The 57,671-nt window shown below is 37.9% G+C and carries 49 protein-coding genes and 1 pseudogene (1 of these 50 running past the window's edge); 38 read left to right on the plus strand and 12 right to left on the minus strand.

Translation table 11 applies throughout. The annotated features are described in order from the left end of the window. The first annotated feature begins 219 nt into the window (after positions 1 to 219). Positions 220 to 351, plus strand: coding sequence for a hypothetical protein (locus tag IPL24_03610; protein MBK8362778.1), 132 nt, complete (start codon positions 220 to 222; stop codon positions 349 to 351). A gap of 165 nt (positions 352 to 516) precedes the next feature. On the opposite strand, the gene IPL24_03615 is transcribed toward IPL24_03610, so the two are convergent. Continuing rightward, positions 517 to 678, minus strand: a complete 162-nt coding sequence (locus IPL24_03615; protein MBK8362779.1) for a hypothetical protein — start codon at positions 676 to 678, stop codon at positions 517 to 519. 337 nt (positions 679 to 1,015) lie between these two features. On the opposite strand from IPL24_03615, the gene IPL24_03620 reads away from it, so the two are divergent. Continuing rightward, complete coding sequence (locus IPL24_03620) at positions 1,016 to 1,492, plus strand: DUF2219 family protein (GenBank protein ID MBK8362780.1); 477 nt, start codon at positions 1,016 to 1,018, stop codon at positions 1,490 to 1,492. An 894-nt stretch (positions 1,493 to 2,386) separates the two neighbouring features. Here the strand turns inward: IPL24_03620 and IPL24_03625 are convergent. The 8 genes from IPL24_03625 to IPL24_03660 all read right to left on the minus strand — a co-directional run bounded on the left by IPL24_03625 (position 2,387) and on the right by IPL24_03660 (position 9,084). Then, complete coding sequence (locus IPL24_03625; protein ID MBK8362781.1) at positions 2,387 to 2,596, minus strand: IS110 family transposase; 210 nt, start codon at positions 2,594 to 2,596, stop codon at positions 2,387 to 2,389. 60 nt (positions 2,597 to 2,656) lie between these two features. Further along, a complete protein-coding gene (locus tag IPL24_03630; GenBank protein ID MBK8362782.1) occupies positions 2,657 to 3,295 on the minus strand; it encodes a transposase in 639 nt (212 codons plus the stop codon). 116 nt (positions 3,296 to 3,411) lie between these two features. Further along, positions 3,412 to 3,942, minus strand: coding sequence for a metal-dependent hydrolase (locus IPL24_03635; GenBank protein MBK8362783.1), 531 nt, complete (start codon positions 3,940 to 3,942; stop codon positions 3,412 to 3,414). Positions 3,943 to 4,040: 98 nt separating this feature from the next. Beyond that, a complete protein-coding gene (locus IPL24_03640) occupies positions 4,041 to 4,385 on the minus strand; it encodes a hypothetical protein (GenBank protein ID MBK8362784.1) in 345 nt (114 codons plus the stop codon). Positions 4,386 to 4,432: 47 nt separating this feature from the next. Continuing rightward, on the minus strand, positions 4,433 to 5,824 hold the full coding sequence (locus IPL24_03645; GenBank protein ID MBK8362785.1) for a hypothetical protein: 1,392 nt from the start codon (positions 5,822 to 5,824) through the stop codon (positions 4,433 to 4,435). A gap of 124 nt (positions 5,825 to 5,948) precedes the next feature. Further along, positions 5,949 to 6,956: a hypothetical protein gene (locus IPL24_03650; protein ID MBK8362786.1), complete on the minus strand. Its 1,008-nt coding sequence runs from the start codon at positions 6,954 to 6,956 to the stop codon at positions 5,949 to 5,951. Then, positions 6,914 to 7,672: a hypothetical protein gene (locus tag IPL24_03655; protein ID MBK8362787.1), complete on the minus strand. Its 759-nt coding sequence runs from the start codon at positions 7,670 to 7,672 to the stop codon at positions 6,914 to 6,916. Before IPL24_03655 ends, IPL24_03650 begins: the two co-directional genes overlap by 43 nt. Before the next feature lie 281 nt (positions 7,673 to 7,953). Next, on the minus strand, positions 7,954 to 9,084 hold the full coding sequence (locus IPL24_03660; GenBank protein ID MBK8362788.1) for an aminotransferase class V-fold PLP-dependent enzyme: 1,131 nt from the start codon (positions 9,082 to 9,084) through the stop codon (positions 7,954 to 7,956). A gap of 50 nt (positions 9,085 to 9,134) precedes the next feature. On the opposite strand from IPL24_03660, the gene IPL24_03665 reads away from it, so the two are divergent. From IPL24_03665 to IPL24_03710, 10 genes are all read left to right on the plus strand, one after another. Beyond that, positions 9,135 to 9,857: a VIT1/CCC1 transporter family protein gene (locus IPL24_03665; GenBank protein MBK8362789.1), complete on the plus strand. Its 723-nt coding sequence runs from the start codon at positions 9,135 to 9,137 to the stop codon at positions 9,855 to 9,857. Between the two features lie 3 nt (positions 9,858 to 9,860). After that, a complete protein-coding gene (locus IPL24_03670; protein ID MBK8362790.1) occupies positions 9,861 to 10,604 on the plus strand; it encodes a cyclase family protein in 744 nt (247 codons plus the stop codon). Positions 10,605 to 11,216: 612 nt separating this feature from the next. Then, positions 11,217 to 12,452 (plus strand): c-type cytochrome, encoded by a 1,236-nt coding sequence (locus tag IPL24_03675; GenBank protein MBK8362791.1) that lies wholly within the window; start codon positions 11,217 to 11,219, stop codon positions 12,450 to 12,452. A 47-nt stretch (positions 12,453 to 12,499) separates the two neighbouring features. Further along, positions 12,500 to 15,562, plus strand: coding sequence for a TAT-variant-translocated molybdopterin oxidoreductase (locus tag IPL24_03680; protein ID MBK8362792.1), 3,063 nt, complete (start codon positions 12,500 to 12,502; stop codon positions 15,560 to 15,562). Between the two features lie 35 nt (positions 15,563 to 15,597). Beyond that, positions 15,598 to 16,980, plus strand: coding sequence for a polysulfide reductase NrfD (nrfD, locus tag IPL24_03685; protein ID MBK8362793.1), 1,383 nt, complete (start codon positions 15,598 to 15,600; stop codon positions 16,978 to 16,980). Then, entirely contained in the window at positions 16,980 to 17,516 is a 537-nt protein-coding gene (locus IPL24_03690) for a DUF3341 domain-containing protein (protein MBK8362794.1), read from the plus strand. Before nrfD ends, IPL24_03690 begins: the two co-directional genes overlap by 1 nt. 8 nt (positions 17,517 to 17,524) lie before the next feature. Further along, a complete protein-coding gene (locus IPL24_03695; GenBank protein ID MBK8362795.1) occupies positions 17,525 to 18,169 on the plus strand; it encodes a cytochrome c in 645 nt (214 codons plus the stop codon). 34 nt (positions 18,170 to 18,203) lie between these two features. Next, entirely contained in the window at positions 18,204 to 19,391 is a 1,188-nt protein-coding gene (locus tag IPL24_03700; protein MBK8362796.1) for a quinol:cytochrome C oxidoreductase, read from the plus strand. A 41-nt stretch (positions 19,392 to 19,432) separates the two neighbouring features. Beyond that, positions 19,433 to 20,497, plus strand: a complete 1,065-nt coding sequence (locus tag IPL24_03705; GenBank protein MBK8362797.1) for a cytochrome c oxidase subunit II — start codon at positions 19,433 to 19,435, stop codon at positions 20,495 to 20,497. Positions 20,498 to 20,540: 43 nt separating this feature from the next. Beyond that, the gene (locus IPL24_03710; protein ID MBK8362798.1) at positions 20,541 to 22,358 is read left to right on the plus strand and encodes a cbb3-type cytochrome c oxidase subunit I; all 1,818 of its coding nucleotides are present in this window, start codon (positions 20,541 to 20,543) and stop codon (positions 22,356 to 22,358) included. Positions 22,359 to 22,484: 126 nt separating this feature from the next. On the opposite strand, the gene IPL24_03715 is transcribed toward IPL24_03710, so the two are convergent. Together IPL24_03715 and IPL24_03720 are read right to left on the minus strand one after the other, a co-directional pair. Then, entirely contained in the window at positions 22,485 to 22,973 is a 489-nt protein-coding gene (locus IPL24_03715) for a hypothetical protein (protein ID MBK8362799.1), read from the minus strand. Between the two features lie 317 nt (positions 22,974 to 23,290). Further along, positions 23,291 to 24,838, minus strand: a complete 1,548-nt coding sequence (locus tag IPL24_03720) for a SulP family inorganic anion transporter (GenBank protein ID MBK8362800.1) — start codon at positions 24,836 to 24,838, stop codon at positions 23,291 to 23,293. A gap of 366 nt (positions 24,839 to 25,204) precedes the next feature. On the opposite strand from IPL24_03720, the gene hemA reads away from it, so the two are divergent. The 14 genes and pseudogenes from hemA to IPL24_03790 all read left to right on the plus strand — a co-directional run bounded on the left by hemA (position 25,205) and on the right by IPL24_03790 (position 44,881). After that, positions 25,205 to 26,449, plus strand: a complete 1,245-nt coding sequence (gene hemA, locus IPL24_03725) for a glutamyl-tRNA reductase (GenBank protein ID MBK8362801.1) — start codon at positions 25,205 to 25,207, stop codon at positions 26,447 to 26,449. 122 nt (positions 26,450 to 26,571) lie between these two features. Continuing rightward, positions 26,572 to 28,146 carry a hydroxymethylbilane synthase gene (gene hemC / locus IPL24_03730; GenBank protein MBK8362802.1) on the plus strand — a complete coding sequence of 525 codons (1,575 nt, stop codon included), beginning with the start codon at positions 26,572 to 26,574 and terminating at the stop codon, positions 28,144 to 28,146. Positions 28,147 to 28,156: 10 nt separating this feature from the next. Beyond that, on the plus strand, positions 28,157 to 29,125 hold the full coding sequence (hemB, locus tag IPL24_03735) for a porphobilinogen synthase (GenBank protein ID MBK8362803.1): 969 nt from the start codon (positions 28,157 to 28,159) through the stop codon (positions 29,123 to 29,125). A 1,196-nt stretch (positions 29,126 to 30,321) separates the two neighbouring features. After that, the gene (locus tag IPL24_03740) at positions 30,322 to 32,184 is read left to right on the plus strand and encodes a 2-oxoacid:acceptor oxidoreductase subunit alpha (protein MBK8362804.1); all 1,863 of its coding nucleotides are present in this window, start codon (positions 30,322 to 30,324) and stop codon (positions 32,182 to 32,184) included. 188 nt (positions 32,185 to 32,372) lie between these two features. After that, a pseudogene (locus tag IPL24_03745) lies at positions 32,373 to 33,393 on the plus strand (2-oxoacid:ferredoxin oxidoreductase subunit beta). 2,151 nt (positions 33,394 to 35,544) lie between these two features. Beyond that, positions 35,545 to 35,727: a hypothetical protein gene (locus IPL24_03750; GenBank protein MBK8362805.1), complete on the plus strand. Its 183-nt coding sequence runs from the start codon at positions 35,545 to 35,547 to the stop codon at positions 35,725 to 35,727. Between the two features lie 114 nt (positions 35,728 to 35,841). After that, complete coding sequence (locus IPL24_03755; protein MBK8362806.1) at positions 35,842 to 36,546, plus strand: hypothetical protein; 705 nt, start codon at positions 35,842 to 35,844, stop codon at positions 36,544 to 36,546. Between the two features lie 361 nt (positions 36,547 to 36,907). Next, positions 36,908 to 37,498 carry a hypothetical protein gene (locus IPL24_03760; GenBank protein ID MBK8362807.1) on the plus strand — a complete coding sequence of 197 codons (591 nt, stop codon included), beginning with the start codon at positions 36,908 to 36,910 and terminating at the stop codon, positions 37,496 to 37,498. A gap of 276 nt (positions 37,499 to 37,774) precedes the next feature. Next, positions 37,775 to 38,146: a hypothetical protein gene (locus IPL24_03765; protein ID MBK8362808.1), complete on the plus strand. Its 372-nt coding sequence runs from the start codon at positions 37,775 to 37,777 to the stop codon at positions 38,144 to 38,146. Positions 38,147 to 39,097: 951 nt separating this feature from the next. Next, complete coding sequence (locus IPL24_03770) at positions 39,098 to 39,340, plus strand: hypothetical protein (protein ID MBK8362809.1); 243 nt, start codon at positions 39,098 to 39,100, stop codon at positions 39,338 to 39,340. Between the two features lie 495 nt (positions 39,341 to 39,835). After that, positions 39,836 to 41,125 (plus strand): hypothetical protein, encoded by a 1,290-nt coding sequence (locus IPL24_03775; protein ID MBK8362810.1) that lies wholly within the window; start codon positions 39,836 to 39,838, stop codon positions 41,123 to 41,125. Further along, positions 41,050 to 41,202 (plus strand): hypothetical protein, encoded by a 153-nt coding sequence (locus IPL24_03780; GenBank protein MBK8362811.1) that lies wholly within the window; start codon positions 41,050 to 41,052, stop codon positions 41,200 to 41,202. Before IPL24_03775 ends, IPL24_03780 begins: the two co-directional genes overlap by 76 nt. A 334-nt stretch (positions 41,203 to 41,536) precedes the next feature. Continuing rightward, the gene (locus tag IPL24_03785; protein ID MBK8362812.1) at positions 41,537 to 43,678 is read left to right on the plus strand and encodes a S8 family peptidase; all 2,142 of its coding nucleotides are present in this window, start codon (positions 41,537 to 41,539) and stop codon (positions 43,676 to 43,678) included. Between the two features lie 357 nt (positions 43,679 to 44,035). Next, positions 44,036 to 44,881, plus strand: coding sequence for a hypothetical protein (locus IPL24_03790; GenBank protein ID MBK8362813.1), 846 nt, complete (start codon positions 44,036 to 44,038; stop codon positions 44,879 to 44,881). 81 nt (positions 44,882 to 44,962) lie between these two features. On the opposite strand, the gene IPL24_03795 is transcribed toward IPL24_03790, so the two are convergent. Next, positions 44,963 to 45,400 carry an SRPBCC domain-containing protein gene (locus IPL24_03795; protein ID MBK8362814.1) on the minus strand — a complete coding sequence of 146 codons (438 nt, stop codon included), beginning with the start codon at positions 45,398 to 45,400 and terminating at the stop codon, positions 44,963 to 44,965. An 80-nt stretch (positions 45,401 to 45,480) separates the two neighbouring features. Between IPL24_03795 and IPL24_03800 the strand changes: the two genes are divergently transcribed. From IPL24_03800 to IPL24_03855, 12 genes are all read left to right on the plus strand, one after another. Further along, positions 45,481 to 45,963 carry a GNAT family N-acetyltransferase gene (locus IPL24_03800; GenBank protein MBK8362815.1) on the plus strand — a complete coding sequence of 161 codons (483 nt, stop codon included), beginning with the start codon at positions 45,481 to 45,483 and terminating at the stop codon, positions 45,961 to 45,963. A gap of 145 nt (positions 45,964 to 46,108) precedes the next feature. Beyond that, positions 46,109 to 47,077 (plus strand): T9SS type A sorting domain-containing protein, encoded by a 969-nt coding sequence (locus tag IPL24_03805; protein ID MBK8362816.1) that lies wholly within the window; start codon positions 46,109 to 46,111, stop codon positions 47,075 to 47,077. A gap of 1 nt (position 47,078) precedes the next feature. Continuing rightward, positions 47,079 to 47,912 (plus strand): hypothetical protein, encoded by an 834-nt coding sequence (locus tag IPL24_03810; protein MBK8362817.1) that lies wholly within the window; start codon positions 47,079 to 47,081, stop codon positions 47,910 to 47,912. A 441-nt stretch (positions 47,913 to 48,353) separates the two neighbouring features. After that, positions 48,354 to 50,906: a T9SS type A sorting domain-containing protein gene (locus IPL24_03815; protein ID MBK8362818.1), complete on the plus strand. Its 2,553-nt coding sequence runs from the start codon at positions 48,354 to 48,356 to the stop codon at positions 50,904 to 50,906. 806 nt (positions 50,907 to 51,712) lie between these two features. Then, positions 51,713 to 52,699: a TonB family protein gene (locus IPL24_03820; protein MBK8362819.1), complete on the plus strand. Its 987-nt coding sequence runs from the start codon at positions 51,713 to 51,715 to the stop codon at positions 52,697 to 52,699. Positions 52,700 to 52,859: 160 nt separating this feature from the next. Further along, a complete protein-coding gene (locus IPL24_03825) occupies positions 52,860 to 53,546 on the plus strand; it encodes a hypothetical protein (GenBank protein MBK8362820.1) in 687 nt (228 codons plus the stop codon). Positions 53,547 to 53,776: 230 nt separating this feature from the next. Then, the gene (locus IPL24_03830; protein ID MBK8362821.1) at positions 53,777 to 54,214 is read left to right on the plus strand and encodes a hypothetical protein; all 438 of its coding nucleotides are present in this window, start codon (positions 53,777 to 53,779) and stop codon (positions 54,212 to 54,214) included. 399 nt (positions 54,215 to 54,613) lie between these two features. Next, a complete protein-coding gene (locus tag IPL24_03835) occupies positions 54,614 to 55,108 on the plus strand; it encodes a DNA-binding response regulator (GenBank protein ID MBK8362822.1) in 495 nt (164 codons plus the stop codon). Between the two features lie 107 nt (positions 55,109 to 55,215). Next, positions 55,216 to 55,752: a DUF4199 domain-containing protein gene (locus IPL24_03840; GenBank protein ID MBK8362823.1), complete on the plus strand. Its 537-nt coding sequence runs from the start codon at positions 55,216 to 55,218 to the stop codon at positions 55,750 to 55,752. Between the two features lie 5 nt (positions 55,753 to 55,757). Further along, a complete protein-coding gene (locus tag IPL24_03845; GenBank protein ID MBK8362824.1) occupies positions 55,758 to 56,171 on the plus strand; it encodes a DUF1801 domain-containing protein in 414 nt (137 codons plus the stop codon). A 184-nt stretch (positions 56,172 to 56,355) separates the two neighbouring features. Beyond that, complete coding sequence (locus IPL24_03850) at positions 56,356 to 57,429, plus strand: hypothetical protein (protein MBK8362825.1); 1,074 nt, start codon at positions 56,356 to 56,358, stop codon at positions 57,427 to 57,429. A gap of 83 nt (positions 57,430 to 57,512) precedes the next feature. Continuing rightward, positions 57,513 to 57,671: the start of a RidA family protein gene (locus IPL24_03855; protein MBK8362826.1), read on the plus strand. It continues 243 nt past the right edge of the window; 159 of the gene's 402 nt are visible here — the first part of the coding sequence; it begins with the start codon at positions 57,513 to 57,515; the stop codon falls past the right edge of the window.

Consider the following 57,671-nt stretch of genomic DNA (forward strand, 5'->3'; position numbering starts at 1 on the left):
AACATCATGTTCGAAAATCTCTCAACCTCGTAAAAAGAACACGCCGGCTCTGCAATCGTAGACAATCCTGCAATTCCCAATCAGCAATGATGCTGCAATAAAAGAAGCTACCACAGGAATAATGGACCAATTGAAGTCGACCGTTGCCAGTGGTGGAATAAGTCAACTTACATCGTATGTTCAGCGGAGGAAATACAGCAAACAATCCAATGATGAAACATCAGTGCAAGCGTTGCAAAAAATCTTGCATCGAAATTTGGCATCAGTCCTGAACAGGCAAATAGCATCGTACAATCTCTAATTCCAAAAGTAATGGGCGCCTTCGTTTCCAAAAACAAACGATCCCAATGATAAAAAGTTTTGATTTGAAAGATATCGTTGGTTCTCTTTTCAGGCGGAAAGGTGTTGATGATCTGATGGGTGGTTGAAGAAGATGTTTTAAAAGAGGTCAAGGTCAAGGTCAGAGGTCACGCTGTTTTGCCCAAGCACCGTGACCTCCTGACCTTTGACCTAGTTTCAATCCACCATCTCCCACTTCCCCTCCGGCCCAATAGTATAAGCCAATCCATTGCTCATAGTAAAAATTTCTTTTCCTGTAAGAGGATCCGTATGATTTGATTTTTCGTAGATGGTAATACCATTGTTCTCCCGACTGAGGTAATTTAGTAAAGCGGGCATAGTTGAGCGATATCGTGCAACCATTGTCCGTCTTCTTCTTTTACAAATGCCTGGCTCATGTTTTTGTTTTTAAAGTATAAATTTAAAAGATAGTATGCAAAATCAATCCATCGATTGTTAATTCTATTCATCATCTTTTCTCATGGTGTAAACGGACAAAATATCGATAATGTGACCTCACTTCGTGAAATCGGATCTGATAAAGGGGGTGAGGTTTTATTACGACAATGACTTTTTACGGCCCAGGATTATTATTACACACAAGGTATTAACCTCGAATTTCAATCACCCGGATTAAAAATAATCCTTTGAATTTTCTACTGGTAAAGGTTCATCCTTGCAAAGGGTATATGGTTTATCGATAGAGCATAATGTTTTTACGCCTTCTTCCATTCGTCATGATGAGATACTTTATGGCGATCATCCGTTCTCTGCATTTTTGCTTTTGAAATCTTACGTAAGATCATACGATTCCAAATCCGGAAGCGTAGTGAGTTCATCCATTTCTTTGGGTTTTATTGGTCCGGCGGCATTTGGCAAAGAGATGCAGACTTCTATACATACGTGGCTGGAGAATCTTTTACCTTTAGGTTGGGATCATCAGATCAGGAATGATTTTCTTTTGAACTACCAGTTGAATTATGAAAGAATGATCATTAAGGTTCCGGAAAATTTCACTTTGCAGGAGTTGGGACTGTTAATGCAGGTACATTGCGTGATGATGTTGCAGCCGGTCTGCAAATTAAATCAGGAAAGTTCTATGAAACTTCTGATAAAAAATCCACTATATTTTTGTTTGGAAAAAGTACTCTAAATTGTAATTTTTGCAATTCAACTTTGAGCAGTGGAATTTTCAATAAAAAAGCGAATATGTACTTTCTTCAGAAGAGATAAATTTATTTAAAGTGCAACATACCCTGGGAATTAATATCAAGATCAGAAAGTGGTTCTGGAATATTTTCAGTCTTATGTTTCGAAGGAGTTCATATCAGGATTAAGTCACAGGTTTGGGGGAATATCGATTGGCTATTGTTTCTGATCAACCTTGATTGCACTTGTGCTTCTAAATGTTGCTGCTTAATTTAACACTAAGATCACTAAGTTTTTGGCACAAGAGCATAAGTGAAGTTTCAATTATGTGTTCTTGTGACGAATTTTAGTGAACTTTGTGTTTATTTTTCAAACATACGAGATCACTAAAGTCAGCACAAGAGCACATCAGGTTGATTTAAGGGTAGCATCAGTGTTCTTGTGACAAATTTTAGTGAACTCCAATGAAAGAATTTATCCAAATTATTTAAAATTTATTATTTGATGGTGTCTTGTTAATTGCCGGAAAAAAACATGGCCCAGGCCTCGTGTGAAGCGTTTTTCTGGCAATTAATAAGATCAACAATCCATACCTAATTAGGTAAACTCCAATAAGCAGTCATCGTTTTGAAGCTGCAAGCATTTATTAATTGTAATAATAAAGGCCGCCTACTTGTGTGAGCAGTCTTCCATGAAGGCGCTGCAGTTCACTAATTGCGGTCACTTTATTTTGGATTGATCTGATTGTAATTTTATAATATATGGTCGCTTAAATTTTAATGTATAATAGATTCTTACCAATAATTTTCTTGCAACCCTTTACTATTATTTTCCTGTTACTTTTTTTTCCAACATGTCTTTTGTAATACTCAATTAATTCGGGATCTTCTAACTGCAGTCAGGCAGCTTCAATTATATACGAACGTAGAACTGATTGACATCGTTTGGTTAGTCCTCGTACTCTTAATTTGTCTCCTGATTGATATATGTTGAGTACTAATCCCATGTAACTACAGAATTCATCTACTCTCTTAAATCTATTGACATCTCCTATTTCGCATAGTAAAGCGATAGAAACAATCTTGCCTATGCCGAGAATAGTGTTCAATAATTTATAATTCTCCTTAGTGATTAGTTTGCACGTAGGATAACAATTGTTTTACTACTACTAAATATTCTTGCTGCAAAAGTCCAATCGACGTAACATGGAACCAAGACTTAGGCGATTAGTATTTGTATCCATTGGTATTGCTTGCAACCATTTTCTAAACGAAAGACTCCAATTTCCATTCTCGTATTCCTTTTCGATTTGAGTCCCGTTAAAAAAAAGAAGAGAACGAATATTGTTTTTTACAACCCTCAATTGTTTTACTAATTTATTTCGCTGACGAAACAAGTTTCGAAATCCTTGTTGTGCTCTGTCTGGTTGAAAGATTCCCTGTACTTCACCTTTGCTTAATTCGCGGGCTATTTTCCTGCAATCAACACGATCGGTTTTTCTTTGGGTGTCTTTATCGCTTCCGGGAATATCAACTGCATTTAATACCAAGCATTCAAAACCATACGATTTTAACTGTTCACTGATCCAGTAACCGCAGAAACCGGCTTCGTAAGCACATATAACTTGATAACTTGAAAAATTCTTTTGGATGTAATCGTACAAAATCTCAGGATTTGGTGGCTGAGTAAAGGTTTTGTGTTCAAATTCCTCCGTCCGCATACAAACTGACCATTGATTTTTGTGTACATCTAATCCAACATACAATTGATTGACTTTCTCAGAGAACATTTCTACATTTGTTTTCATAGCGTTGAGTTTATAAGTTTACAGCATTCAAGGTAGTACTTGAAAAGACTGTTTAAAAACCCTTTGGGTTCTCAACGTTTTTCTTTGCATAGATACTTGTGTTTGAAAAAAAGAGTTTATTTTTTTGCAACTAATTTCGAAATAACCATGAGCATGATCGATGGAATCCAGATATAAACAAACTCACTTTTCAATACTCTGATTCCCCATTCACTAAAAAAGCTATGGACGTTTACAGGTGAAACCTGTACAGGACGCCATGGAAAGAAATATCTGTTATTATCAAATGGAGAAAAGAAAGCAACTCCCAGTCCGCCGTTAGTAATTGCATCTAAAACTCCATGAGAAACGGTTGCAATAAAAAAGAAGACAACCAAGGTGTACCACGATCTTGAAAAATATTTTTCCGACCGGAAGAATAAAGTTGTGATCAGAAGTGAAAAGATAAGTGCAAATGGTATTGAATGAATAAATCCACGATGGCCCCAGAAAGATTCATAAGGGATTCCAAAATAAAAGCTCAATACATCGATGTCCGGAAAAATTGAGCAAAGCATTCCGAGTACTGCAATTTTGATTGAGTACTTTTTTAGTGTTGATTTGCCGATTGCAAAAGCTGCAAAGGCGTGAGAGAAGGCAGAGGCCATCTGATAATTAGTTTAGTACTTGTAAATATTGTCAGAAGAAAAAAATAGTTGACAAGAAAGAGGGGTATCTGTGCTGCATTTTATTTTCTCTTGTCAGGCTATTTTGTCTTCAGCAAATGAAACTTTTCAGAATCTCCGATTGTATCGCTTTTTGCAATGAGTTGGAATGAATTTTCCGAAACAGAAATATATTTTCCATTTGATGCCTTTAAAGCGAATGAATTTGTATCGACTTTTATAAGTGAAAAAGTTTCCCATATTAACATTGAAAATTCCTCTGCTCTGATTTCACCATTTTTGTATAGATTAGCTGAAATATACATATGATTTTGTGCAGAGATAGCACATAGATCATTTTGAAGTTTTTTAAATACAAAGATCTCCTTTTCACCAGGTCTCGAATTTTCGGCCAACAATTCGATCTTGTTTTCATCTGAACTCAATGTGAGATATCTTCCAGATTGTGATTGAATGTAAACCGAATCTTCACTCAGAAAGGAAGGATATACAGGTGAAGGTTCATATATACTATTCCGGCCAAGAACAGCTTCGCGGGCATCGATTTGTGTTGCAAGCTCATCGTACTCGGGTTTATAAGTTGTTTTTCCAAAGATCTTGAAATAAAGTTTTCTGTTGATCCCATCATATCGGAGAATTCTTTTTCGTATTGGTATGTCTGGAAAATATTCAGCACGACAAAAAAGATGGCTGATGAGAAGAATAAAATACGTACTAATCTCTTTTTGTTTCTGAAGTAGTTTACTGTAGATGCCAGTGGTAAAGCCATAATTGCATAACTATCGATCATACTTCTCATGCCGAAAGCTCCGCCATACCACCAACACCACCAGGAAAAAGTGATGTAGATATTCAGGAGAATAAATAGCCAGATTCCTGTCTGAATTTTTTTCAATTCATCTTTCAGTAAAAACAGACCGGCAAATGCAAAAAGCATCATTGGAGTGTAAAGCAGCCAGCCTTTTCTGAAACTGAAAAGTCCTTCTATAATTCGAGGTTGCGTAAAATAGAATCTTTCATTGTTGTAAGAATAGTATATAAAATGGCCTGTTGCAATTTTCCAATAAATAAATTGAGGAAGCCAGACTAGAAAGGCAGAAAAAATTATCAGTACGATCATAAAAAAGTTTTTTCTTAAAAAAGCCGCACGCGACCTTAAATCTTTCAGACCGGTTACGCCGTAAAGCGCAAAGAGTAATACAATGATAATGTCAGATGGCCGGATCAAAGAAATCAAGCCTGATGTAAGGCCAATTAAAAGGGAATTTTTTATTGTTGGAGTATGATTCCATTGTGTTGTATAGTAAAAGAAAATGGCGATCAGACAAAACAAATAAACATGTGGCATTGGCGCTGATTGTGAAGCGTAGCATAAAATATTCGTTCCTATTCCCAGAAACAAAATGGTAATGGCTATCGTTGAATCTGAAAATAAATAGTGTTGAAGAATTTTTTTCATGTAGTACATTCCCAGCAGTAAATAAAAAATAGTGCTCAACAAAAGGAGTGTTGTATATGGTTGCGAATATCCGTCAGCCGGATAGCCAAATGTTTGAGCTATTAGGTGAGCTAAAAAGAAAAACGGGGAGTAGAGGATAGACAATCCCATTGTCATTTTAATAACACTTTTTCCTTCGGGTGTCGGAACTGTCCAGATAACACAGTCTTTAGTTTCTTCAGTGCCATAGTGTTTTTCTGCCCGGATGTCATCATAAATAAATATCAAAGGAAGATATTCGTAATATGTTACAATATCGTACTTGATTACATCTTTGGTTTTCTGGAATCTATCAAAGCTGAAATTGATGATAAAGCAAGCGATCACGCTGACAAGAATTGCATATGACGAAATACTGGATTTCACTGTTACTGGTTTTTAAAATGGAAATCATAATGCGAATCTTAAACAAGAGACAAAGAGTTTACGTTTAACTCTTGTCGTCGGTGTTTAAATACTAAAATAAGTATTACTTTAAAACTTTTTTTTGTCAGTATTTATAATTTATGTAACTAATTTTTAAATCCTTCAATTCAGCAATTTCCTCTTTCGTAAAGACTTTTAACGATACTCTTTTGTTTTCAGCTGTCATTGTTGGTACTTCGTAATTGAAAACTCCTGTTTGCTCTGTATTTAAACCTTTTTCCTGAAAGTGAGTTAAGGGAACACTATGGCTATAAGCTATTTCACCACTAATCGTGTCCTTAACAGTTAGCTCAATGGAAGCATCTTCCTTCGGAGAAAAATTGTTTTTAAAACTGACCTGAATGATATTTGTTTTTTCGAAATCAAGGATCTGTGCTGCATTCTGAAAATATACTTCCACAGATGAATTGGATTTTGCCCGTTTGTCTCCGGTGGCTGATGTGTACAGTTGTTTAGTTTTCTCCTCTGAAAAAACAAATTCCTTTTTCCATACCATTCCATTGAATTGATGCTTTGTTTCCAAAAAGATCGTCCAGTATTTTTGTTTATCCATACTATCCCAATGAAGGATCTGCTTTTTATACTGAAGAGTCTGGATCAGATTCACCGGTATTGTGAGCAGTAACAATAGCACTGCCGGAATTATCACAAGTCGTTTTTTTGATTCGAGTAAAACTGCAAGTAAGATGCAGAACACTGTGTAAAAATCGATATACGCTCTTAATCCGTAGCTCATACCATAAAACCAGCTCCACCATGAAGAGAGTACATAAGTTAAAAAAAGAAAGAAAGCAGACCAGGTAATGAGTAAATAATATTTTTTCTTCTTTATATAAATGAACAATGCAAACAGCGACAAAAAAAGCACGGGTGTATAAATGAATAACCCTTTTCTGTAGCTGAATAAAATATCCATGAAAGCAGGCTCGAGAAAATTAAAGGACTCTGATTGATAAGAGTAAACTAACCATTCTCCCGTCTGCCAATGCCAGAAATAAAGTTGAATTGATACAACGATTAAAAATAATATTAAACCTTTGAATGTAAACCACAGATCTTTGAAGAGTCGCATAAAAAACCTTTGAGCTCTTCAGGTGAGCCTGCGAGAAAAAGGATAAAGAAAAGTATAAGAATATTCAATTGGCGAAGAATAAAAATCAATCCGAAAAACAAACATGCCCACAGAAAGTGACTTTGCTTTTTATCGGTAAAATATGCTTTCACAAAATACAAGAATGCAGTAATCGCAAAAAATGAATACACGTGACTAAATGAGGGGTCGTAATAAATGTAATTGATTATTGAGGTTGAAAAAACAACCAGACATTGGATCAGAAAAATATTCGTTCGCGATGTATTATAAAGTAGTAAGAGCTTTCGTAAGAAAACCAGGGCCAACAACAGATAAACGACTGCAGCATAAAAAACTGCTCTCTGATATGGTAATGTGAATCCATCGTTTGAAAATCCCTGTATGGGTGCAGTTAAATGGGCATAGACAAAAAACGGCAACATTAATGTCGCAGTTCCGCAAGGATATTTATTTAATTTATGGTCTTTATAAGAAATGTAAACCCCATTATTCCGGATCCGTTCAGAGGCGATAGAGTCTGTGGCTTTGGGCAGATCGCCATAGATCATTAAAGCAGGAAGGTAGTCGTAGTATCCATCTCCATCCGATTTTATGACCTTTGATTCATTTCCAAAATAATTATTGATAGATAATATAAGCGCAAAAATAATTAAGCCTTCGGGTAAAAGTCTTTTTAGTCTGTTTAGTAGATTCAAGTGATCGGTAGTTAGAGATTGTTCATGTAGGCTGCGAATATATTTAATCTTCCGGGGTTTTAATATAGTTTGCGAGAAGGAATTTTAACACTAAGACCACTAAGTTTTCAGCACAAGATCACAAAAGGCATATTGATTATGTGGAAACATGTTCTTGCGGCAACTTTTATTTCGCAAATATGCTTGAGATTTATTGGTATAATCACTAAAGTTTGTCACAATGGCATTTATAAGTGAAACGCCATTAGTGCTCTTGTGCTGAAAACTTAGTGACCTTAGTGTTAAATCATTGTTTTAAATTCCGAGACAACTTTTTCAATCTCTTCCCCCGTAGTAAATCTTCCTAATGAAAACCTTATAGAAGCATATGCATCCTTTTCTTTCAGGCCCATTGCAGTTAGTACATGTGATGGTTCCGGTAATGCTGAAGAACATGCGCTTCCTGTTGCCATGGCAATATTCGGAAGAGCCTTTATAATTTCATCTGCTTTTTTTCCCGGGAAAGTCAGATTGGATGTGTTTGGTAAACGGTGTTTGATATTACCATTGATCGATGCTCCTAGATCACAAAGTTCCTGTTCGAGGCGTGTTCTTAAAATTGAAATGGTTCCATTCATTTGCATAAATTCTTTTTTGGCCAGTTCGCAGGCTTTTGCAAAACCAACAATTCCCGGAACATTCAGTGTGCCGCTTCTGAGGTTGCGTTCATGTCCACCGCCATCGATCTGAGCGATGAGTGTAACACGTGGATTTTTCCTCCGCACATAAAGCATTCCTATTCCTTTCGGACCGTACATCTTATGAGCAGACAAACAAAGCAGATCAGCTTTCAATTCTGAAACATCGCTACGGATCTTTCCACCGGCCTGAGTTGCATCACAAAAAAGAATTGAATTTTTCGAATGAACGATGTCTGCAATCTGATCGATGGGGAGAATTATTCCGGTCTCATTATTTGCAAGCATAGCGCAAACAAGAATGGTATCGTTGCGAATACTCCGATCTAAAACGTTAAGGTCGAGCATGCCATCTTCAAGAACAGGAAGTACAGTGATCTCATGCCCAAGAGATTCAAGGTGTTTGCATGTATCCAGAACTGCTTTGTGTTCAGTGGCAAGTGTAATTATGTGTTTGCCTTTTGTAACATAGGCTTCAGCGACTCCTTTAATGGCAAGATTAATTGCTTCAGTAGAGCCTGAAGTAAAAACAATTTCATTTTCCTCTGCACCGATATAATCTGCAATAACAGAACGGGAATTTTTTACAGCTTCATCAGCTATCCAGCCATATGCATGTGAACGGCTTGCTGCATTCCCGAAATGCTGATTGAAGAAAGGAAGCATTGCCTCCAGAACCTCAGGATCGACGGGGGTTGTTGAATTATTGTCAAGATAAACGATAGAATCCTTCATTGGAATGAAACAATTTTCTTTACTTTGAACATATTTTCAAGCTAAATTCAATGCAAAGTACAACAACATCCCATCATCACCATCATCATAACGAAGAACATTTTGAGCAATCTGCCACGGTCCGTGACGTAGTCATTGGAATGGCCGACGGATTAACAGTTCCGTTTGCATTAGCAGCAGGATTGAGTAGTGCTGTTGCCAGTAATGAGATTATCATCACAGCAGGTTTTGCTGAGATCATTGCCGGATCAATTGCCATGGGATTAGGTGGTTACATGGCCGGAAAAACGGAGATTGAACACTATGATGCTGAATTGAAACGGGAATATTCAGAAGTTGAAACACATTATGAAGTAGAGCGCAAAGAAGTGAAAGATATTTTCGCAAGCTATGGACTTTCACCTGAATCACAGGACATCATCATGAATGAAATGGAGAAAGACAAAGACAAATGGGTCGACTTCATGATGAAATTTGAATTGGGATTAGAGAAACCGGATATTAACAGAGCCAGAATGAGTGCACGGAACATCGGTGTAGCTTATATTGTCGGTGGAACTGTACCGCTGATGGCTTACATTTTCACAGACACGCCGAATCAAGGACTTATTTATTCATCGATTATTACAGTGATCTGTTTATTGTTTTTCGGTTACTTCAAAAGCAAAGCAACAGGGCAGGACCCGAAGCAGGGAGCTTTCCGCACTACATTGATTGGTGTACTTGCAGCAGCAGCAGCATATTTTTTCGCTCACTTGTTTACAAATATTTGATCTATGAAAGCCTTAATCAGTTTCGGCGCAAAACAATTCTCCGTTGATTTAAGTGCTCCGATTGATCTGTCGATTCCCATTATGCAGGGAGAAAAAAATGTGAATGCATTTTACATTGCTCCCGTAACATACATCCCATTCCAGGCAGGAAGTTTTGTAGGCGATGTAAATCAGGGAGGTTCATGTAATGTCAATACGATCACGATCAATCCGCATGGAAATGGAACACATACAGAAACGGTTGGGCATATTTCTAAAGAAAAATATCCGATCAGAAATTCTCTGAGCACATTTTTCTTTTTTGCAAAAGTGATCACACTTACTCCTGAGAAGATCAATAATGATCTTGTGATGACATTAGATCAATTGAAAAATGTGCAAATTGAAAATGCCGAAGCGTTGGTGATCCGTACTTTACCAAATTCTGAAGAGAAAAAAACGCGGCAGTACTCGGGGACAAATCCTGCTTACATGACAGCAGAAGCAGCACTTTATTTAAGAGAAGCCGGCATCAAACATTTGTTACTCGACGTTCCAAGTATAGACAAGGAAGACGACGGCGGAAAATTATCTGCGCATCATGCATTCTGGAATTATCCGACAGCTCCAAGAAAAGATTGTACTATCACCGAACTGATCTTCGTTGATGAAAAAATTGCTGACGGATTTTATTTACTCGAATTGCAATATGCTGCATTTGATAATGATGCGAGTCCGTCGCGGCCGATACTTTATGGTTTGATTTGATTTCGGACTTCTTCTTGCCAATGAAGAACCAGTAAGGCTTTTTACAATGAAAATTATTTCCCGCAGATTTCGCAGATAAGGCGCAGATAAATTCGCAGATCGGGTATTACAAATTTATAGAGTTGTCATTTTAAATAAGAGATGTCTTTTTGAATTACCAAAGTGTGTAAATTAAAAAAGGAAAAATCTGCGAATTTATCTGCGCCTTATCCGCGGAAATCTGCGGGAAATAAAAAAACGAGTTGGGGTGTAGTCTGCAGACTACACCCCAACTCGAACTTTAATCGAAGAAAGAACTCTGTTTTTATTTAGAATCATTCTTAATTACCCATAAATCAGGTGTTTCCGAACCACCTCGCCTTTTTCAAAACGACTGACGAAAGTCCTTAATAGTGAAAACGTTTCAAATAAAAAGTTAATAAAGTATTTATATTGTTGATAACCACATGTATTAGTTTTAAAATTTTTTGCTGAAAAACTTTTTAGAGTTGCCGATTGTGATAAATTTGCACCCGTTCGTGAAAAACTGACAATTTAATGACTGCTAGTGGTCGAAACCTTCATTTTCTGAACAATATTCCTCCGTTTGTGCAACGGACTAACAAAATCAACATGAATTACCCTTACATCGCCCGGTACTTTGCGTTTCTAATTTCGATATTCTTCATCACATTGTTCGGTGCCAATACGGCAAGTGCGCAAGATGGAGAAGCTCTTTTTAAAGCAAATTGTACTTCTTGTCACGCCGTAAAAGAAAAAGTTATCGGTCCTGCATTGGCCGGTGTTGAAACCCGCCGTACGGAAGAATGGTTGATCAAATGGATCAAAAATTCTCAGGCAATGGTTAAAGCCGGAGATCCGGACGCTGTAAAATTATACAACGATTACAACAAGGTTGCCATGACATCTTTCAATCTGAAAGATGATGAGATCAAAGCAATTCTTGCTTATACAAAGAAAGTTGCCGAAACTCCGGATGCAGTACCAGCTACTCCTGTTGCAGGCGATGGACAACCGGTAGAAGAAAAGCCGATCTGGCCATACTTATTAATAGCAATTTGTTTACTTTATTTAATTGCAGGAGTTTTAAGAAAAGTACAGGACACACTTGCACATGCCGTTCGTACAAAGAATAATGAACCACATCCGATTCCTCAACCTGCGAAAGTCCGTAACCGTGAGTGGATCCGTCAGAATAAAAAATTAATTGCTGTAGCTCTTTTAGCAGTTACATTAATAGGTAGTGTTAAAGGCTGGTATTCTCTTCAGTCGATTGGTATTTCTCAAGGTTATACACCTGATCAACCGATCAAATATTCTCACAAACTTCACGCAGGTAAATTACAGATCGCTTGTGTGTATTGTCATGGTGGTGCTGAGCGTGGTAAAACTGCCGGTGTTCCTTCTGCAAACGTTTGTATGAACTGTCACAAATACGTGAAGAAAGGTCCTGAAACGGGAACAGAAGAGATCGCAAAAATTTACAAAGCCCTTGATTACGATGCTGACAAAGGAACTTACGGTCCGAATCAGAAGCCAATTCAGTGGGTACGTGTTCACAACCTGCCTGATCTTGCTTACTTCAATCACGCACAACATTATGTTGTAGGTAAAATTGCTTGTCAGACATGTCACGGTCCGGTTCAGGACAGTATGACTGTTGCCGGTCAGTATTCACCGCTTACAATGGGCTGGTGTATCGACTGTCACAGAAAGACTGATGTGAAAATGGCAGGTAATGCTTATTACGATAATTTACACAAAGACTTAAAAGCGAAACATCCGAACGATTCTACATTTACTGTAGAACAGATCGGTGGAACTGAATGTTCACGTTGTCACTATTAAGAGAATAAATATAAATTGCTTTAAAGAATTACCATTAATATCCAACAATGGAAAAGAAATACTGGAAAGGTGTAGAAGAACTTCGCAATGATGCAGAGTTCGTACGTTTAAAAAACGACGAGTTTTACGAACCTCTTCCGATCGATGAACTCATCAACAAAAAAGCAGACGATGTAACAGTTACACCTCGTCGCGACTTCCTGAAATTTTTAGGTTTCAGTGTTGCTGCTGCTTCTTTAGCTGCATGTGAAGCTCCTGTTCGTAAAACAATACCATACGTTGTTCGTCCTGAGCAGATCACTCCCGGAATCGCCAACTATTATGCATCAAGTTATTTTGATGGTTATGATTACGCAAGTATCGTAGTTAAAACACGCGAAGGTCGTCCGATCAAAATTGAAGGAAATACACTGAGTTCAATTTCAAAAGGAAAAGTAAATGCACGTATTCAGGCATCTGTACTTTCTTTATATGACAATGTTCGTTTACGCGGACCATTGATGAATGGAAATGCAGCAAGCTGGTTTGATACAGACAAGGCAATCCGTGAAAAACTTACTGCTATTGCTGCAAAAGGCGGAAAGATCCGTATCCTTTCATCAACAGTGATCAGTCCTTCGACATTAAAAGTGATCGGAGATTTTACAACTAAATATCCTACAACAAAACATATTCAATACGATGCAGTTTCATTCTCTGCAATGCGTCAGTCTAACAACGACAGCTTTGGAGTAAATGGAATCCCTTCATACATGTTCAATAAAGCGAATGTTATCGTTGGTATTGAATCTGATTTTTTAGTGAATGGAATTTCACCAATTGAATACGCTGCTCAGTATGCTGAAGGGCGTAAACTTGATGGTGGAAAAAAATCTATGTCGCGTCACTTCCAGATGGAAGCCGCTCTTTCTGTAACAGGAAGTAATGCTGATGTTCGTATTGGTGTAAAACCATCACAACAAGGTGCTGCTGTTGTTACATTATACAATGCTATTGCATCGAAATCAGGTGCTGCTGCGATCAGCGGTGGTATCGAAGGTGAAATGGCAGGTAGAATTGAAAAAGCAGCAGAAGAATTACTGGCAAACAAAGGCAAATCACTTGTCGTTTGCGGTATCAATGATGTTGCCGTTCAGAATTTAGTGAATGCAATCAATGTAATGCTGAACAGTTACGGCAATACAATTGATCTTACAACAACATGTAATCTACGTCAGGGAAATGATGCTGAGTTAGCAACACTTCTTGATGAAATGAATAAAGGTGAAGTAGCAGCATTGTTAGTTTACAATTGCAATCCTGCCTACACATTACCAAACGGAAACGCATTCGCTGACGGAATGAAGAAGGCTGAACTTTCAGTTTCTTTTTCTGATCGTCCGGATGAAACATCTGTACTTTGTCAGTTCGTTTGTCCTGATCATCACGCATTAGAAAGCTGGAACGATGCAGAACCTAAAAAAGGTTATTATTCAGTTTGCCAGCCAACAATTGCACCACTATTCAATACACGTCAGTTCCAGGAAACATTACTTGCCTGGACAGGTGCACCGACAATTTTCCATGATTATATGAAAGCTGCATGGTCTTCTATGTTGCCAATGGGAATGTCGTGGGATAAATTCCTTCAGGATGGTGTTCTTGAAAACACAGGAACGACGGCAGGAACATTCACATCAAAAGCATCACTTGTTGCTCCGGCAGCAGTTGCAGCTTCTGCATTTGAATTAGTAGTTTATGAAAAAGTTGGATTAGGAAATGGTCATCAGGCAAACAATCCTTGGCTCCAAGAGTTACCGGATCCGATCTCAAAAATAACCTGGGACAATTACTTAGCGGTATCTCCAAAAGATGCACGCGAAAAAGGCTGGGCTCAGGGAAATATTGTTTCCATTAAGAGTGGAAATGTAAGTGCAAAAGTTCCTGTTGTTGTACAACCGGGACAAACTCCGGGAACAGTTTCATTAGCTATCGGCTATGGAAGAACATCAGCAGGTAAGTCAGCTGATAAGGTAGGTGTGAATGCATATCCTTTTGTTGCAATGACAGCAGGTGGACTTCGTTATTCTGCTCCTGTGGAAATTTCAAAAACTGTTGATGAGGATTATCTTTTTGCAGCGACGCAGACGCATCACACAATGATGGGTCGTGCAATTGTGAAAGAAACTACTCTTGAAGAATACATCAAGACACCGAATGCAGGGAATGAGCCTGAAATGATCCGCATCAAGGAAGGCCATGAAGAAAGAAAAGAACATCCTGAAGTGGTGACTCTATGGAAAGAGCATGAAGTAGGAAATCATCACTGGGGAATGTCGATTGACTTAAACAGTTGTATCGGTTGCGGCGCCTGCGTTGTAGCTTGTACGGCAGAAAATAACGTATCCGTTGTAGGTAAAGATGAAGTAAGACGCAGCCGTGAAATGCACTGGATGCGTATCGACCGTTACTACAGCAGTGATGCAGATCCGAAGGAGCACGAAAAAGGTGACATCAAATTGATGGAGATTCCTAGCGACATGCCAAAGGTGGTTTATCAGCCTGTAATGTGTCAGCATTGTAATCACGCACCTTGTGAAACAGTTTGTCCGGTGATTGCAACAAGTCACAGTTCAGAAGGTTTGAATCAGATGACGTACAACCGTTGTGTTGGTACACGTTACTGTGCAAACAACTGTCCTTACAAAGTTCGTCGCTTTAACTGGTTCCAGTATTCTGACAATGCGAAATTCGATTTCAATACTAATAATGACTTAGGTAAAATGGTATTGAATCCTGATGTAGTTGTTCGTTCACGTGGAGTTATGGAAAAATGCTCAATGTGTGTTCAGCGTATTCAGGAAGGTAAGTTGAATGCAAAGAAAGAAGGCCGTCAGGTGAAAGAAGGAGAAGTGAACATGGCATGTGCACAGACTTGTCCTACGAACGCTATCACATTCGGCGATTATAATAAGAAAGACAGTGCAATCAATAAAATGTGGAATCCGGAAGAACGAAGCTATCATCTTCTTGGTGAGTTGAACGTCCAGCCAAATGTATTTTACCAGACGAAAGTCCGTAACGTAGAAGAGGCAGCAGTTTCACATTCCGGAGAACAGAAACATTCATAAAAAAGTAACAGTTTTAGCTTGACTAATATAAGATCATGAGCGGTAATCATGAAGCGGTTGTCCGGGACCCCTTAATTCTCGGAAAGAAAACCTACCATCAGATGACAGAAGATATTTGTCGTCCGATAGAAGGAAAGGCAAATAAATGGTGGTGGATCTCCTTCGTAATAGCATTCATTGCTATGATCTGGGGAGTTACTTGTCTGTCATACACGATCGGAAACGGTATCGGAACCTGGGGTGCGAACAAGACAGTAGGCTGGGCATGGGATATCACCAACTTCGTTTGGTGGATCGGTATCGGTCACGCCGGAACATTAATCTCTGCAGTATTGTTGTTATTCAGACAACGCTGGAGAATGTCCATTAACCGTTCAGCAGAAGCGATGACAATTTTCGCCGTTGTTTGCGCAGGATTATTCCCGTTATTCCACACAGGTCGTCCCTGGTTAGATTACTGGATGTTACCATTGGCAAATCAGTTCGGTTCACTTTGGGTGAATTTCAACTCGCCACTTTTATGGGACGTTTTCGCCATCTCGACTTATTTCTCTGTATCACTTGTATTCTGGTATTTAGGATTACTACCTGATCTTGCAACGGTACGCGATCGTTGCATTGATCCAACGAAGCGTTTTATCTATGGAATCATATCATTCGGTTGGAAAGGAACAGCTCGTGACTGGCATCGGTTTGAGGAAGTCTCACTGGTACTCGCCGGTTTGTCTACGCCACTCGTACTTTCTGTACATACGATAGTCTCATTTGACTTCGCCACATCAGTAGTACCCGGATGGCATACTACTATCTTCCCGCCATACTTCGTTGCCGGAGCCATTTTCTCAGGTTTTGCAATGGTACTTACCCTGATGATCATAGCAAGAAAAGTTTTAGGACTTCAGGAGTATATTACAATGCAGCATATTGAATTGATGAATAAGATCATTATTCTGACGGGTTCAATAGTAGGTATTGCTTACATCACGGAATTCTTCATTGCATGGTATTCCGGAAATATGTATGAAAGTTATGCATTCCAGAATCGCGCCTTTGGTCCATATTGGTGGGCATACTGGAGCATGATGACGTGTAACGTAATCACACCGCAGCTTTTCTGGTTCAAAAAAATCCGGACAAGCATTATGGCAACATTTGTTATTTCGATCTTTGTAAATATCGGAATGTGGTTCGAGCGTTTTGTGATCATCGTAACATCTCTTCACCGTGACTATTTACCGTCAAGCTGGACGATGTATTCACCAACATTTATCGAAGTAGGGATTTTCGTAGGAACCATTGGTTTGTTCTTCGTATTATTCTTAACCTTCTCTCGTCTCTTCCCGATAATAGCTCTTGCAGAGTTAAAATCGATCCTGAAGAAAACGGGTAATCAGTATAAGAAAAAAGGTATTCTCTAATCATGGCAAAAAGAATCTACGGAATATTTGATGATGAGGAAGCATTAATGCATGCTATTCCGCATCTGAAAGAAAAAGGAGTTGTGTGTAAAGACGTTCAGAGTCCGTTCCCTATTCACGGGATCGAGGCATTGATTGGAACACCACGCACACGGATTTCAATCGCTTCATTCCTGTTCGGTTTGACAGGTACATCTTTCGCATTGTGGATGACATGGTACATGATGATCCACGACTGGCCGATCAATATCGGTGGTAAACCAAACATGATGTTTTACATGAACCTTCCGGCGTTTATTCCGGTAACGTTTGAGTTAACAGTTTTCTGTGCAGCGCACGGTATGGCAATTACTTTTTTATTGAGAAGTAAATTATTGCCGGGTGTCCCAGCACCAATTCCGCATCCAAGAATTACAGATGATAAATTCGTTCTTCACGTGGACGTGAAAGATGAAAGTAAGGTGAATGATGTTGCAGCTTTGATCAAAAGCGAAGGTGCATCAGATGTTCTATTTAAATCAATGCAATTTTCCTGAGCCGATCAATGAGAAAAATAGTAAGTATAATCGTTTCAGTTGCTGCAGTTGCTCAATTAGCTTCCTGCACAAATGATGACATCAAAAAACCGGGCTATGAATACATGCCAAACATGTATCGTTCGCCGAGTTATGAGACTTATTCTTCGAATCCGAATTTTGCCGACAGTATGACTTCTCGTCAACCGGTTGAAGGAACGATAGCAAGAGGAAATGAGATCTATAACGATTACGATCGTTTGCCATATCCGTATCCGAATACTGTAGAAGGATATGAAGCAGCCGGATTAAATTTCAAATCGCCACTTCAAAAGAGTGAAGCAACTACTGAAGAAGGTAAAGTTCTTTACGTCAATTACTGTGGTCACTGTCATGGTGCAACAGGAAAAGGTGATGGAGCAGTTGCTAAAAACAACGGCCCGATTCCACCGGCTTATGATTCAGAAACGATCAAAAATCTTCCTGAAGGAAAGATGTATCATACCATTACCTGGGGAAAAAATATGATGGGTTCTCACGCTTCTCAGGTCACTCCTACACAAAGATGGAAGATCATCATGTATATTCAGACTTTGCAGCATCCTGCAGGTCAGACAGCTTCAGCATCACCTGCAGATTCTACCAAGAGTGCAGGAAGTACTACAAAAATGTAATTGAGTAAAAAATCTATTGCCAACGTTCTATAAGATGGACAGAAAATACGAGCTTACCCGGAATAATAAAATGATCCCATTAGTGATGATCGCTATTGGAGTTGTTGCGATCATTATGGGTTTTATGACTGATAAAACACGTACCTGGGCTGTATTGCTCCAGAACGATTTTTATTTTACTGCAATTGCATTAGCAGGAACGTTCTTTATTGCTTTCAACTATGCAGCACAAACGGGCTGGACAGTAGGGATAAAGCGTATACCTGAAGCAATGGGCGGATTTCTGAAATACGGAATGTTGGGATTGATCCTGATATTCATTTTCGGACATCACGATCTTTACCATTGGACTCATAGTTCTGTTGAAGAACTAACGGATCCAAACAGTAAAGTTTTTGATCCGATCATGGCCGGGAAAACAGGATTTCTGAATATTCCATTCTTTGTTACACGTTTAGTATTGTATTCAATTCTCTGGGTTGGTTTTACTTATATTCTCCGTAAACATAGTCTTATGGAAGATCAGGATGGTAACATTTCACATTACAAACGGAGTGTAACATTGTCGGCAATTTTCCTTGTTGTTTTTGCAGTAACTTCTTCAACAGGTGCCTGGGACATTCTTATGAGTATTGATTCACATTGGTTCTCAACTTTATTTGGCTGGTATATTTTTGCAGGATTGTTTGTAAGCGGATTAGCAATGTTAGCAATGTTCGTATTATATCTTGATAAAAAAGGATATATGAATCACCTTACAGAAAGTCATTTTCATGACATCGGTAAATATATGTTTGCCTTCTCAATTTTCTGGACATACCTGTGGTTCTCTCAATTCATGTTGATCTGGTATGCAAACCTTCCTGAAGAAGTGTTTTATTATCAGACGAGATGGAGATTGATGAAAAGCCTGTGGATTGGAAACTTCTTTATTAACTTCATTGCACCATTCCTGATCCTCATGACTCGCGACGCTAAACGCAAAAAGAAAATTTTGTTCTTTGGCGGATTGATCATACTTGTAGGACATTGGATAGATGTATTCGTAATAGTTATGCCCGGAACTGTTGGTGCACACTGGCATATCGGTTTCATTGAGATCGGTACAGCAATCGGTTTCCTTGGAGCATTCATCTTAAGTACGCTTACAGAACTTTCAAAAGCAGCATTGGTTCCGAAGAATCACCCGATGTTACAGGAAAGTTTACATCACCACATTTAATTATTCAAGAATATTATTACAGATAAAAGAAAAGATTATCCATGATAAATTTATTAACGCTCCTGACAATTGTACTGGCACTGATTACCGGCTGGAGACTGATGCGTGTTCTGGAATTAGTCCGTGACCTGCGTGATGACAATGAGGAAACGATCACTGCCAAAGACAATTTGTTCAATGGACGGATGTCGCTTATATTCCTGGCCGTTTGTTTTATCGGAATGATCTATTTCACGATCGATGCAAAAAAATATCTATTGCCTGTTTCTGCATCGAAGCATGGTGTACTGACAGATGCATATTTGTATCAGAACTTCGCATTGATCATTGTTGTATTCTTCATCACTCAGACATTACTTTTCTACTACGCATGGAAATATCGGCACAGCAATAAACGTAAAGCGTTATTTTATCCTGACAACCACAAACTGGAATTCTGGTGGACAGTAATTCCTGCAGTTGTATTAATGGGATTGATCGTTTACGGATTGAAATTATGGATTAGCATTACAAATCCGGCTCCTGCAAGTGCAATGGTGATTGAAGTTTACGGAAAACAATTCGACTGGACAGTTCGTTATTCAGGAGAAGACAATAAGCTTGCGAAATCTAATTTCAAATTGATCACTGACGAGAATCCACTTGGAGTTGATACAAATGATGTAGCAGGAACGGATGACAAGATCACGCAGGAACTTCACTTACCTGTTGGAAGAACTATCAATTTCAAATTCCATTCACGTGATATTCTTCACAGTGCATACTTCCCTCATCTTCGAGCGCAAATGAATGCAGTACCGGGAATGACAACAGAAATCGTTGTTGATCCAACAATTACAACTGACAGTATGCGTCTGATCACAAAGAATCCGAAATTCGATTACGTTCTTTTGTGTAATAAAATATGTGGTGTTGCCCATTACAATATGAGAATGAAACTTGTGATTGAAAGCGAAGAAGATTTCAAGAAATGGTATGCAACACAAAATTATGTAATTGCACGTCCTGAAGCAGCAGCACCGGCTACACCGGCAACTGTTGTTGATACAGTAAAAACAGCGGAGACTAAAACTCCTGAAAGCAAAGTTGTCGCTTCAAAAAAATAGTTCATATTAAAAAGTATTACCTAAGTAAAAAAATAAAGGTCTGATGTCAACTAATTCTCACGATCATGCAGTAGATGCTCACGATGGCCACGACCATCATGAACACCATGATACTTTCTGGACAAAGTATGTGTTCAGTCAGGATCATAAAATGATCTCAAAGCAATTCTTAGTAACGGCAATTGCCATGGCAGTTCTTGCCATGATCATGTCGTTGATCTTCCGTCTCCAGTTGGGATGGCCTGATCAGAAGTTTCCAATCATTGAAAAGCTGATCGGACATTGGGGAAAAGATGGCAAGCTGGATCCGAGTTTTTATCTGGCCTTAGTAACGATCCATGGAACGATCATGGTATTCTTTGTACTTACCGGCGGACTTTCGGGGACGTTCAGTAATTTATTGATACCATTCCAGATCGGTGCGCGAGATATGGCATCCGGTTTCCTGAATATGTTATCGTATTGGTTCTTCTTCGGTTCGTGTGCTGTAATGACGATGTCATTATTTGTTGAAGCAGGTCCCGCCTCCGCAGGATGGACAGTTTATCCGCCTCTCTCCGCCTTACCGCAAGCCATACCCGGGTCCGGGTTAGGGATGACCTTATGGCTCATCTCAATGATCATGTTCATTGCCTCGGCTTTATTAGGTGGTATTAATTACGTTGTAACGATCCTTAACCTTCGTACAAAAGGAATGAGCATGACTCGTCTGCCTTTGACGATCTGGGCTTTCTTAATTACTGCAATCCTTGGTATCCTGTCTTTCCCTGTACTTGTTGCAGCGGCTTTACTCTTATTATTCGACAGAAGTTTTGGAACAAGTTTCTACTTGTCTGATATCTTTATCAACGGCGCACCTTTGCATCACTCAGGTGGTAGTCCGATCTTATTCCAGCATTTATTCTGGTTCCTTGGTCACCCGGAGGTATACATCGTACTTCTTCCTGCCTTAGGTCTTGCTTCTGAAGTAATATCTACACAGGCACGTAAACCGATCTTCGGTTACAAAGCCATGATCGGATCAATGCTAGTGATCGCCTTCTTATCATTCATCGTTTGGGGTCACCACATGTTTATCACGGGTATGAATCCATTCTTAGGATCAGTATTCGTTTTCACAACATTGTTAGTCGCTATTCCTTCTGCCGTAAAAGTGTTCAACTACCTTGCGACATTGTGGAAAGCAAACATAGTTTTGTCACCGGCCATGATGTTTGCAATTGGTCTGGTTTCATTCTTCATTTCCGGTGGATTAACAGGAATCATCTTAGGTGATTCAGCGTTAGATATCAATCTTCACGATACATATTTCGTAGTAGCCCATTTCCACATTGTAATGGGAAGTTCAGCGATCTTCGGAATGTTTGCCGGTGTATATCACTGGTTCCCGAGAATGTTCGGAAGAATGATGAACAAAGGGCTGGGTTATTTACATTTCTGGATAACGATCGTTTGTGTGTACGGAACATTCTTCCCGATGCACTTCGTCGGACTTTCAGGAGCGCCACGTCGTTACTATGCATACACTTCTTATGAAGGCTTTGATGCTGCATTAAACATCAATGCATTGATCTCTGTGTTCGCCATCCTTGGCGGTCTTGCTCAGTTGATCTTCGTATTCAACTTCTTCTACAGTATGTATCGCGGAAGAAAAGCATCTCAGAATCCATGGAAATCAAATACAATGGAATGGACTGCACCGGTCGAACATATTCACGGTAACTGGCCGGGAGAAATTCCAACGATCTACAGATGGCCTTACGATTACGGTAAACCAAATGCTGATGATGATTTCATTCCGCAGACAACACCGTATTCGGCAACGACAAAGTCGAATTTGCCTGGTGAGGTTGATAAATAAAAAAATAGATTTGATTCAATAAAAAAGGAGAGAAGGTTAAACTTCTCTCCTTTTTTTATTGATTAATTTTTCCTTTTGAGGTTGGGGTGTAGTCTGCAGACTACACCCCAACCTCAAAAGGAAAAATTAATCTTTATCATCAACTTCCAGATTCCCATCAACAGGAGCATTGACTGTACCACCTGTTCTGATTTCAGTGTGCCGAATTTCCCCACCTGCATTTCCGATCTGAATCAGAAAAAAAGTATTTGCTATCAGCAGTACAAGAGTTGCTTTCATCAACTTGGGGCCGATTGGTTTTTTAGAACTGACAAAGGCAAATAATGCAAGCGCACCAACAGCAATCGTAGTCCACAAACCTTTCTCCGCCATTTCTTCGTGCTCATGAATGATAGCATCAGGAGCCTGGTTGATTGCCTCCAGAACTTCTTCGGCAGGTTCACCGGTTAGAAATGCAGGAACAGTCATGACAGCAGTAAATACGATCATGGCCATTGCAGTTTTTTTTACAATACCATTTTTAATGATAAATCCTGCCAGCAGAACCAGCACAGAAAGAATACTTCCGATGATAGGGAAGTGGTTGAAGAGTAAGTGTGCGTGAGCGCCGTCCATATTTGATTGATTATTTGTTTTATTGTTTATTAATATTTAAAGTAAACTTAGTAAAATCGTATGTTTGAAAAAATTAAAACACTGAGGTCACTAAGTTCACAACAAGCCCACTAAAGATTCCGTGTTCTTATTGTGATCTTAGTGATCTTAGTGTTAATATTTATTCGACTTCCAATTACCATTAAGTCTATCGAAACTACGCATTCTTTGGCATTCATCTATGAGGAAAATCACTGTTTTGTCAGATATTATAATAATCACAATTAAAACAACTGCAAATTTCTTTTACAAATCAATACCTGCAAATTGCAAATCGTTTACGGTTCATCAATTCCTAACAACTCCACCTCCACATGCCTATGATGCGCATTCACCTGAAATTCGTGAATGATCTCCAGGATGTCGAAGTCGATTTGCTGACAATCTGTTCCGTCGAAAGTGACGGCTGAATAGTTTTTTATCTGGCCGAGAATTGAACGCAGTTTTACTTTATTCAGAAAAGTGACACTGCTGTCGAGTTTGATGGTAATGTGTGTTGTGTCGTTTCGCTTTTCAGTTGTGACTTTGAATTCCTGATGATAATTGTTTTTAATGATAAAGAGTATTGCAATAAGTGTTCCTATTCCAACGCCTATGAGCAAGTCTGTCATCAGGATCAGAATGATGGTGACGATAAACGGTAAAAATTGTTTGAAGCCTGTCTTGTAGATCTGTCTGAATAATTTTGGTGGGGCAAGTTTGAATCCTGTTATAAGTAAGATTGAAGCAAGCACTGCTAATGGAATTTTATTGATCAGAAGCGGAGTTAGAATAACGGCTATCATCAGCAGAATTCCATGAGTGAATGATGCAAATCGGGTTCTTGCTCCGGCATCGATATTTGCAGCACCTCTTACAATGACGGCAGTGATCGGAATCGCACCGATCAATCCGCAAACTGCATTTCCGATTCCATGGGCGATCAGTTCTCTGTTCACCGGTGTGATCCTGTTTTGCTTGTCGAGTTTATCTATTGCTTCAATACACAACAACGTTTCAAGTGTTGCAAGTATTCCGATTGTAATTCCATTTTTCCAGACCTGTGGTTGAGAGATCACAGACCAATCTGGAAAAATAAATCCGCTGAAAAATCCTTCCTGAATCGTTACTCTGTGAATTCTTTCCGAATGTGATTCCGGGATGAGAAACAGGCTGATCAACGTTACCACTAATACGGCAACTAATGCGGCAGGAATGAATTTGATCTGCTTGAGTTTCGGTAAACTGAAACCGATAAGTATTACAAGTGAAATAATTGTCAATGCAATTGTTGCCGAAGAAAGATGCTGATTCAGATTTACAAAGTTGCTGATGATGTGTGATGTCGAGAACAAATTTAAAAATCCGCTGTTCCAGAAATCGGGCATGTCATAACCCAGAGCAATTGGAAGTTGTTTGCTGAAAAGAATGATACCAATAGCAGCAAGCATTCCACGAATAACTGCAGAAGGGAACAGGTTGGCCAGTCCACCCGCTTTTATTAACCCTAAAGCGATCTGAAATAATCCTGCTATTACCAGACTGACGAGAAATCCACTAAAACTTCCTGTCGTAATAATTGCTGCAGCAACCACAGTCGATAATCCCGCAGCGGGACCTGAAACACTTAACTGTGAGCCGCTTAATATGGAGACAAGAATTCCGCCCACCATTCCTGCTAAAAGTCCGGATTGATATGGCGCACCGGAGGCAAGGGAAATTCCCAGACATAGCGGTAATGCAACGAAGAAGACAGTGAAACCCGCCGGAAGATCATGCTTCAGCCATAACTTGAAAAAAAGTTTACTCTTGCTGACGGACTTTTTAGTAATAGAAATTGTACTCACAGTATTGCAAAACTAGTCAAACAGCCCCCCGGCGCACTGAGGAAAGTCAGGTTTTTGTAAAAAGCTTTCCTTGGACTAATCTAATCTTCATAGAGATTTTGCCTTTATCGGGTTGTGGTTTTGTAACAGTAGTGTCATAAAAATCAAGTGGTTTTTTCAAAAGGCTCAAAATCAGATTTTCTCCAGACTTCAATTGCAACTTTGGTTCAAATATCATATGAGTGACTGATTTTAGTCATTCAAAACACCTTAAAATCAAGGTTTATTTGTTCTACAATGAATATAGCACTAATCCTTCATGACAATACTATGACATCTAAAAACGCGTTAAATCGACCTTTGCACGCGGATAAAAATGATGCAGACTTGTATTTGTTAAAGACAATTGCCTTTACTCATAAGAAGACTCCTATAAAGGAGCTGAATCGCTTTTTCCTACATGAGGAGAACAGAAGAGAGCGCCTGGAATATTTGAAATTTTCCTGCGATATCGACGAGATCTTTTATGTAGCGACTTGTAATCGTATTGAATTCTTCTTCACTACCCATCACGTTTTAGACACTAATTTCCTGCGAAAATTCTACCGTCACTTCAGAACTGACTGGAATACGGAAGAAGTTGATTTCGCCTTGAAGTATGGTGAGATCTATGAAGGTGAAGATGCATTACGTCACATCTACCGTGTTGCTTCATCACTGGATTCATTGGTGATCGGCGAAAGAGAGATCATTACACAAGTAAGAAAATCATACGACACATGTAAAGACGAAGGTCTGACAGGTGATATGTTACGTTTAGTTGTGAAGAGTACGATCACAACAGCGAAACAAGTTTATACTGAAACAAAAATTGCAAACAATCCGGTTTCTGTCGTTTCTCTTGCAGAAAGAAAACTTCGTGATTACAAACTGGATCGCAATTCAAGAATACTCATCATCGGTTCCGGTGAAACGAATACCAATTTTTCAAAATACCTGGTGAAACAAGGGTTTACAAATTTCACTATCTTCAATCGTACTGTAGGCAATGCAGAAAAACTGGCGAAGATCATTCAGTCTTCAACTATCAAAGCTACTGCACATACACTTGAGCAATTGAGTTCTTATGATGGCGGATTTGATGTGCTTGTTACCTGTACTTCTTCTCCTGAAAAAATCATTACATCTGAATTGTTTGCAAAGCTGAAAGGCACAGATTCGAATACAAAGATCATTGTTGATCTTTCTGTTCCGTCGAATGTTGCACAGGAAGTGCTCGAAGCAAACAAAGAGAATGTTATCGATGTAAATGAACTGAAAGAGATCGCTTCTGCTAATTTAGAAGAGCGTCAGAGTGAATATGTCGCTGCAGAAGAGCTGATCGAAGAAAACATTGTGAACTTCCGTCATCTATATCGCACACGTTCACTGGAATTGAAAATGAAAAATGTTCCTGAAAAGATCCGTGAGATCAAGGACAAAGCTATGAATGATATTTTTGCACAGGAGATCGGCGAGCTCGATGAGCATTCGCGTGAACTTTTGGGTCGTGTTATGGATTATATGGAAAAGAAATGCATTTCTGTACCGATGGTCATGGCTAAAGAGATCATTCTGGAAACGACCAACTGAAATCAACGTTAAGGGTTTCAAAAATACAGGACCTGAAACCTGAAACCTGCAAACCTTCAACAATCAGTTAAAGGTTTGCAGGTTTCATGTTCCAGGTTTCATTTTTAAATAGAACTTTACAAATGCGTTCACCACTTATAATAGGCACCAGAGGAAGCGATCTGGCTCTGTGGCAGGCCAACCACGTTAAATCTTTACTTGAAGAATCCGGTTTGAAATGTGAGTTGAAGATCATCAAAACACAAGGTGATAACATACAACATCTGAGTCTGGACAAACTTGAAGGCAAAGGTTTTTTTACAAAAGAAATTGAAGAAGCATTATTAAGCGGCGAAACAGATATCGCTGTACATTCTCATAAAGATCTTCCAACTGAATCTCCTGAAGAATTGATCGTCGCTGCGGTTTCTCCACGCGAAGATCCGTCTGAATTATTATTGATCAGAAAAGAAGCAGTTGATTCAAGAAATAAATTTTCATTGAAGCGGAATCCGCTTGTCGGAACGTCTTCAGCCCGGCGCAAAGCACAGTTGTTGGCATTTCGGTCAGACATTGAACTAAAAGATCTCCGTGGGAATGTACCAACACGTATAAATAAATTACGCGATGGACAATACGATGCAATTCTTTTAGCAGCTGCAGGTGTTGAGCGACTGGAAATTGATCTGAAGGAATTTCACGTAGAACATTTAAGCCCGAAAGAATTTACTCCTGCACCTGCACAAGGTGTACTGGCAATTCAGATCCGTAAAGGTGAAAAAGAATTGTTTGATCATTTGCAAAAGATCAATGACAAAACTGTAGCGGTTACAATTGGTATTGAAAGAAAAATACTGAACTTGTTTCAGGGCGGATGTCAGATGCCTGTTGGTGCTTATGCTGAATATGACGACGAAAATGAAATGTTTTCTGTCAGAGTAAGCAAAGCTGCTGCATGGGATACAATGCCCGTTTCTGTTTATTCAGAATCAAAAGATCCGTATGTTTTAGCTGCAAGAGTTGTAGAGAAAATTGCTGCAATAAAACCTGCAACGGTTTTCATTACAAGAACTGACAGAAGAGATGATTATCTTCAGTCTGTTGTTGAAGGAAATGGCTTTAAGTTTAGCGGTAAGGCATTGATAGAAACAAATCCGATAACAATAAAATCATTGCCTTCTTGTGACTGGGTATTTTTTTCCAGTAAAAATGCAGTGAAATATTTTTTCGAACAGCACCCTGCTCTGACTGATCAGAAATATGGTGCAGTAGGAAAAGTTACTGCTGATGCAATTCGTCACTACGGAAAGCGTGCAGATTTCATTGGCTACGGAACAGATACAAGAATGACAGGGAAACAATTTGCTGCTAAAGTGGGAAATGGAAAAGTTCTTTTCCCTCAGGTAAAAGGAAGTTTGCGAACGATTCAGCAACAATTTGTAAAACATGATCAGGTTATCGATCTCCCTGTATATGAAACTATAAAAAGAAATGATGGTGATATGCCACAGGCAGATATTTTAGTTTTTACATCACCATCAAATGTAGAAGCGTGGTTTGAAAGATTCACCATCAGTAAAGATCAGAAAGTAGTGGCTATGGGCGATGCAACAGCACACGTCTTGGGTCAACATAATATTCACGGCTGCAGCAAACCTGATACGTTCGACGATGCAGGATTAGCGCGTGCAGTGTTTTCAATTTCATCGACTAAATAATTTTATTGCCATGATCATCCGTCCACGCCGTTTAAGAAGAAATGCAATCGTCAGAGAGATGATAGCAGAAACCCGTCTGTCAAAAGACATGTTCATCTATCCATACTTTGTGATCAAAGGAAAAAATATTGTACAGCCGATAACTGCTATGCCAGGTGTAAGCAGATTTACCGTTGATACATTGCTGATCGACGTAGAGAAAGGATTGAAATCCGGCATCAACAAAATTTTATTATTCGGAGTCGGCGAAGAAAAATCGGAAGATGCACATTCAGCACACGATTCACATACTGTTGTTGCCGAAGCAGTACGTGAACTGAAAGCGAAATTCGGAGATACGATCTATGTCATTACAGATATTTGTCTGTGCGCCTATACAGAAAGCGGTCACTGCGGACTGATCAAAGACGATTACGTCGACAACGACAGTTCACTCGATGTACTTTCAAAGATGGCCCTCACTCATACCCAAGCCGGCGCCGACATGGTTGCGCCGAGTGATATGATGGATGGAAGAGTAGCTGCGATAAGAGCATTGCTCGATATGAACGGTTATGAGAACACACCGATCATGTCGTACTCCACCAAGTTTGCATCAGCCTACTACGGTCCATTCCGCGAAGCAGCCGATTCAGCCCCCGGCAAAGGCGACCGCAAATCCTATCAGATGGATTCGCGCAATTTACGTGAAGCCGTAAGAGAAGCCGTCATCGACGAACAGGAAGGGGCAGACATGGTTATGGTAAAGCCTGCGCTTGCATATCTGGATGTCATCCGTGCCGTCCGCGAAGCGACATCGGTGCCATTAGCATGTTATAATGTTTCAGCAGAATACACCATGGTAAAAACCGCTGCAGCAGCGGGTTTGATAGATGAGCAGAGAATTGTGATGGAAAATATGTATGCATTTGCGAGAGCGGGGGCGGATGTGATAATTACATATCATGCCCGCGACATTGTAGAAAACGGCTGGCTATAGCAAGTCTCTTCTGACTTACTCTTTTTTTTAGGTCAAGGGTCAAAGGTCAAAGGTCACGCAGTACGACTTCTCATAGCCTGCATTCCACCTCCAAATCCCGCAGGGATATCTGCGGATTTTCTGCGTCTTCTGCGCAAATCTGCGGGAGATAAATCCACCTGAATTATTTCTGGCAGAATTACGTTTGCCATGTCAGCCCCGTAGGGGCGACCTGTTTGTAGAATGTAATTCGTCAAGGTCCAAATAGCCCCGTAGGGGCGGCCTGTGATTTGCCGAGCAACCACCTATGAAATATATATATTTGCATGAATCAATTAATCAAATTGATTTTTTTTTCAATTCCAGGTCTACATGAATTCACAGGTCGCCCCTACGGGGCTGATCGAATGTCCTTCCATTCCATTCTACAAACAGGTCGCCCCTACGGGCCTGTGTTATTAATTAACTATAGTCTTACAAAAACTAACACTTACATTAATTCACTCAATCCCGTAGGGATTTCTGCGGATTTTCTGCGTCTTCTGCGCTCCCGATAGCTATCGGGATCTGCGGGAGATAAATCCACCTGAATTATTTCTGGCAGAATTACGTTTGCCATGTCAGCCCCGTAGGGGCGACCTGTTTGTAGAATGTAATTCGTTAAGGTCCTATTAGCCCCGTAGGGGCGGCCTGTGATTTGCCGAGCAACCACCTATGAAATATATATATTTGCATGAATCAATTAATCAAATTGATTTTTTTTTCAATTCCAGGTCTACATGAATTCACAGGTCGCCCCTACGGGGCTGATCGAATGTCCTTCCATTCCATTCTACAAACAGGTCGCCCCTACGGGGCTGTGTTATTAATTAACTACAGTCTTACAAAAACTAACACTTACACTAATTCACTCAATCCCGCAGGGATTTCTGCGGATTTTCTGCGTCTTCTGCGCAATTCTGCGGGAGAGAAATCCACATGAATTATTTCCCCGCAGAATTGCGCAGAAGACGCAGAAAATCCGCAGATTTTTTTTTGTGAATTAAATCACCTGCTACCTTGACTTTTACCCACTTTGTTTGTTAATCCGAAAAGTGACCTTTGACCTCTGACCTTTGACCTTGTTTGTTTGAAAAAAAACAGTCGCCAATCGCCACAGGAGCCTCAAAAAACCCTATATTCACCCCAGTAATTCTAAAAAAATCCCCATCCCAATTATGGAACGTCAAAATGAGGTGTTGGACAATGTGATCATCAAATTTGCCGGTGATTCAGGTGACGGTATGCAGCTTACCGGAACTCAATTTACCAACACAGCTGCGTTGTTTGGAAATGACCTGAGTACTTTTCCTGATTTCCCCGCTGAGATCCGTGCCCCGCAAGGGACGCTAGCCGGAGTTTCCGGTTACCAGTTGCATTTCGGAAGTGTTGAAATATTTACTCCCGGCGATTTTTGCGATGTGCTTGTTGTTATGAATGCAGCAGCATTGAAAGCAAATCTGAATTTCCTTCGCAAAAGTGGAACGCTTATCGTTAACACCGATGGCTTCGATCCGAAAAATTTACGTCTTGCAAATATTCCTGAAGCAGAAAATCCGCTGGAGAATCATTCGCTGGATAATTATAAAGTGATCAGAATGGACGTGACGAAAATGACACGTGCCGCTCTGGAAGGTTCTGACCTTGGTGTGAAAGAGATCGATCGCGCGAAGAATATGTTCGTACTGGGATTCCTGTACTGGATGTATAACCGTGAGATGACTCACACATTGAAATTCCTCGAAGAGAAATTCGGAAAGAAACCGGATATCCTTGATGCGAACGTAAAGGTGTTGAAGGCAGGATACAATTTCGCTGAGACGAGAGAAGAAATGAGTACTCGTTACACGATCAATCCTGCGAAGATCGCTGCGGGAACTTACCGCAACATGATGGGTAACCAGGCTGCTGCACTTGCATTGATCGCTGCATCACAAAAATCAGGACTACAATTATTTTACGGAACATATCCGATAACACCTGCATCCGATATTCTTCACGAATTATCGAAGCAGAAAAATTTCGGAGTAAAAACATTTCAGGCAGAAGATGAGATCGCTGCTATCTGTTCTGCTATAGGCGCAAGCTTCGGCGGATCGTTAGGCGTGACGGCATCATCAGGTCCGGGTATCGCTTTGAAAGCGGAGGCCATGGGACTTGCATTGATGCTTGAACTTCCATTGGTGATCATCAACGTACAACGTGGTGGACCATCGACAGGATTACCAACGAAGACAGAACAGAGTGACTTGATGCAGGCATATCACGGAAGAAACGGTGAAGCACCGATTCCTATCGTAGCAGCAGCAACGCCATCAGATTGTTTCAATATGGTGTATGAAGCATGTCGTATTGCCATCATGTCTATGTCGCCGGTGATCATGTTGTCTGACGGATACATTGCCAATGGCGCCGAGCCATGGATGTTCCCGAAAGCATCAGACTTGAAACCGATTCCTGTAAAGTTTGCAAAAGAAAAAAATGCAGGCGAAAAATTCCTTCCATACAAACGTGATGAAAATCTTTCGCGTCCGTGGGCAATTCCGGGAGTGAAAGGTCTTGAGCATCGTATTGGTGGAATTGAAAAGCAGCACGAAACAGGAAACATCAGCTACGAAGCAGCGAACCATGAGTTCATGGTTAAGATGCGCGAAGCGAAAGTGGAGAAGATTGCTGACAATATTCCTGCACAGGATATAGAAGTAGGAACCGACAAAGGGAAATTACTGATACTTGGTTGGGGAAGTACATTCGGAGCCATCAAGAGTGCAGTGCTTCAGGCACGCGCAAAAGGTCTGGATGTATCGCATGCACACGTTCGTTACATCAAACCTTTCCCGAAAAATCTGGGCGAGATACTATACGGTTTCGAACACGTCATCATTCCTGAATTGAACAGCGGACAATTGATCAAAATTCTTCGTGATAAATTCCTAATTCCTGCAGAAGGGCTGAACAAAGTGCAGGGAATGCCTTTTACAGCGGAGGAAATCCTGACTAAGATCGAAGCTCATTTTGGAAATGGTAAGTTGGTAAGTTGAGAATGAAGTGACAATTACTATAATTAGAAATGAAGTAGAGTGAAGTGAAATTATAAAGTAAAAAGAGAAGTAAAAGGAAGTAGAATAGTTTTACCTGTTACTTCTCTTCACTTCTACTCACTAAAAAGTCACCAAATAGTAATTAGTAAAAAAATCAAAAAAGCCAAAAGGCTTAAAAAATATAAAGTATGGATCCAGTAGTAGAAAAGTTCACAAACAAAGATCTCGTAACCGATCAGGAAATCAGGTGGTGTCCCGGTTGCGGCGATTACTCCATAGTTAAACAAGCACAAACGGTAATTCCTGAGTTGGGAATACCACGTGAAAATATAGTATTCATTTCCGGTATCGGATGTTCTTCGCGTTTTCCGTATTATATGGAGACGTATGGTATGCATTCCATTCACGGGCGTGCGACAGCGATTGCGAGTGGACTGAAAGGTTCGCGTCCGGAGTTGAGTGTATGGATCGTGACCGGTGATGGTGATGCATTGTCTATCGGTGGTAATCACACGATCCACATGTTACGCCGTAATTTCGACGTGAACATTTTATTGTTCAACAATGAGATCTACGGATTAACGAAAGGACAATACTCACCGACATCAGAGCAGGGAAAAGTAACGAAGTCGACACCGATGGGTTCGATCGATCATCCGTTCAATCCGATTGCGCTTTGTATGGGAGCAGATGCAACGTTCGTTGCAAGAAGCATGGACCGTGATCCAAAACATCTGCAAGCGATCCTACGCCGTGCAAACGATCACAAAGGTGCCAGCTTCGTAGAGATCTACCAGAACTGCAACGTATTTAATGATGGAGCTTTCGAAGTCTTCACAGAAAAATCGTCGAAGAAAAATTTTCATGGAAAACGGCAAGCCGTTGATCTTCGGTGAAAACTCCGACAAAGGAATCCGCCTTGACGGTTTCACTCCAACCATAGTAGACCTCACAGCCACCGGCGCATCCGCCAACGACATGTGGATCCACGACGAGACCGACAGAGTAAAAGCCGGCATCCTCAGTCGTTTCTTCGACAATCCTAAAAATCCAAATCATTTACCACGTCCGTTCGGTGTGTTCTATGTTGAGAAAAGGGAGTGTTATGAGGATTCGATGACTAAGCAGATTAATGATGCTCGCAGCAAAAAGGGCGACGGGGATCTTGATGCTTTGTTGAGAGGGCGGGAGACTTGGACGGTGAATTGAGGTGTATAAAATTTACTAAAATGGTTTTGTTTAATCAATTTATTTAGTGGAAACGGAAGATCTTTGTAAAATTAAAATCTCTAGACTTAATAATTTTGGACAGGCCAAGTCATTGAGAGTAAATTATGTGAAATTCTTAACGAAATTAAAAGTGATAGACATAAAGCTTATAGCTATTATCTTAGAGGTTTATATTTAAACAATGACTCCAGATACACTCGGAAAGAAAAAATTGCCAATTGCTTTGTTTGCGGGCTCTTTGAAAACGGAAGAAGCAGAGAGTTTTTAAGGAATATAGTTTTCTGCATTCTTGATATTGATAAATTAGGGAGTGAAAAAACTAATTGAGGCAAAGGAATTTTATTAAGAGATTCATTTGTTTTTGCCCTATGGAATCTCTTCTAGAGATGGTTTAAAGGGTCTTGTTTATTTTAAAATATGAATTTGATTTAATTGATTTAGATATACATACTGTGCATAAATTGCATTTATTCAATTGCAAAATTACTTTATTCAACAATATGGAATAGTTTTAGATAAAAGTGGAAATGATATTACAAGGCCTTGTTTTTTATCTTATGAGCCAGATTTGATATTAAAAAAACAATTTGATCCATTTGTTGTAACTAAAGAGATTAATACTAAAATTAAAAAAGTGAAGTTTTTCATTTATCTGGAAAATCCAAGTCTCTTTTGAATGAAAGTTGTTTTGTATAGTACTTTCGAAAAAACAAAGTCTTTGATAGAAAACGATGAAAGATATTATTTCTTATCTTACCAAGAATTCTAAATCTATTACCTTCACGTACGATAATTGGCTTAAAGTAGCACTTGCAATATCTAGTACATTTAGTTTTGATGCTTGATCTAAATATTTTATTCAACTTAGTATGTTAGATAAAGATAAATACAACGAAGGAATTGTTTGAATTTACTTATTAATTGTTATTCGAATTCTAGAGGTCAAATAGGTTTTAACACAATAATACATTTGGCATGTGAATTAGGATTTAAATATAAAAATATAAACGCGGGAAGTACCTACATGGCGTAGAATTCTCTAAGGTCATGAATGTCACTTGTTAATCGGGAGGAGCTCCCAATAGTTTGAAAAGCCAATGACTTTGTCAGATTATGGTAAATCAATCAGGGACTTTCCGCTTTTTTGTACTAGGAAAAATTAGATGAATATTTTACAGATGAAAAATAATTCTCATTTTATGTAGGATTAGAGCTAAGCTTGCTAAACAAAGAGGCCAAAAACATCTAATTCATTTGCTTTCGGCTGATGAACATTTCAATTATCATTTGAATGCCGAGAGAAATAATAACTTGGTAAACGATGAAATTCTTCTGTTAAACAGCTTATTACCTAGCAGAAAGAAATGGAAAAAGCTGAACAAAAAAAGCAGATATTCAAGTAATGGCCAGAGAATTAATTCAATTGACAATGTTGTAAATTCTTTATTGGTAACAATTAAATTTTACAAAATAAATTTTCCCAATGAACCATTTTTAAATAGCCTAAATTCATTTATTAATAATTTACGAATGGCTATTAATTCATCGGACTATACAATAAAAAGCCCTGTAGTTTTGCCTAGACTGAAAAGCAAAATTAACAATTTTAAAATATTTGCCGACCAATATCATTTAGTTTAACTTAAAAGATAGGATAATAATAAGTTTAACAAATCAATATTTAACCGATCTTTTTTGATGATTTTTTCATTCTAGTTCATTTGCATTTAGATCAGTTCGTAGAGAAGAAGCAAAAAAAGATAGTCAATCACCACAGTGCAATTGAAGCTATTAACGAATTATAAAAAAGGTATAGAGGAAAAAGATTGTGGGTTGCTGAGTGTGATATAAGTAAGTTTTTTGATTCAGTACACCATAAAATAGTAAAGACTCAATTTAAACGAATGATAAAGTTGGTTAAAAAAACAAACCTAACGATTATGATTCAAGAGCTGAAGCTGTATTTTACAAATATTTAGATTCGTATTCCTTTTGTAAAATGTTTTGCCCTTAAATTGGGCAAATCATACGGGTATTGGGAAAGGCATAAAATGCCTTTAGGAGAATTTGGGTGTGGGTTAAGTGGGCTTGATTAAAAAGAAATATTTTTAAAAATTTTAATGTTGCAAGATTGGTATTCCGCAAGGGGGTGCACTATCTGGGTTAATTGCAAATTTAGTTCTAGATTTTGCAGACAGAAAAATGCAAAGTCTTAATGACTCAAAATTGTTATATGTACGATTTTGTGATGATATGATCATAATACATCCTTCTAAAAAGAAAGCAATTGAAGCGTCGAAAAACTTACTATAAAGCATTGGAAGAGTTGCATTTAATTTCTCATGAATTTGTTAAAATCTTGTAAATGATTCGCGTAATGCATTAAAGCAATTTTGGAATAGCGAATTGAAATCGAAGAGTCCATATATGTGGTCTTCTAATTATTCCAACAGTTTTCAATGGTTTGGATTTGTAGGATATGAAATACATTACACAGGTCAGATAAGAGTAAGGAAAAGTTCAATATTAAAAGAGAAGACAAAGCAAAAAGAAGTTGTAAATAACATTCTGAAAGCAATTAAATTTGGGAAAAGGAAGAGTGATCAAACAGTTCAAGAATCTGCAATTAATAGATTGATTGGAATGTCAGTTGGTAGGATTAATATGAATGATTTTGACAAAGTTGAAAATGATATGTGTTGGGTAAATGGATTTCTAAAGTTAAATGATAATCCACATGTAAGAGCTCAATTAAAAGATTTAGATAAATGTAGGGCAAAGCAATTTTCAAAATTGATTAGGGAGACAAAGAAAATCTCAAATGGAATGCCAATTAAAGTTCGAAATAGGATTAGTAAAGTTGCATTTTGCCCAATAAATGGAATTTCGGAAAAGCAATCGTTACAAATTAGAAATTTATTGCAAAAGAGTGAAATCCTTGACATGAATTTTTATGTAAACTCCAAAGTAGATTTTGAAGAATTAAATTGGGACTTAATTCTTGGTATAGAATTCATTGAAATTAAAGAAGAAATATTATATTTATTATTAAATGCAAAACAAATCAAGGGCCCATTATTTTACGGCAAGCCATATAGCTATTTTTATCATGTAATAGAAAAGAAGGTATAATTAATTGCAAGCATCAAAATATTGAACTTGATTTCATTTTCCAGTTCGGAAAGTTATTCGGAAATGAGCTGAGAATTTTAAATATGCCTAAAACCTCGTGTGTCATTCCCCTCGCAGTTAGGAAGATCACAAAAATTACAATTGTCTTGTGATAATAATTAATAACTTCTTGGCGTAAAGACCCTTGATGTGATGCGAAATTGAATTATTGTGCTAAACTCCGATTAACATTCAGTAGAACGGCTTAGAATTATATTTAAATAGTCTAGAACAAGATAATTATGTTAAACTTACTCCAAGTACTCTCAATTTGGCAATTGACTGGAGACTTAAAAGGAGCCTATTTATAGGCTATTTGATAATGTCAAATGGCTGGATAATTTTTGAAACGGGTGAGATCATGCTTAGTTGTTTTAATAATTTCAGAAATTATCCTGATGAAATGATTGGAGATAAGGAGGAAGGTCATGCTATTATTGGTGCAAATGATGGTGATGGAAACTTAAACGCTATTATTTACGAGTCTGGAATGGATGCTTATATAATGTCTGCTACAAATGTCATTACTGAAAAAGTGGTATCAGATTTTAAAGCTACTTGTGCATTAAAAATAAATCATCCTACATTATTTGGCTTAGAATTGTCAAAGAAAATTCCTTTTGTTTCTTCTGGATTGGAAGGGAATTGCAACTATTCTGAATCACGAATTAAATTCTTGGATAATCAATTGAGTCAAAATAGAAGATTCAGTTCTATCGATTGGAAGAATGATCCTAATGCAAAAGTATATTTATCCCAAATAACAATGGGCATAGAGATCTTTTTAAAACTTGAAAAATATAAGCATCAGCAAGAATATCGAATGGTATGGTTTTCAAATAGAGCTATAAAAGAATCAATTATAATACAGTGCCCAGAAGCTATTGAGTATTGCGAAAGGTTGATTTTTTGATAATTATAATTTTAAAAGTATTGTTTGCCTCGTTTTACCTAGAGATTAATCGGTTTTGATTTAGAATTATTATTTACATTTGTCAAGTTGTTCTCAAAACACACAGTTCTAAGATAGTTGTTCCGGAATTCAAACGTCGAACGGGTTTGGTTAAAGTTTAATAGAAGGCTTTTAAAGCAAGTTTCTTATGGATTTTTCTAATATCATTTATGTCATTCGATTCTAACTATATATTCATTCCGTTTCAAGACACTCCTTTTAATTAAATTTAAAGAAATGGTAGAAGTAATTGGTGAAACAAATCCATTATATGTCAAGGAATTAACTAATGGTGGAATTCCTTGGGATTTTATTATTCCAACAATTATTGCAATTGTTACCACATCGATTGTTGTATACGATAGAGTAAAAAAGGCAAAGATATCAGCTAAGCTTCTTAGTTTTGCTTATTCCCCGCAAGCAAGTTTTATAAGTCAAAATCTACATGGTCAACCTATTTCATTAAGTGGGCAACAGTATTTCTTGAAATTATCTTTTCAGGTAACAGGGAAGAATTATTTCTTCTCGGATGTTATGATTGATGTAAAGTATCTTAACGATAACAATATATATCGAGCGAAAATATTTTGGAATAAACCTATAACTTGAGTTTTGTTGGTGGAACAATATATGATATCAATATTCCTCAAGACGAATTTTTAGCTTTTAATAACATGCTTCCTGTAGATAAGGTTACTTTTAAGTATATTACTTTCATAGTTGAAGAAAATAGAAACAGATATAATAACTGATATTTTCATTAGATTTGATGATCCAAGTGGTAAAACCAAAAGCCTGAGGCAAATAAAGTGTTTGAAACAGATACATTAAGAATGCTCTTTGACAGAGAAATATTTATTCAAAGATAAATTAAATTTGAATAATATAAAAAAGGTAAACTTAACTCATCAAGAGAATTTCAATAGGGGATTTAGTTGGTCGTTACTAACTCGAATGAAATTTAGTTTTTCGTTTTAATTTTAAGGCTGGAATAAGCTTTCTAAATAAAACTTTTAATAAGTATACTAATGGATAAATGCAAGTTATTCGAATACATTTCCGAAGAAGTATGGAACATCATTTCTGAAAATCATGAACAAGGGAATAGATTGGATGAAAGAGGTATTACAAGCCTAAATATTATTGGTGAAATTCAGTCTATTATTCGAAGTCAAAAATATTTTCTGTATTTGCACAAAAATCAATAAAGGAGACTAAAAGAGGGGGGTGATCTTGAGCTATATGTCGAAAAAGTCATAACCAATTTCATAGAATTCTTCTTCAGTCAAAAATAATGGAGATTAATAGGGACTTTTAAAAAGTTGAATAAGGAATCAGGCCGATCGGGAATAAAACAGTATGATACACTTTCTTCTTATGCGAAAGAAATTAATTCAAAAGCATTGTATTTAATGTATAATGGTTATCATGGATTTAAGTGTAGCGAAACGGATTGTGCTGGAAATCATGACGAAAAGCAATATGGTTGTGCTATTCTAGAGGTGAATTATATTAAAACTCATTGTGAAAAAATATAAACGGTGTATTAGGAAATGAAAATTGCCCAAAACCGTATGGCAAACCTTGAGATTTTTAACCTGTTGTATTGATAATGGAATGGAAGAATTTAAGCTATATAGAAAGGATGAAATAGATATGGATCCTTTCTTTAAAAAATTATTTGCACCAGAAGATATAATTAGTTATGCAACTCCGCAGCAATTCGGTAATAATATCAGAACTATAGAAAATAATAGCATCCAAAAAAAAGGGATGGAATCCAGCTGGGAGAGTAATAATTAGTCAGAAAAAATGGAAATAAATCCTGATGGAACATTGGAAATATAACTACATGCAAGGCTGATATTTAATTATACATAACCTTTAACCATACTTTGCAATTAAGCAAACGAAAATAATGCTTCTAACGCATGCTTGGTGAAAGTTATGCATAAGTTTTCCAAGCCTTTTGACATCAAGTGAATCAGTTATACGATACTCAATCGGGTAATTCGTACGATTCAAGAGTACGACGTGCCCGGCACCAAGGCTAACCATTAATCGTTATTGTATTTACAGATTTCTAAAATTAATCGGTTTTCAACCACTGCCAATTTATTTAATCATGGAGAAAACAATCAGATGAAACACGACCTGGTGATTTTATATGGGTGTTTGCTACAAAAGAAAGAATGTACTATCTTCGATTCAGTGGAATAGGGTGCTCGGCAAAAAGGCTAAACGTTATGTGGAATGCTTTCGCTTATTAGGTTACATTATTATTAAATTCAACGTAAAATGAAAAATTATTTAATACTTCTTTTTCTCTTTGTGATTGGAAATGGAACAGCGCAGAATATTCACATACCTGATACTAATTTTAAAGCAGCACTTGTTGGCGACTCTATTATTAACACCAATGGCGATGGGGAAATACAAACAACAGAGGCAAGTTTTTTTTCGGGTGGAATAAATGTAAGCAATAAAATGATTTCTGATTTAACCGGTATTGAAGAATTCACAAGGATTACCTTCTTAGATTGTTCATACAATGATCTTACGAGTTTAAATGTGACAGCAAATACCGCTCTTACCAGTTTGTTCTGTAATAATAATTATTTAACCAGTTTAAACGTAACAGCCAATACTGCTCTTGCTCAATTATTCTGCTACGTTAATCAGCTAACAGGTCTGTATCTTCCTTCCGGTACAAATCTTACTGATTTACGATGTTCGGTCAATCAATTAACAAGTTTAGATCTTACTGCTGATCCTGCTGTTACTTATTTAGATTGTTACAGCAATCAATTGACAAGTTTAAATCTTACTGCTAATACTGCTCTTACTTATTTAGATTGTTACAACAATCAATTGAACAGCTTAAATCTTTTGGCTAACACGTCTCTTAGTCAATTATACTGCCCCTACAATCAATTAACGGATTTAAATCTTTCCAATAATACTGCTCTTACTTTATTGTACTGTAATAATAATCAATTGATAAGCTTAGATGTTTCTCCCAACACCTCTCTTGAAAGGTTAGATTGTTACAACAATTATTTAATGAATTTGAATCTTCCCGCAGGCACATCTCTTTTTACGTTGAATTGTTACAGTAACGAATTAACGACCTTGAATTTTTCAGCTAGTACTGGCCTTGCTTATCTGAGCTGTTCACTAAATCAATTAACAAGTATTGATCTTTCTTCTAATACCGCACTTGTATCATTTGGATGCACCAATAATCTTTTAACAAGCTTGAATATAAAGAATGGCCATAATACATCAATTGCAAATTTTGCTGTTTTTAACAATCCTTTTCTCAGATGCATTGAAGTCGATGACTCCGCATATTCAAATACATCATCACATTGGTTTAAAGATGCCTTTGCAGTTTACAATACCAATTGTAGTACGGTAGGAATAGAAAGTAATTTGAGCTCTTCTTTTCAGGTTTATCCAAACCCTTTTCAGAATCAAATAAAAATAAGTAACGCAGAAAAGGAGAGGCAATTCTTTATGACATTGCCGAGAAAGAAATTCTTCGTCAAGCTATATTTGGTGAACAAGCAGAACTCAATACAGTAATACTGTCTTCGGGTTTTTATATGCTTCACTACTCAGACGGAAAGACGACTGCTAACTTTAAAATGTCGAAACCGTAATCGGGAGAAGCACATTTGCGCTAATATTAGATTTCAAACATTTATCCATTGTCTTTCAGAGTTTATTAATAAATTTAAATCAATTTGTGGTTTTCGATCAGCTTTAACTCAGCTCGAGAAACCAGGTGAAAAAGGATTTTTGATGATCTGTTGACCAATAAATGTGATTATAGAAGGATATGTTTGCGGACGGAAGGATAAGTGGTAATTATTTTTGTACTTTCGATTTCGAAGTTATCAAGCAACATTCCTCTTAGGAAGCTTTACGGCAAAATGATGTTTTTATGGCGGAGCGATGTCTGATAACTTGGTCCAATAAAAAATAATATTTGGAATGAAGCAAATAATTTTCCCCGTATGCATTTTTAGTTTTCATGTTGCAATTGCAAGGGATCTTCTTTTACATGATAAACTCACCTTTGAAATAGAGAAACTTATTCAATCTCCAGAAGATTCATCTCGCCTCGTCGACATACTCGTAAAAGGTGATTCGGAAGAGATAAAGTTTTTCATGGAATCTAATAATGGTATTTATAAATATACTGTAGGAAGAATATCTTCGGTCAGAATTCCGGTTTCTAAAATTACGGCACTCGCTTCTTTGTCATCAGTTGTCAAGCTGAACTATCATGATTTTGAAAAAGATTTTTTGTGCAACGATACTGCAAGAAGAAAAAACAATGTCGATCTGGTTCAGTCGGGACATTCTCCACTCGGACAAGCCTACACAGGTAAGAATGTGATCATCGGACTCTACGAGCCACTCGACAGGCATCATCCGGATTTTCAGGATAGTCTTGGACGAACGAGAATATTGTATTGCTGGGCGACGCGTGACAGTTCAGGAACTCCTCCGTCAGGTTTTGGATATGGAACGGAATATTCTTCTGCCGACATCGACAACGGCCTGGCTGATTCAACTCTTTCAGGAACTGATCATGGAACGGCGTGCGCAGGTGTTGCATGTGGTAATTCACGTGCGAACGGACTCAGCATGGGAATGGCACCGGATGCGAATATTATTGTAGCGACCAGTCTTGTGGATGGCCTTAAATATATTTTCGACAAAGCATCTTCGTTGGGAAAGCCTTGTGTGATCAGTCTTTCTGTGGGGGCATGGAACTCGCCCTTCTCATATTTTGAACAAGGTCTTTACATCGAAATTATGGACTCTTTGGTTGTAGCTCAACCGGGAAGATCAATTGTGGTGGCAAATGGAAACACGGGAAATGAATATATGCATTATCGTTATACTTCTACTTCGGATACGTTGGAGGCATTTTCAAGTGGAATGATACTTTCCGGGGACACGGCTTTGCTCAAAGGTATCCGGTTTTCTTATTCCGCTTATAAAGATTCAATGACAAATCCTACGCCTTCATTCGTTACTCGCTTTATGAGTTTTGATTCTTTGGTTAATGAAATTGATTTTATGCTTTGCGGAGATTCATCTCTTCCTTCTTCTACATGGAACCATAAAGTTATTGCAGGAAGATTGGTCGATCAAAATTTTGGAGTCATGTATATTTTCAAGCAGCATTTATATGGACCAATATATCCCGATCATTCCATGCCGAATTGTGATTCATTAGGAACATATTTCTGGAAATTGAAAGTTACCGGACAGGGTGAAGGAGATTTTATGCGCGTCCGTACAACAGACATTGTTCCATCAATACAACAGTATCCCGATCAACAACATTACATGTTTCCTGACAACATGTGTAATCTGAATGGATATGCAGTCTCTGAAAAAGTGATCAGCGTCGGCTATGCGCAAAGCAGAGCATCTCATGTCGACTACTATGGAAATCTTGTCACTGATCCCAATGCTCATCCTGACGAGTTAACAACAAGTTCCGGTCATGGTCCTACTTTGAAGGGAGTATTAAAACCAGATATCGTTGCTACTGCGAATTATGTAATGACTGCATTGCCAATATCGCGTCAGGCAGATGCAATTGCGAACTTTCCGTATTCTGTTGATCAGGGAGCTTTCCATACTAAAGAAGGAGGCTCATCAATGGCGGCTCCTCTTGTGGCCGGAGGTGTTGCTTTGTTCTTTGAAAAATATCCGAATGCCACTTGGCTCGATGTAAAAAATGCGATCATTAATTGTCCCAAACAAGATTCATTTACAGGAACAAATCTTCCGGATAATTTTTGGGGCTACGGAAAATTTAATGCTTTTGGATTGCTTACTAATTGCGCGCCTGATTATGTTTCTGAATTGCATCAATTTTTTTCTGAAGTATATCCTAATCCGTCTTCAGATAAAGTGCACTTCAGATTAACGAGAAAAGAAAACAAGATCGATCTTTTCGTTTTTTCTTCAGATGGAAAACTGGTGCGTAAAGTTAATTCAATGACGCCAACAAACGAATTAATTGTCGATGGTCTTAATCCCGGAATTTATTTTTATCGGATCAATATAGAAGAATCAGTTGAGTCCGGAAAATTTGTTTTGATAAACTAATTGCGCGCTCGGCGAATGTTGTACGGAAATAAATACTGCATTTGAAAATTGGTGTAGACATCAAGCGTCATTCCGCCGCATCGCAGCATTGCAGTTGGGCGAATAAATAAAATCGCAATAATTAGTACTAACTTCCGGACGGAATGACACATAATGGGACAATATTGAACTAATGTTCTAAATTTCCGCTTGAAATTCTCCCGATCGGAGAAGTTACAGGAAAACATGAAATAATTTCTCATAAACAACAGGCTATATTAGTTTTAGAGATAAAAGTAATTGTTTCCTTAAAAATTAAATTATCAATGAATATAAAAAAGATTCGGAGAGCAAGAATTTTTACGTTGATTATATTTTTTGTTTGTATGTTCTGTTGCAAGGTCACAGTTTTCTACATATCATAATTTCCCCGAACAATTTGCAGCATGGGGATATCTGGAATTTGGATCGTCGTCTCAATGCGTAAATAATGTTTGTGATACTGAATTGGTTTATCAGCAATCGTTTGATATTATGATTGCAGGGAATTCATACCATCAGCTGTTTAAAGATGGAATGTATATCGGCGGTCTTCGGGAAGATAGCAGTGCTAAGCGAATTTATTATTTTCCTTTTAATGATGTAACTGAATATCTTCTATATGATTTTAACGTATCAGTAGGAGATACCGTTCATACTTACACTATCATTTGCGGTGGTATTACCGCGACTGTCACTTCTATCGATTCAACGAATCAGTTCTCTCCGGATTATCGGAAGTTCATCCATTTTCAAGCACCTGTTTCAGATTGGGTGGAAGGAATCGGTTGTGTGGGAGGACTTCTCGCTCCGGGATGCAATGGAGTTGATTTTAGCTGGGAATTGATCTGCTTTAAAGTGGATTCAAATTTAATTTTATCAGGAAGTACCCCCGCAGTTGATTGTGATATTATTAATTCGGTAAAGAACAATTCATCTGTACAGAATAAACTTTATCCAAGTATAATAGAAAGAGGGTCGCCAATGCATATTAGCATTAAAGATCCTGATGGTGCTCAGCTGATAATATCTAATACGATCGGAAAGATTATAAAGCGGGAGAAATTGAAGTCAGCATTATCTGATATTTTAACAGATGACATTCCAACAGGAATATTTACAGTTACAATTGTATCTTCAAATGGAAGAATTAGTCTGGGAAAAGTTATAGTGGTTGAAAAATAAATTTAATATGCCATCGAAAATTTGTTTCAATGATAAAATATTTTATCATGAATATTCGAAATGCAACAATAGATTAGGTCCTTAAGACTTATCTTCCCTCTCCACAAACTCCTTCAATCCACTCAATACTTTATCCCACCCTTTAACCGAGCGCTCATATCTTTCTTCTGCACCTTCGCCTTGTCCAACGTCATCGGAAATGGATAACCGGGTTTTGCCATTTTCATATGTGAGTTGATCTGTGACCGTTGAAGTTGTAGGATGATCACCGTCTGAATTAATCAGATTATATTTTAATAATTTCTCCGGTTCAATCTCTAAAATGATTCCGTTCATTTCAATTTTTTTGACCAGCATGATCCTTCCTTCAAAAATTATCGGACTTCCTTTTTTCCAATCGGAATGCACTTCACAATTGAAAAAATATTCTTTGGTCTTTTCAGGATTCGTTAGTGCGTCCCACACTTCTGCAGGAGTAGCGTTTATTGTAATTTCTTTTTTTACGATGAAATCTTTCATGCAGGTTTTTATATGTTATTTGGTAAAAAAAGATGCCATTCGCGTATTTTATTTATAACAAAAATCCTTTAAATTGTGCTATGCAAATAAGAAATGCAAACTTGAAAGATGTTGAATCAATTTTTATGATTGAAACAGCTTGTTTCCCTGCCAACCAGGCAGCTTCGTTGAATACTTTCTCCGAAAGACTAAAAGTCTACCCGAATCATTTTTGGCTTATTGAAGATGGCGTACAAATTGTGGGATTTATAAATGGAATGGTAAGCGACAACGATATTATAAAGGATGAAATGTTCAAGTATCCGGAATTGCACAATGAAGATGGAGCCTGGCAATCTGTTTTTGGACTGGCAGTTTTACCTGAGTTTCAAAATCGTGGGTTAGCGGGAAAATTGTTGGAGCATTTATTTGAGGTTTCAGCTCAAAATAAACGAAAAGGTGTTGTCCTGACTTGCGAGAAACATCTTATTTCATATTATGAGAAATTTGGATTTGTCAATGCTGGATTGTCTGCATCTGTTCATGGGGGTGATGTTTTTTATGATATGAGAAAATTATTGTAATGCCAGACAGGGTAATGATAAGAAGAAATTAACCAAGTACTTTGAAATTATGAGAATCGTTTGTTAACTTCGTTTAGCCTTATTCTGAATTTATCAATGAGCGGATTTATTCAAATAGGAATATACTGCTAAAACATTTATTAAAATGAAATATATTTTACAACTCTGCTTCCTACTCGCTTTTTCTCCGCTTTGTAACGCACAATACGTCACCATTCCGGACACTAATTTTTTAAACAGGATTAATTTGTATGTGCCATCAGCAGTTGTGGGAAACACAATTGATACAACGGATGCGGCTCTTCTTTCGCTTCAGGTTATGAGTTTGCAAAATGCAGGTATCAGTGATATTACAGGAATAGAATATTTTCATGGCTTAATTGAATTAAATTGTCAGGACAATAATCTTACTTCTCTTCCGCGGAGATTGCCTGCTTTGCAAATATTGAATGTAGGCTATAATCCGATATCCGTAATCGATACATTGCCACTTACACTACGTAACTTTTATGCTGTAAATTGTGGATTGACGGAAATTGCTTCATTTCCTGATTCAATTTCTGACCTGCTAATCGGAGTAAATAATCTGACTTCTCTACCGACCTTGCCACATTTTCTTTTCACCTTGGATTGTGGAGACAATTTGATTGACTCTTTGCCTGAACTTCCACCATTTATTCAGGTATTGGTTTGCACACGTAATCGTCCTCAGTGTTTGCCAACTTTACCGGACACTCTTCAGCAACTTTATGCCTACCAAACTGCAACTTGTTTACCTAACCTTCCCAGTCATTTGGGGTTATCGGATATCGGTTTTCAGGTTTGCGATAGTAATTTTGTTTGCCCCCCATTAACCAACAATTTTGCAAATCAAAAACAGAATTCTGAATTCGAAATATTCCCTAACCCTTCACAAGGTAATTTTACAATTAAAATGAATAGTGAAATGTTTGCAGGGAAAATGGAGTTATTTAGTTTATCGGGAGTAAAAGTATTTGAAACAACTATATTAAACACTCTGCAGTTTATAGACTATAAACTTTTACCGGGGGTTTATTTCATTCGAGTATTGGATGAAAAAAGGCAGTTGACTTCGAAATTAATTGTAAACTAGAATGAAAGACCTATCGTTTATAATAAAATATGGCCTGTTAATTTTGATTTGCCTGTCTGCTAAATCAACTCAAGCTCAATCCACAGGCTTACAATTAAAAAGCAAGCATGAATTAAACATCTCAATTTCATTCGGAGCAGCACTCCCTCTTGGTAAGTTTTCCGAATTTGTAGATCGTGATCAGTTTACATATCCTGCGAATATTATTGGTGGAGCAATGACTGGAACCAATGGTAAGATCGAAGGGCAATATTATTTCTCGGAGAAGATCGGATTTGTTTTAAGTGCAGGTAAAATTTCCAGTAAAATCAGGGCAGTTACATATGATCAGCTTTATCCCTGGAGAGGTCCGACTTTAGGTGGTGGTAGTTCTTCTGCATCGTTTGAATATAATTCCACAACTTGGAATGCTATGAATTTGCTTGCCGGTTTTACGACACGAATTAAATATGGAACTGCGAATATTGATCTGAAAATTTTAGCCGGATATCAGCAACTCAAGTCGCCTGAAATAGTGATCAATGAAGAAATTAAATGGTGGATGGGTGGTGTTGGTAGCGGGATCAATACAATGAGATCTTTTCAGAAGGGACTAATTGCTGAGAATCTTGCTTTAAATGTAGGTGCTGATCTCAAAGTCCATGTATACAAGAAAGTTGAATTGATGCTCAGTTTTAATTATATACTTTCCTCGCCGCAATACAAAAGTCAGATCGTTTATACGTATGACAAATACGAACCCAATCCGTCGCATTCAGAGACTTATGTTACTTCTGAGTTTCATAAAAGTGTTTCGTTTCTCTGTGTGAATTTTGGGGTGGGTTACAAATTGTAGACATAGGTTTGGACTGCATTTTATTTCCCGCAGATTTGCGCAGAATACCCAGAATAACCGCAGAAAAATTCAGTTGGGGATATCAAGTAAAATTATCTCGCAGAGATCTCTGCGGATTTCTGCGTATTCTGCTGATTCTGCGGGAACTAATAAAGCGTAATTATTTCTCCCGCAGATCCCGCAGATAAAGGCGCAGATAAATACGCAGATCGTGTACGCCGAAATTTATGCAGATTGTTTTTCTTGTAATAGCATTGAATATATGAAACACAAGATCTGCGATTTTATCTGCGCCTTATCTGCGGCAATCTGCGGGAAATAAACACACAGTACTTTTATCTCGCAGATAAAACCGAACTTATTCCGTATTTTCGCATATCTAATTATCAGTGGTCATTTTCACTAAACTGACCACTACAATCCAAGACAAAATAATACCAAATGAAAATTATTTCACATAAACTTTCGCTGTTATCAGCAATACTGTTTCTAACCTTTAATTCAGCCATTGCCCAAAATCTGTCTTGGCAGAATCCCCTGCCTCAGGGAAATAACTTAAGCTCTGTTTATTTTCCAAATGCAACCACAGGTTATATAGTAGGCGATGCCGGAACAATTCTGAAAACAACCGATGCCGGAACCAGTTGGACAACACAAATCAGCGGAACGTTTAATGGTTTAACGTCGGTGTGTTTTATCGGTGTTGACACAGGTTATGCAATCGGCGGATCTTCAACGATACTTAAAACTACCGATGGCGGAAGTACATGGATTCTACAAGCAGGTGGCTTGCCACTTTTAACTTCTGTATTTTTTACGAATGCGAATATTGGGTATGCAGTTGGGGGTAGTGGTAGTACCGGGAAGATTCTGAAAACTACAGATGGTGGAATTAACTGGACAATTCAGCCAAGCGGATCACATTATTTTTACAGTTCAGTTTTTTTCTGCAATGATACAGTAGGTTATGTAGCAGGATATGGAAGAGATATTTTAAAAACTACCGATGGTGGCCTCAACTGGATTCTCCAGACGAGTGGAGCAGTAGATGATCTGCAATCAATATTTTTTACTGATTCCGAACATGGTTTTGCGAGTGAATATGGAAGAATTGTTAAGACGATTGATGGCGGAGCAACATGGACTCCTTATACTATTTTTACATCTTATGAATTGTATTCAATTTATTTCACGGATAGTGTTACCGGGTATGTCGTTGGTCGCTCAGGAAAAATATTGAAAACAACTGATGCCGGTGCAAGCTGGGGATTTTTAACAAGTGGAACCAATATAGATTTAAAGTCGGTATATTTTACTGATGCAAATACCGGTTATGCTGTAGGTGAAAGCGGATTGATCCTTAAAACAATTGATGCAGGTGCGAACTGGATACCGTTCATCAGCGTTGATCATTTTACATATTTAAATTCCATTTGCTTTCCTGAAACTTGCACCGGATATGCTGTTGGAAGAACAGGAAAAATTTTCAAAACAAGCAATGGCGGTGCAGAATGGAATTCACAGAATAGTGGGTTGACAACCTCATTAACTTCAGTTTATTTTACATCTGGAGATACCGGATATGTTGTAAGTGATAATGGACAGATCAGTAAAACGACTGATGGCGGAATAAACTGGTCTCCATTAAATAGTGGAACAACAGTTGATTTAAATTCAGTTTATTTTCCTGATGCGAATACAGGTTATGCAGTTGGAAATAGCGATACAATTCTTAAAACAACCAATGGCGGTACAAGCTGGAGTCTCCAAGAAAGTAATGCTAGTCAAATGTTGCGTTCGGTTCATTTTGTTGATGCCGATACCGGTTATGCTGTAGGTACTTCCGGCAGATTGATAAAGACAACTGATGGTGGAACCAACTGGAATATTTTATGGAGTACAACTTCTCTTGATCTGAATGCAGTTTATTTCCCTTCTGCAACAACCGGATACGTGGCAGGTGTATCAGGACAAATTCTGAAAACAATCAATAACGGAGCTAGCTGGACGCTGCAGACAAGTAATATAAATGTCGTAGTGAAATCGCTTTATTTTACCAATGACAGTGTCGGCTATGCAGTCGGCCATGACTACCAGCACTATGGAAAAATTTACAGGACTATGGATGGTGGTACAAGCTGGAGTGTACAGACGATCTCACTTGAGCATGATCTGAATTCGGTTTGTTTTGCTGATGAAAAAACAGTTTATATAGCAGGTGGTAATGGTGCAATATTAAAATCAATTGCCGGAGCGAATTCGCAGATCAGCAATATTGCTTTATGTGAAGGCGATTCATTGACTCTTACCGCATCATCAATTCCCGGAATTAATTATTCATGGTCAGGACCAAACGGATTTAATTCACTTCAGCAAAATCCGGTTGTGAGTACCAATTCGACAACAGCATTGAACGGAATATATTATGTAACAGCGACAATCAACGCATGTACAAATCTGAACGAAATGACAATCGTAGATGTAAATTTGATTCCTGCTGCAGTTGCTTCCAATAACGGACCTGTAATGGAAGATTCAACATTGTCACTTTCAGCTTCCACAATAGCGGATGCAACGTATGCATGGACAGGGCCCGGTGGCTTTACATCTTCCTTACAGAATCCTCTTGTAAGTACGACAGCAACTTTAGCTATGTCAGGTTATTATTATCTGACAGTTACTGCTAATGGATGTTCAGGTATGGATAGCACTTTAGTTGTAATTAATCCGGGTGTTGGAATAATTGAAACAGGAGAAGGCCAAACAGAATTCATTATTTTCCCTAATCCGGCATCTGAATGGGTTTCAATTGAAAATGTGGAAAAGCAAAGAATGCATGTTCGATTCTATAATATGATTGGCGAATGCGTCTTGAATATTGAATTGAATAGTGGTGCGAATAAAGTTGACATCAGTAGTTTGTCAAATGGGGTTTATGTAGTAAGTCTTCAAACTGAAAACCGGACAGCTTATCGGAAAATTTGTAAGCAGTAGTTTTTGGTAAGCGGAAATTCTTTCCCGCAGATTGCCGCCGATTTCCGCCGAAAAAAACGCAGATAAATACTCATATAAGATAATTCTATACTTGCATTTAAAGAATCGCAAGATCTGCGAATTTATCTGCGCCTTTTCTGTGGCAATCTGCGGGAAAGAACACACAGCGCATCCATTTAACATTTCATCTCGAAGAGATCTCTGCGGATTTTCTGCGTACTCTGCGCAATCTGCGGGAGAAAAATTTGGGTTATTATTTCCCGCAGATTCCGCAGATGAAGGCGCAGATAAATTCGCAGATCGGGCCTAGTCAGAATTCAAGTTATAAGCAATTTATCTTGACGATATTTGTATTATATAGTCTAAACTTGCAAATTAAGAAACACAAATCTGCGATTTCATCCGCGTCCTTTTCTGCGGCAATCTGCGGGAAAGAACACACAGCGCATCCATTTAACATTTCATCTCGAAGAGATCTCTGCGGATTTTCTGCGTACTCTGCGCAATCTGCGGGAGAAAAATTTGGGTTATTATTTCCCGCAGATTCCGCAGATGAAGGCGCAGATAAATTCGCAGATCGGGCCTCGTCAGATTTCAAGTTATAAGCAATTTATCTTGACTATATTTTTTTATATAAAAATTATAAACTTGCAAATTAAGAAACACAAAATCTGCGATTTCATCTGCGCCTTTTCTGCGGCAATCTGCGGGAAAGAACACACAGCACTTTACTGCTTTAAAATTATGCACTTCAACCAATATTTACTAGTTTAACCGACTAAATCCATTTCTAATTAAATTCAACTATGACGAAATTTATATTTGCTGTTTTATTAATTCTTACAACACCTGCAATTTCTTTTTGTCAGGATACGACAAAGTCTTTACCAATATTTCAATTTGTTGATGAGATTCCTGAATTTCCCGGTGGTGAAGATGCTTTGATGGATTATCTTTCTAACAATATTCGTTATCCTCAGAAAGCAGCTGATAAGGGAATTTCCGGAAGGGTATACATATCATTCGTTATAGATACCAATGGTAATGTGGTTAAGGAAAAGGTACTCAGAGGAATTGATGAACTCAATGAAGAAGCATTAAGAGTCGTAAAGTCTATGCCACAATGGAAACCGGGAAAGAATCATAGAATGGCTGCGCAAGTACAATATAATCTACCCATTGTATTCAATCTGTCAAAAAGAAATCCTTCCAAACCCGATGCTAATAGCAAATTCAATTCTTACATGAGCATAGGAAAGGAATATACTCAAGCAGGTAATTATGAATTGGCTATTGTATACTTTACTAAAGCAATTAAAGAAAATAATATTTCTCCTGAACCGTATTTTCACAGAGCTTCTAACTTCAATGAACTGGGATTTATAAATGCTGCCTGTAGCGATTGGCGTAAAGCAAAGGATCTGGGAAGTCTTGATATAGATAGTACCAATTTGAATAAGTGTTTCCTGGATGAATTACAAAATCATTTTCAAACGCAATTTCAATTTATGGAGGATGATGATGCCGGACTTATCAAGTACTTGAATGATAATCTGGCATATCCGGAATTAGCAAAATCAAATCATATTCAAGGGACTGTGAAAGTACTGGTGAGTGTTGATAGTTTAGGAAAATTGACAGGAGCTAAAGTTTACAGGGGAATAGGTGGGGGTTGCGATGAAGAAGCACTACGCCTGATCCGATCAATTAAACAATGGAAACCGGCTTACAAAGAAGGAATAGCGGTCGCTTCTGAGGCTTTTGTGCCAATAAGATTCAGATTGCATAGGTAATATTCCGGATATTGAAAGAAAATAATTGTTTACTTATATGCCCATAAGATTCTAAGAAAACATACTTTACTCCTGTAATTGGGTAAGTTGGTCATATGAGTTTCCCATTTTCATAAAGCATAGATTTTGCAATATTCTGTTAGAATAAAACCTGACAGAAATGATACTATTACTCCAGTTAACGAGAGGAGCAGTTACCAAGCGGAAAAAATTCCTCAAAAAGTTTTTATACTATTTTAAGAATGGCTTTGAAGACGAAACATATATAGCGTGGGAAAGAAAATATAAAGAAGACGCTCATTTGAAATTTAATGAAGTCTTAGGAAAGAAAAATTTCTCTAAACTTCTTAAACTAAAAAATTACAAAGCGATTGTACAATATGCAGTACAGATTGAGTCAAGAACCAATCTTTTATTTTCATTTGAAAAAATGGCCTTACGTGATGCAGTGAAATCCGAAGAAGCGGCAAAGATGTTTGCACTTGGCTTGTTCAATTATATTTATGGTAGCCAGGCACTGAAAGAAAGGTTTGAAGCATTTGTTGAAGTCGTTCAAAAACTTCCAAGAAAGCAGACCCGTGTTTTAACGTGGCCACTGGTAACGGTATTTGGTTTTATCGGGAATCCGAATGAATTCATTTTCCTTAAACCTCGTGTCACGCAAATGGCAGCATTGAAATATGGTTTTGATTTTCAATACAAATCAAAACCTAATTGGAGTACTTATAAAAGCATGCTGGATTTTGCAGAGCAAGTCAGAAAGGATACTAAGTCAATGAAGCCGAAAGATAATATCGATATTCAGTCGTTTATCTGGGTGACAGGCTCGGATGAGTATGAGGATTAATTTATTTGCTATATGATTTTAAGGCGGGTTGAATATTTTCCCGCAGATCTCGCGGAACTCGCAGATTCTTCGCAGAATATTTTATTTTTCTGCGGGATCTGCGGGATCTGCGGGAGAAAAATATTTGCCTTAAAATTTTCCCGCAGATCTCGGAATTCGCAGATTCTTCACAGATTATTTTCTGTGGCACATAATTAGAGTTGTAGCCTGAATAAACAAATCCGATCAATTTGAAAAATCAGAATTTAACCAATTACAAAAAACTTTACGGACCGCATCATTTCTTCTTTTTGCCTTTAACTGCAATTATGATGATTATTGGTGTCGTGAATTATTTTACGGATGATTCGAATAGCCTGACCTGGAAACTTTTTAGTATAGTTTCGTTTGCATTGTTATATCTGGCTATTATGTTGCGCCAGCATTATGCTCTTGGAAATCAGGATAGGATCGTACGACTGGAATTCCGGCTGCGATATTTCGAACTTTTCAATAAACGGTCAAAGCAGATCGAAGAGGTGCTTTCATTTTCTCAGATCGCTGCACTGAGATATGCCGATGACCATCAGTTCGGAAATTTAATAGAACGGGCGGTGAAAGAAAAATTAAGTTCGAAAGAAATTCTTAAATCGATTCAGAATTGGCAGACGGATACTATGCGATTGTAATAATTAATCAACATACTGAGCAATTGAGCCTTTTGAATTAAGTCATTTTGAAATTGCGTTCGAAAATTTGAATCAAACATTTGTATTGATTAAGCATTAAAACAATCAGCGCTAAATCTGCGAGTTCTGCGAGATCTGCGGGAGAAAAACACACAGAAATTATTTCCCGCAGATCCCGCAGATCCCGCAGATCCCGCAGATTTGGCGCAGATACTGTCAAGGTAAAATTTTCTTGCTTTGTCTGTGCAAATAATTTTGAAAATCAAAGTCCATCTCGACGAGAACTCTGCGTATTTTCTGCGAAACTCTGCGCATTTCTGCGGGAAATACTAAGCGTAGTTCTTTAGTAGCAGTTTTTTCATATTTTAGTAAACCAAAATTACATGTTACTTCAATCCCATGTCCACCGAAGGCACTAATACAAAGGCTACCTTTTTTCAAAGCCATAAAACAACAATCGCCTACAGCATCAGCTTAGCGTTACTTTTGTTGTTGTTGAAATGGCTTGAACTCCGTTTTATTATTTTCGACCATTCTTTCGAGATCTATGTTGGGGCCATTGCTGTTATTTTTACATCACTCGGAATCTGGCTGGCACTGAAACTTTCAAAGCCAAAGGTTGAAACGGTGGTCATTGAAAAGGAAGTATACATATCCAGAAATGAAAATTTTGTGCTCAATGAAAAAATGGCCGCTGAACTTGAACTCAGCAAACGCGAATTGGAGGTTTTGTCATTAATGGCTGAAGGTTGCAGCAACCAGGAGATTGCTGCCCGCTTATTCGTTTCGTTGAGCACAGTCAAAACCCATAATCAGAATCTTTTCGAAAAACTGGATGTAAAAAGGCGGACGCAAGCCATTGAAAAGGGAAGAAGATTGAATCTTATAGCTTAATTTGTCACTCTTTAGTATGAAAACAGGTTGTTAAGTCAAAAAATAGCCGAAAGTATGACCGCAAAAGTTCGAAGATGGTCCACATTTGCGCAAAAAAAATCAAACAAATGAAAAAGAACATTATTATTTACGGACTTATTGCAGGAGTTGTGGTGGCTATTCCAATGCTTTTTGTCACCAATAGTATTGCCAACGATCAAGGTGTCGTCGACTTTGACAAAGGTATGCTCATTGGTTATGCGTCAATGCTCATTGCATTTTCCCTGGTCTTTGTCGGAATCAGGAACTATCGCGACAAATACCTTGGCGGAACGATCACTTTTGGGAAAGCATTTAAAAGGGGTTTTTATATGGTGTTGATATCTTCAACGATTTATGTAATTACGTGGCTCATCGATTTCTTTTTTTTCATTCCGGACTTTACGGGTAAATATGCAGCTCACATGCTTCAGGAACTGAAAGCCTCCGGTGCTACAGCAGCAGAGATTGAAATCAAATCAGCCGAAATGACAAAATTCGCTGTGTTATATAAAAATCCTTTTTTCAATGCGCTGATGACATATATGGAGATCTTGCCGGTCGGATTGATAGTAACATTGATAAGTTCGTTAATTCTAAAAAGAAAACCACAAACAACAACGTGATCATTATGGCAAAAGTAGCAGTAATAAAAACAAAAGAGAATGATTCAAGTGTAGAGGATTTTATAGGCAGAGTAAAAGACGAACAGCAGCGTAAAGACAGTCTGGTCATTCTTAAATTGATGAAAAAAGTCAGTAAAGAAAAACCAAAAATGTGGGGCGCATCGATGATCGGTTTTGGAAACAAGCGATATAAAAGTCCTGCAAGCGGTCGTGAAGTGGATTGGTTCAAGATCGGTTTTTCGCCACGCAAAGCAAATCTTTCTTTGCATCTTATACTGGATATGAAAGAACATGCAGCTTTATTTAAAAAGCTTGGTAAGCATAAAGCAGGTGTTGGTTGTCTTTATATCAATAAGCTTGATGATGTAGATTTGAATGTTTTGGAACAGTTGATTGCAGCTGCAATGAAAGGGAAGTAATATCCTTTAAACACAAGTCTACAAAGACCACCGACTAATTCCGTGCTCTTTTTGTGGACTTGTGTTCTAAGTGTTTTTCATATCAACAGTTCCCATTATATCTGCATTCATAGCGAATTCACAATCAAATCTTACTTTGTATTTACGTTTTGCTTAATTAAGGAATTTTTTAAATTGAATTTCCATGAAAGAAAAGTACTCACTGAAACAATTCTGGTCTTTAGTTACTATTATACTTTTTACTCTTGGTTGTAATGCTCAGGATAAACAAAGTGCAGGTTCGATTCTGAAAATTGATCCTTATTTCATAGAAAGTACAGATACATTTTCAGTCCATGGACCGGATCATATAGTCCGTGATCTGTTACAGGACAAGAATGGAATGTTTTGGTTTGCATCATGGCTTGGTATTATTTCGTATGATGGAAAAGTATTTACTAATCATACCTTAAAATCAGGTCTAATTCACTTTCATGTTGTTTCTGTTTTCGAAGATTCAAAAGGGAATTTATGGTTTGGAACTGCACGTGGTGGATTGTATCTGTTCGATGGTAAGGAGTTTAAACTATTTACCACAAATGATGGACTGGCAGATAATACAGTTTTGTGTTATGCAGAGGATAGGAGTGGAAGAATCTGGATGGGTACTGAACAAGGTTTAAGTTGTTATGATCGAAATGCAAAAGGCAGTAAGCCATTTACAAATTATACTACTGCACATGGACTGAATGATAATTATGTAGGAGCTATACTTTGTGATCATTCAGGCAAATTGTGGATTGGAACAAATAAAGGGATTAACTTATTCGATGGTACTTCATTTTCTGAGTTTTCAAAATACGGAAGGTCGTTCAATAAGATAATGGCATTGCATGAAGACAAATCAGGTATGATTTGGATAGGAACATTTACCGGATTAATTCTCTTTGATCCTCAAGCAAAGTCAGGATTTTATTTTAAAGATATTCTTATGCCTTATCTGACCTATTATTTTACTGAGGACAAGAACGGTTGTGTGTTCTTTTCGCAAAGCGAAGTAAATTCTCGTTTTGATGGATTACCAAATCAGGTATTATTTAAGTATGATCCCAATTTGAAAAGCGAAAATAAATTTACTAGAATTACTGAAAAAGATGAGAACAACGATTTCCAGATCTTTGGTAAAACTATTGATAAAAAAGGCAATCTCTGGTTTGGAACCATGCATGGACCTTGCAGATATGATGGATCAAAATTTACCTATTTTTTAAAAAAATGAAAATAAATTTATCGAAGTTGTCAAAGTTAGAGTGGCATATTCTTTTCTTTGTAAAATATAATATTATTTAATTTATCTATACAATGGAAACTGAAATTGAATTTATAAATCCTGAAGAATTATTGCAAAGTCCTGCATTTTCGCAAATTGCTATAACAAGAGGCAATGGCAGTACAATTTATATAGGCGGTCAAAATGCTGTAACGAAGGATAAAAAGATAATCGGCAAAGGCGATATTGTT

The sequence above is a fragment of the Bacteroidota bacterium genome (assembly GCA_016711505.1).
Classification (GTDB): Bacteria; Bacteroidota; Bacteroidia; order AKYH767-A; family 2013-40CM-41-45; genus JADKIH01.

Excerpts from the sequence above, each read along its gene's own strand:
- IPL24_03615 (MBK8362779.1), bottom strand. The coding sequence starts at position 678 with ATGCCCGCTTTACTAAATTACCTCAGTCGGGAGAACAATGGTATTACC.
- IPL24_03630 (MBK8362782.1), bottom strand. The coding sequence starts at position 3,295 with ATGAAAACAAATGTAGAAATGTTCTCTGAGAAAGTCAATCAATTGTAT.
- IPL24_03635 (MBK8362783.1), bottom strand. The coding sequence starts at position 3,942 with ATGGCCTCTGCCTTCTCTCACGCCTTTGCAGCTTTTGCAATCGGCAAA.
- IPL24_03650 (MBK8362786.1), bottom strand. The coding sequence starts at position 6,956 with ATGCGACTCTTCAAAGATCTGTGGTTTACATTCAAAGGTTTAATATTA.
- IPL24_03660 (MBK8362788.1), bottom strand. The coding sequence starts at position 9,084 with ATGAAGGATTCTATCGTTTATCTTGACAATAATTCAACAACCCCCGTC.
- IPL24_03665 (MBK8362789.1), top strand. The coding sequence starts at position 9,135 with ATGCAAAGTACAACAACATCCCATCATCACCATCATCATAACGAAGAA.
- IPL24_03670 (MBK8362790.1), top strand. The coding sequence starts at position 9,861 with ATGAAAGCCTTAATCAGTTTCGGCGCAAAACAATTCTCCGTTGATTTA.
- IPL24_03675 (MBK8362791.1), top strand. The coding sequence starts at position 11,217 with ATGAATTACCCTTACATCGCCCGGTACTTTGCGTTTCTAATTTCGATA.
- IPL24_03680 (MBK8362792.1), top strand. The coding sequence starts at position 12,500 with ATGGAAAAGAAATACTGGAAAGGTGTAGAAGAACTTCGCAATGATGCA.
- nrfD (MBK8362793.1), top strand. The coding sequence starts at position 15,598 with ATGAGCGGTAATCATGAAGCGGTTGTCCGGGACCCCTTAATTCTCGGA.
- IPL24_03695 (MBK8362795.1), top strand. The coding sequence starts at position 17,525 with ATGAGAAAAATAGTAAGTATAATCGTTTCAGTTGCTGCAGTTGCTCAA.
- IPL24_03700 (MBK8362796.1), top strand. The coding sequence starts at position 18,204 with ATGGACAGAAAATACGAGCTTACCCGGAATAATAAAATGATCCCATTA.
- IPL24_03705 (MBK8362797.1), top strand. The coding sequence starts at position 19,433 with ATGATAAATTTATTAACGCTCCTGACAATTGTACTGGCACTGATTACC.
- IPL24_03710 (MBK8362798.1), top strand. The coding sequence starts at position 20,541 with ATGTCAACTAATTCTCACGATCATGCAGTAGATGCTCACGATGGCCAC.
- IPL24_03715 (MBK8362799.1), bottom strand. The coding sequence starts at position 22,973 with ATGGACGGCGCTCACGCACACTTACTCTTCAACCACTTCCCTATCATC.
- hemC (MBK8362802.1), top strand. The coding sequence starts at position 26,572 with ATGCGTTCACCACTTATAATAGGCACCAGAGGAAGCGATCTGGCTCTG.
- hemB (MBK8362803.1), top strand. The coding sequence starts at position 28,157 with ATGATCATCCGTCCACGCCGTTTAAGAAGAAATGCAATCGTCAGAGAG.
- IPL24_03740 (MBK8362804.1), top strand. The coding sequence starts at position 30,322 with ATGGAACGTCAAAATGAGGTGTTGGACAATGTGATCATCAAATTTGCC.
- IPL24_03755 (MBK8362806.1), top strand. The coding sequence starts at position 35,842 with ATGTGGTCTTCTAATTATTCCAACAGTTTTCAATGGTTTGGATTTGTA.
- IPL24_03760 (MBK8362807.1), top strand. The coding sequence starts at position 36,908 with ATGTCAAATGGCTGGATAATTTTTGAAACGGGTGAGATCATGCTTAGT.
- IPL24_03765 (MBK8362808.1), top strand. The coding sequence starts at position 37,775 with ATGGTAGAAGTAATTGGTGAAACAAATCCATTATATGTCAAGGAATTA.
- IPL24_03775 (MBK8362810.1), top strand. The coding sequence starts at position 39,836 with ATGAAAAATTATTTAATACTTCTTTTTCTCTTTGTGATTGGAAATGGA.
- IPL24_03785 (MBK8362812.1), top strand. The coding sequence starts at position 41,537 with ATGAAGCAAATAATTTTCCCCGTATGCATTTTTAGTTTTCATGTTGCA.
- IPL24_03795 (MBK8362814.1), bottom strand. The coding sequence starts at position 45,400 with ATGAAAGATTTCATCGTAAAAAAAGAAATTACAATAAACGCTACTCCT.
- IPL24_03800 (MBK8362815.1), top strand. The coding sequence starts at position 45,481 with ATGCAAATAAGAAATGCAAACTTGAAAGATGTTGAATCAATTTTTATG.
- IPL24_03805 (MBK8362816.1), top strand. The coding sequence starts at position 46,109 with ATGAAATATATTTTACAACTCTGCTTCCTACTCGCTTTTTCTCCGCTT.
- IPL24_03810 (MBK8362817.1), top strand. The coding sequence starts at position 47,079 with ATGAAAGACCTATCGTTTATAATAAAATATGGCCTGTTAATTTTGATT.
- IPL24_03815 (MBK8362818.1), top strand. The coding sequence starts at position 48,354 with ATGAAAATTATTTCACATAAACTTTCGCTGTTATCAGCAATACTGTTT.
- IPL24_03820 (MBK8362819.1), top strand. The coding sequence starts at position 51,713 with ATGACGAAATTTATATTTGCTGTTTTATTAATTCTTACAACACCTGCA.
- IPL24_03825 (MBK8362820.1), top strand. The coding sequence starts at position 52,860 with ATGATACTATTACTCCAGTTAACGAGAGGAGCAGTTACCAAGCGGAAA.
- IPL24_03835 (MBK8362822.1), top strand. The coding sequence starts at position 54,614 with ATGTCCACCGAAGGCACTAATACAAAGGCTACCTTTTTTCAAAGCCAT.
- IPL24_03840 (MBK8362823.1), top strand. The coding sequence starts at position 55,216 with ATGAAAAAGAACATTATTATTTACGGACTTATTGCAGGAGTTGTGGTG.
- IPL24_03845 (MBK8362824.1), top strand. The coding sequence starts at position 55,758 with ATGGCAAAAGTAGCAGTAATAAAAACAAAAGAGAATGATTCAAGTGTA.
- IPL24_03850 (MBK8362825.1), top strand. The coding sequence starts at position 56,356 with ATGAAAGAAAAGTACTCACTGAAACAATTCTGGTCTTTAGTTACTATT.